Here is a 56,027-nt window from a genome sequence, read left to right as displayed (position 1 = left end):
CGCCAGCGCCGGTGTTGTCTTGCATCCCTCAAAAAGCCTTGCTGAGGCGGGCCTGGCCGCGAACGGTGAAGGCATTATCGCTTCCGTAGCCGGCCTCGAAGCCGGCATTGAGCGTCATGCCTGCGCCCACCTGCGCCGCGACGTCCGCGCCGGCAAAGCCGCGCAACACAAATTTCTTGCCGCCGGCGGGAAAAGAGATGCCCTGGCCGAGCAATGTCGCCGAAACGTCGCCGCTGTTTTGCGCGATCGCATCGATCCCCGCTCGGAGCGTGGTTTGCCAAGCCTGGACAGGCGTGCTGACAGGCGCCAAAGCCAGCGCGAGCTGACCGCGCGCCGAAAACAGGTTGACGTTGCGTCGCGCGACCGCGAGATCGCCGTCCGAACCGGTCTCTGCGTAGCCGTCGACGAAGAGGCCTGCGTAACGCAGCCGCACGCTGGGGATCAGCGTGCCGGCCGCGACCGGCAGCCGCGTGCCGAACGTAACCGACGGGCTGAGGAAGACGCTGCTGAAATCGGCCCGCGCCGTCTCGATGCCGTCGAGCACCCGGTTGTTCGCGACACGGCGGCGGCTGTGCTCCTCGATCGCGCCGGCAATCAACGTCGCCCCGGCAAAATGCGTCCCTCCGTCATAGCCGAGATAACCGCCCGCAAATACGCTGCGATGGGCGATCTCCTGCGCATCGTCGTCGATCTCGGTCGATCCCGCAGCACCTCCCAGCAGCACGCCACCCAGGAAGCCGTCGCCCGAGCGCCTTTCAGCGCCGGCGACGCCGGCGCCCAGCGCCTCGCTGAACCCGGCCGATGCGCCGGAACCGCCTTGGGCGCGTACCCCGCCAAATGTCGAGATCCAGGCGTCTGGATGCGGCGCAGGCAAGCCATCGCCAGGGGTAGACATGCGCGCCTCGGCGACGCCGGCTATGCCGTCGACAAGGTCTTCGATAAGCGGCCCGCTGCTGGCAAACCCGGTGATGTCCGCCACCGCCACGCTGTCGCCGCTCGTCACGAACGGCCTGCCGCCGGTCAGGACGGTCTGCGGCACACCGCTTCCCGAGAAACTCATGACGGCGTTCACCGCGGGACCGAAGGTGACGGTGTTGCCGCCGCCGGAAAAGACGATCGGCCCCTGGATGGCCGTTCCGCCCAACAGGTTCAGCGTCGCACCCGGCGCGCCAAGATAGATTGCCACGCTCTCGTCGCTGAAGACACGGCCGGAATTGGTCACGACGGAGTTGCTGCCCTGGGCGGCGATGCCCACGGCACCCACCCCCTCGACAATGACCGAACCGGAATTGCTTATCGTGGCATTGCCGAACAAGGTGCCTATGCCTGTCGAGGCTGTCCCGTAGGCATTGACCGTGCCGCTGTTGGCGATTGCGATGTCACTGCCGCTGGCGCCGATGCCGACGGAAGCCAACCCCGACACAATGATCGACCCTGAATTTTGCAGCCGAAGACCGTTGCTCTGCCAGATGATCCCGGCGGCGGCGATCCCATAGGCCTCGATCGAGCCGCTATTGCCTATCTCCAGGTCCGGCCCATCGCCGATGATGCCTGCGGCGGCCGTACCTGAAACGCCGATAAAGCCACGGTTGTCCACGCGCCCGCCCGGGGCGTCGCTGATGATGCCGTATGAGGCGACGCCAAGCGCCTCTATCGCGCCATCGTTCACGATATGCGCATTACCGCCCTCCGACAAAATGCCGATCGAGCCATCGCCTGTCGCCAGAATGGCTCCGTTGTTGAGGATGGTCGCGTCGAGCCCTTGCGAATGTACATTGGCGGCGCCGTCGCCGAATGTTGCAATCAACCCGTAATTGGTGAGCCGCTGGCCCGAATTGAGCATCCGCACGGCATCGGCGCCGGCGCCGAATGTTTCGATCGCTCCGTTTGAAGCCACGATGCCGGTGTCGCCGGCACCGGTCATCGTCTGCTGGCCGGCGGTGACGCCATTGCCGACGGCAAAGCTTTGCGAAAACGCGGTGCCGCTTGCAAGCGAGACCCCGGCGAAAATCGACAGCGCAACCGCGCCTGGAACCCCTGTGCGCGACGTCGGCATCACCCCCTCGGCGCATGGGCACGCAACGGGCGGACTCTGCGCTCGAAGGAGGCGAAAAACAAGCTGCGGTCAGGCGCCCGACCGCAGGCCGGGCGGCGCCCGCGAAGGCCCTACCGCCTCAGCACCGCGCTCAACACGTCCCTGATGCCGATCGAGCCGACGAAGCGCGAGCCTTCGTCGAACAGCGCCACCGGCGCAGTCTGCGAACGGTGCATGGCGAGCATCACCGTTTTCAGCGGCGTGCCGGGATTGGCCCAGAACACCTGAGCGCCCTCCTCCGGCTGGCGTTCGACATCGGCGCAGGACACCCACACGGCCGGCTTGCCGTCGCGCTCGGCCGCCGCCACAAGGCCGTGGTCGTCGATCTTGAAGCGTGTCGTCTTGCGCCGGTCGAGCCACACCCAGCCGTTATCGCCGTGCTCCAGGTCGCGACGGTCCCGCATCACGTTCCACGCCGTCAGCACCGACAGCGGATTCACATTGGCGATGAAGTCGCGGACATAGTCGTTGGCGGGGCGCAAGACGATGTCTTCCGGCGCGCCGGTCTGGACGATGCGGCCGCCCTCCATGATCGTGATGTGGCTGCCGATCTTCAGCGCCTCCTCGAGGTCGTGGCTGACGAAGATGATGGTCTTCTTCAGCTCGGCCTGGAGCTGCAGCAATTCGTCCTGCAGCTTGGTGCGGATAAGCGGGTCGAGCGCCGAGAACGGCTCGTCCATCAACAGAATCGGCGCCTCGGTGGCGAAAGCCCGGGCGAGACCGACGCGCTGCTGCATGCCGCCCGAAAGCTCATGGGCATATTTCTTCGACCATTGGTCGAGATGGACCAGTTGCAATTGCTTCTGCACGCGCGCCTTGCGTTCCGCCTCCGGCACGCCGGCAAGCTCGAGGCCGAAGCCGACATTTTCCTCGACCGTGCGCCACGGCAGCAGGCCGAATTGCTGGAACACCATGGCCACCTGCTTCTGGCGCAACCGCCGCAAGGTCGCCTCGTCGCAGGTGACGACATCGACCGTGCGATCGCCGTCCTTGACCAGCACCTGGCCGCGCGACACCACATTGAGCCGGTTGACGGCCCGCAGCAGCGTCGACTTGCCGGAGCCGGACAGGCCCATCAGCACCGAGATCTCGCCCTCATGGACAGTCAGGCTGGCGCCGGCGCAACCCAGCACGTTACCGGTCTTTTCGAGGATCTCGGCGCGCGTGGCGCCCTTGTCGATCATGGCCAGCGAACCTGCCTGGTCAGCGCCGAAGACAATGTCTACGTTCTTGAAATCAACCGCGACGGTCATTTCTTGCCTCCAACGCCGATGCGGGTCATGCGATCGAGCACGATGGCGAGCACGACGATGGCGAGGCCGGCCTCGAGCCCGAGATCGATGCGGCGCGAGCCGAGCGCGCGGTTGATTTCGGTGCCGAGGCCACCGGCGCCGATCAGGGCGGCGAACACCACCATCGACAGCGACAGCATGATCGATTGCGTCAGGCCCGCCATGATGGTCGGCAGCGCCGACGGCAGCTCCACCTTCCACAGAAGCTGGCGCTTGGTGGCGCCGAACGCCTCGCCCGCTTCGACGATCGCTTTCGGCACCGAAACCACGCCGAGATGCGTGAGGCGCACGGCCGTCGGGATGACGAAGATAATGGTGACGATCAGGCCTGGCGCGTTGCCGAGGCCGAACAGCGTGAGCACCGGGATCAGGTAGACGAAGGTCGGCAGCGTCTGCATCAGGTCGAGCACCGGCAGCATGATCCGGTAGACCTTCGGCTTGTGCGCCGCCCAGATGCCGAGCGGCACGCCGATCGCCATGGCCATTGCGGCGGCCGCGACCACCAGCACCAGCGTCTGCACCGTCTGCTTCCACAGATTCTGGTTGATGATGAAGATCAGGCCGAGGAAGACGCCGATGGCGAGCGGCCGCGAACGTTGCAGCAGCCAGGCGATGATCGCGATGACCAGCGCCAGAAGCACGGGCGGCACCATCAGCAGCAGGTCCACCGCCCCGTCGAGGATGAAATTAAGCCCGTTTGAAAACGCCCGGAAGATGGTGTCGAAATTGTCGGTCAGGAAGCCGAAGAAGGCCTTGCCCCACGGCCCGATGGGGATTTTGTAGTCGGTCAGGAATTTCGAAATCGGATCCATCTTCCCCTCTCGGCTTCGCCGCACTTGCCGTGCGGTCATCTTCTCGCAGCTTAACGCATGTCCCCCAAAAGTGTGCAGCGGTTTTGGGAAAATGACATGCGTCAAAACAGAGGCTTAAGGTGCGCCGCGCTTTAAGAAAAAGGGCAGCCTTTTCAACCGGCTGCCCTCTTTCGGATCATTCCGAACTCAAAGCCGGCTCAGCTCCCGAGCGCGGTCTTGACCGCCGCCGCCGCATCGCCGCCATCAAAGGTGGTCACGCCGGCAAGCCACGGCGTCACCGCATCCGGATGCTTCTTCAGCCAGTCGGTGGCGACCGTCTGCGGATCGCCGCCCTTGAGGATGGCGTCCATCATCTCGCCTTCCATGTCGAGATTGAACTTCAGGTTGGCGATGAACTTGCCGGCATTCGGGCACTCGGTCATGTAGCCCTTGCGGACATTGGTCGAGACGGTGGCGGCGCCGAAGCCGCTGTCGCCCATGCCGTCGAGATAGGTGATCTTCATGGCGCCCATCACCGGATGCGGCGTCCAGCCGAGGAAGGCGATCCATTCATTGTTCTTCATCGACTGCTCGGCCTGCGTCAGCATGCCGGCTTCCGAGGATTCGACCAGCTCGAAGCCTTCGAGGTTGTCCTTCGGGTTCTTGATCATGTCGAGGATGATGCGGTTGCCGTCATTGCCGGCCTCGATGCCGTAGATCTTGCCGTTGAACTTGTCCTTGAACTTGCCGAGATCGGTCAGCGTCTTGACGCCGGCATCCGCGACATAGGTCGGCACGACGATGCCGTAGCCGGCGCCGGCGAGGTTCTGACTGACGGTCTCGACCGAGCCGTCGGCGGTATAGTCCTTGATGTCGTTGGTCATCGACGGCATCCAGTTGCCGAGGAAGACGTCGAGGTCCTTGTTCTTCAACGACGCATAGGTCACCGGCACGGAGAGCTGGATCACCTGCGGCTCGTATCCGAGCGCAGTCAGCAGCACCGAAGCCAGGCCCGTGGTGGCCTGAATGTCGGTCCAGCCGACATCCGACAGCCGCACGGCCTTGCAGCTCGCCGGATCGCCGGCATAGGCGGCGGTCGTCGACAGAAGCGCCGCGAGGCCGAGGCCTGCGACGAAAGATTTAATACGCGACATGAACTTATCTCCCATTGGATTTTCGAGGCAAAGCGAAGTCACGGTTCTTGCGCCCGCCTTGTTTCGTCAGCCAAACACCATTTTGATGTTGTTTCAAGCGGTTCAACGTCGCGACGAACGGCGCGCGCTGGCCATTAAGCGACATGACAGCTTTTTGAACGACATCGAGTTTTTGGTGGACGGAGCCGGTGCCCTCTCCCCGAGCCGCGGCAAGTCGGCTTAGGGTGTGTCGAGATTCAGGTCGGGCCGGCCTCGCCTGAATCCCGACACACCTAAAAGAGCGACATGGCCAAGCTTTACTTCCACTACGCGACGATGAATGCCGGCAAGACGACGATGCTTTTGCAAGCGTCTTACAATTATCGCGAACGCGGCATGTCGACGATGCTGTTCGTCGCCGGCCACTATCGTAAGGGCGACACCGGGCTGATCTCGTCGCGCATCGGTCTCGAATCCGAGGCAGAGATTTTCCGCGACGGCGACGACCTCTATGCCAGGGTCGCGGAGCACCACCGGCATGGCCCGGTGCATTGCATCTTTGTCGACGAGGCGCAGTTCCTCGAGGAAGAGCAGGTCTGGCAGCTCGCCCGCATCGCCGACCGTCTGGGCATTCCGGTCATGTGCTACGGCCTGCGCACCGATTTTCAGGGCAATCTGTTCCCCGGCTCGCGCGCTCTGCTCGCCATCGCCGACGACCTGCGCGAGGTGCGCACCATCTGCCGTTGCGGCCGCAAGGCGACGATGGTGGTGCGCCTGGGGCCCGACGGCAAGGTGGCGAAGCAGGGCGAGCAGGTGGCGATCGGCAAGGACGTCTATGTCTCGCTCTGCCGCCGGCATTGGGAAGAGGAGATGGGCCGGGCCGCGCCCGACGACTTCATCGGTTTTGTCAGCAGCTGAGCCGGAGCTTGCCTAGAGCAATTCCAGGAAAAGTGCGTAGCGGTTTTCCGTCCGGAATTGTGTAAAAACAAAGACTTAGAGCGGTTCGGCGATTCCGTGAAAACGCTGAACCGCTCTAGAGCCGGATGTCGTCCGAAAACCGCTTCAAGCCTTGACGGGTGCCGGCGAAACCGGCATCGCCGCCGCAAGATATTTGCGGGCGCTGTTTCATGGCCGTTCGCAAAAACAAGACCTTAAGGCATGTCAGCTAAAGCTGTTCGATGTTGGTACGCGTTACTACGCGCCATGCGCATGCTTGCCTTGCCTTTCAAGGACCTAACCAATCCTTTTGTTTTGACGCTTCGCTTTGTCTTCCTTCTTTCAATCCCTTGAAGCCCCACATATATTCGCCGCCACGACACGGAAACGGATGCCGAAGCGGGAGGCCCCAATGGCGACATTGCAGAATTTCGATGCCGAAATTGCCAAGACCAAGCAGGTCGTGCAGGACATGCGCAGCAAGATCGAGCAGTCCGGTACGGTGCTCGACACGCTTGCTCAGGCCGACAAGAAGATCGGCGATGCCAATTTCGACATCGAGAACGCCCGCATCGAGGACGTGCTCAAGCAGCAGAAGGTCATGGAAGGCAATATTGCCGACCTGATCATCGGGCTTGAGGACGCAACCAATGTCTTCGGCGCCGAATTCGAAAGCATGAAAAACTACACCGGTTGGGAAAACTTCGTCGGCGTCTTTTCGGCGCAGCGCAAGCAGCGCATGCGTACCGATCGCGTCCGCAACATGTCGCTTGCCGGCAATCTGCAGGAGCTGCTGGCAAAGTCGGACACCATCGTCGGCATCCTGAAGGCGCAGAAGCAGGTCCTCGACCAGCGCTACAAGACCTCCGAGGCCAGCCTTTCGCAGGTTATCGAGCGCCGCAAGGTGACGATGACCAACCTTGAAGCGGTGCAGAAGCGCATCGAGGAATTGAACCCGATGCTGCTCGACATCGAAAACAAGATCGCCGCCTCCACGACCCAGAAGGAGCGCACCGAGCTTGAGGGCGAACGCTCCAAAATGGCGACCGAATACAATGAAAAGCAGGCCAAGGAGCAGGAGCTGCTGGCCGAAAGCCAGACGCTGGAGCGCTACACCTCGATGTTCCAGACCTTCGTCGATTCGCTCAACAACCAGATCGCCGCGCAGTCGACGCTGATCAACAAGCTGACCATCGACACCGAGCAGCGCATCGTCCTCTACAAGGCGCTGGAAGATTCGCTCAAGACCGCCGCCCAGCAGGACGTCGCCCACAAGATCAACACGTTGGGCAGCCAGGTCGACAACACGGCCGAGGAGACGATGGCCGGCATCGGCGCCGCCTCGCAGAAGCACATCGGCGACCTGCTCGAGATGCATGAGAAGAACATGGTGGCTTCGGCCGACATCCAGCGCCGCAAGAAGCTTGCCGACGATGCCTTCGCCCGCCGCTTCGATGATGTGATGAAGAAGCACAACGCCGCCAACTATGTGCAGCAATAGGCGGCGCCGCTGATTTCATTTCCACGGCAGCCACATGACACCTGAGAAAGACGCCGCGGCACGCTATTTCTCCGCCATCACGGCGGCGCTGAGCGGGCTGGAAGTGTTCATGCGCGACGACCGCTCGCCGCTTTACCGGCACGGCATCGTCGCCAGGATCGTCGCGGAGTATATCGCGCGGTTGGACAAGTCCTTTGCCTGCTGGCGCAACCGGCTCGGCTTCATGGACACCTTCCGCATCTCGCGCGCCGAAAGCGGCTACCCCGTCTTCCAGAACCTGCTCGAATTGGAAAACGACCGCCAGCAGGCCGATGCGCGGCTGGCCAACATCCCGCAGGCCGGCGAACTGCGCGAGGAGATGGCCGACTTCATCCTTCGCCACAAGGAATTCCCAGAGGCGCTGCAGAAGTCGATGGCAGAGCGGCTCTATCTTGAGGACGTCAAGAGCGAGGCGACCTTCGGCCCGTTCACTCTGGCGCAGACGGCAAAGGTTTCTGTCAACCCGAAAACCATGCGACCCTATTATCTCGTCCACTGGGCCGCGTTCGACGGCAGCGCCAACCTGCCGCTGGTCTACATGGTGACGGTGGAGGACTCCTCCGAAAGCATGGTGCGCCAGCTGGTCGACGTGAACGGCAAGCTCAACGAGCGGGTCGATATCCCGCTCCCCGTCGACGGCTTGCTCAACCCGGAGCTTGCGCACCGCTTCGACGATTTCACCGAGAAGAACTCGGCCTATACGCTCTCTCCGGCGACGATCGCCGTCAATCTCGACAAGGATTTCGAGCCGCTGCATCCCAAGCAGCTGAGGCGTGTGGTGCTGGGACCCTTCTACTCGGCCGGCATCACCGAGAACAATTCGACGGTGGCCGAGGTGCTGGCCAAGGTGCGCAAGCCGCAGAACGCCTGGCTGCTCACCTGGACGATCCAGGAGGTCTTCTCCAAGAGCGAGAAGCCCGGCCGCAAGGGCCTGTTCTCCAGCGAGAAGACGACGCAGGAGTTCTTCATCAACACCGACGATCTCGAAGCGGCGCGCCAGGGTGTGTCGAGCTACGAGAACCACGCGCTGATCCCGCACGAGGCCTATCAGGCGCTCTACGCCGCAGGCGAGGCGCAGAAGATCTTTTCCGGTTACAAGGTCCACATCCTGTCGAATGGGCAGGTGATCAGCGATGTATGACCGTCAAACCGCGGAGCATCCTTCATGGACACCGGCCTGACCACGATCTCGGAAGCCGCAATCGAGAAGCACCGCGCGACCGCGCAGAGCTTCATCACCCGCATCGTCGTGCTGGAGGATCCTTCGCGCGAATCCGGCACGGCGCTTGCCGGCACCAACCGCCGCTTTGTCTCGACCGTGTCGGTCGGTTCGGTGCGCCGCACGCGCGAGGTCGAGCTCACAAAAACAGTAGCGGCCATTCATCCCGACGACCAGTTGATGAGCATCCCGCAGCACACGCTGCTCTACCGCGCCCGCCGTGGCCTGGCGATCGCGCTAGCCATATCCGACGTCTTCGCCGAAGGCTCCGATCTCGAAAGCCTGCAGGCGAGGAATGCGCGTGCGCCGCTGGAAGGCGATGAGGCAGCCACCTTCAAGAAGCTTCTGTCGGCGTCGGCTTACGTTTCCGCCTTCAGTTTCGCTTCGTATCTCTTCCAACTGATCGACAGCGATGGCGAGGCGCCGAACGACATCCCCGAGCCCGACTTCCTGTTCGACACACCGCAGGACGCGGTCAAGTCGATCGTCGCCGGTCTCGACAAGGCAATCGCCGGCTCGAAGGACGACGCCGACCTGACGACGCGCGCTCGCGCCTTCGCCCGCATCGCCATCGACGGGTTGCTTGCGCGCAAAGGTCGCTTCGACGGCATTGGGCCGTTCGAAAATGCGCATATCCGTATCGACGTCGACGATTTCACCCTCGATGGTTTCGACGTCGCGCCCGGCAAGCGCACCAAGCCGCTGGTGATGACCTTCAAGAAACCGGAAGAGGTCGTCGGCAACCACATCGCCAAATTCCAGTCGGTCAGGCTGGCCAAGATGCTGATGGCCTACGACTTCGAGCGCGAGCTGAACCCCTTCGTCGAGCTCGGCGGCTTTCTTTTCACCTTCATCGGCGACGGCGCGCCGGGCACCGGCAAGACGACGCTGATCCAGATGATCGCCGGCCTCGTCAATGGCTACTGCCAGGTCGCCGGCTATCCCTTCGCCTATGAGAATTTTGGCGTCGACCAGATCTCGTCCTACCAGGGCAAGTCGGGCCAGAACTGCCGCCAGTTCATCAACAACGTGCTCAATCAGCGCGTCATCGGCTTCGGCACCATCGACGACATCGACCAGGTGGCGGCGCGCCGTTCCGACGACCGTGCTTCCGCCGGTCAGCAGGAGATCACCGGCGTCCTGATGGACGCCTTCGCCGGCGCCTCGACGGTGGTGCGCGGCAATTGCTCCTTCGGGATGTTCTCTAACTATCCGGAAAATGTCGACGACGCGCTGCGCCAGCGCGCCGGCGCGCGATGGCTGGTCGACGGCCCGCAGACCCGCGACGACTATATCGACATCTTCGTGCTGCTTGCCGGCAAGAACCACGAGATCCCGCTTGGCAAGCACGAGCTCTATGCCGCGCAGGAAATCCAGCGCGCCGTGACCGAGGCCTATGAAGAGCACGAGAAGCCGCGGGAAGGTGGGCTGATGAAGGTCTATGAGCGCTACATGAAGGAAAATGGCGCGCCGAAGACTATGGCCGATGTCGGCACCTACCTGCATATGATCAAGGACGCCGAGCCGCGCTTCACCGGCCGCGCCATCAAGAACGTCACCGACGCCATCAAGATGCGCGCCATGGACATCGAGCTGCCGGACGACTGGTTCGAGAAGCCGGAAGCCTTCATGCACAAGAGCTACGACGACAAAAAGGCAATGATCGAGGAACTGCGCGGACCGTTCTCGATGGACATGGTCATGCAGGAGATCAATCGCTACGCCGATTCCGAATTCCGCTATTCCGACAAATCCGACGACGCCGCCGTGGAGAAGCTCCTGCGCGACGCAAGGCTGCGCGAGCGCGCGGCACGCGAGATGGAGGAGTTGAAGAAGAAGGGGCTGTGGAATGCGTAAAGCGCGCCTTCCCCTTCTCCCCTTGTGGGAGAAGGTGGATCGGCGCGCAAGCGCCGAGACGGATGAGGGGTGTTCCAGCGGAGTGAGACGCTGGCATTCCCTGGAGCACCCCTCATCCGGCCGCTTCGCGGCCACCTTCTCCCACAAGGGGAGAAGGAGAGTTCGCGCCCCTCATCCGCCCTTCGGGCACCTTCTCCCCGTGAACGGGGAGAAGGGAAGATGAGCGCAATAAAAAAGCCCGACCTTCTGCGCGACAACGAGCTGATCTACGGCCGCTTGCTCGCCATCGACGAGCCGCACCTCATCCAGCGCTACAACAAGGCACTTGCCGCTTTCGGCCTCAAGCCCACCAAGCTTGAGAGCTTCCAGATCGACCGCACCGGCTTCTCGCCCGAGATCGCCGAGGAATGCGGCGACTACGACTATCTCGACCCCAATGAGGTCAACCGCCGCTTCATCATCCTGACGCCGTCGCAGATCGACCTGCCGGTGGTCCACACCGCCTTCTCCAACACCTCGCAGCTGATGTTCGAGTTCATGTCAAAGAACCAGCGCGCGATCGACGCGCTGACCATCAAGGACGTCATCTACGGCGAGATCGAGGACTCGGTCCCGAAGGTCAACGACATCGAGGACCTGCTGTCGATCAACCAGGTCGAGTTCAAGGTGTTGTCGGCCGAAGATGTGCTCGGCAAGGCGGCTGAGCTCGGCAAGCTCGTCGACCGGCTGAGGCAGGAGCCTGACGCCTGGCGCGACGACGCCATGCTTGAGCGCATGGTCGACCTTGCCAAGGTCTGCGGCGACATCCGCGAGAACGCGCTGGTGCCGGACCAGGTTATCTTCCGCCACAACGCCTACTGGACAAGCCATTTCGGCGGCCTCTATGTCTTCGTCGACCCCGATATGATGACGGTGATCAGCGATCCGGCCGCTCCCGGCTTCCGCCGCTCGCGGCCCTGGCAGGTGAGCTATCTGTCGATCAACGACGCCGACAAGGTGTTCGGCTTCCTGGCCGCCACCGGCCGCCTCGACCTGCCGCGCGCCTCCTGGATCGAGGCTTCCGGTTATCTCGAGCACCGCGCCGAAATGGTCGTGCGGGCGCTGATCCGCGATGCCGAGCCCAACCGCAATCTGACCGATGTCGACAAGGTCTGGCTGCAGACCTGGATCCTTGGCCATGCCGACCTGATCGCCAGCGACGGCAATTTCCCGTTCCTCAACGCCGCCAAGCGCGAGATCGCCCAGCTCGGCCATCTCAAGATCGAGGATGTGCCGCCGCGCCAGCGCTTCCTGGTCGTGCGCGCCAAGCCCGATCATCCCGATGCCTGGCTGACCAACCAGCTGATCTCGGATTTCGTGCCGCAGGACTTCGTTTCGCGCTACGTCTTCAACAAGCCCGGCTTCTACAAGGATTATGACGGCTTCAGCGACGCCTGGCGAAGCCATGTTGTGGACGTTCTGAAAACCACATATTTGAAGGACAAGGCGGCGTTCCGCGCGCGCCTTTACGGCCTGATTGACTAGAACGAAATGAACCGTCATTTCGTTCTAATTTATTGTGTTGGCGCATGATGTTATCCAAAAAGTCTGCAACTTTTTGGCATCATGCTAAGGGGTGCCAAAGCCATGCTTGATCCGATCGTGAACTTCGTCACCCAGATTTTTCAATGGATCGGCCGCGGCATCGGCTTCGTCATCGGCCTCATCCTGTGGCCGTTCATGTGGGTTGGCCGCTGGTACGGCCAGCGCGGCTGGATCCTGAAGGCGGTGGTCGGCCTTGCCATTCTGGTGTTGATCGGCCTCTACGCCAATTTCTTCTACGCCACGCAATGGTGGAACAATTTCGACCCGAACTATCCCGACACCTACACGTTCGAGAAGCGGAACGTGTCGGCGGGCGAGCAGGTTTCGGCCGGCAGCGGCACCGATACGGCCAAGACATGCGGCAACTCGGCGATCGCCCAGGTTGCCGCCGATTTGACGGACTTCAACGTCAACCAGAATGCCTGGATCTCCTCGATGATCCTCTACAAGCTCGGCCTGTTCGGCATCGATTGGGACAACACGCCCTGGATGGACAACAAGGCCTCCTTCCAGCGCGGCATCAACCAGGCGGTGCGGCGCACCGCGACCGAGCTTGCCGACAATCTCGGCCGCGTGCGCACCACATCGCAGATCGATGCCGACCTGCAGGATGCGCGCGGCAATCTGCAGTTCGACGAGTACACCTGGTATTTCGGCCTCAACCCGTTCGGCCCCAAGACGCCGACGCCGAGCTATTATCGCGACGCGGTGCGCAAGCTGCGAAACTTCAACGCCCGGCTGGCCACCTGCCAGGCGACGTTCGACGCCCGTGCCGACAATCTGAAGCAATATATCGACCGCATCTCGTCGGACATCGGATCGACCTCGGCCATCCTCAAGGAGCGCGCGGAGAACCACAATAATGGCTGGTTCGATACCCGCGCCGACGACCGCTTCTGGTTCGCCTATGGCCAGCTCTACGCCTATTACGGCTTGATGAAGGGCGCCCAGGCCGACTTCGAGAACGTGATCAAGGAAAAGCACCTGCAGAGCCTTTGGGACACGATGGATTCGCAATTCGTCTCGGCGCTGCGCATCCAGCCCTTCATCATCGCCAACGGCCGCGAGGATGGCTGGCTCCTGCCGACGCATCTGACGACGATGGGCTTCTACATCCTGCGCGTGCGCTCCAACATGGTCGAGATCAGCAACGTGCTCACGCAATAGCGCCTTTCGAGACGACACGGCGATGGTGGATTTGCGCCGTCGCCTCTGTCGCTTTTCGCGTATTCAGCGGCTGTTTTGAGACGGCGGAACGGTCTTGGCTCTGGCTTCTATACGCCGCAAGCGACCGGGGCCGAAGACCCGAACAGGGTCGGACCGGGAACAGCAGTTTTTCTTTGCAGGAAACTTAGTTGCATGGAAGTTGACGCCGCGGCCGCGACAGGGTTAGAACTTGCCCTTGCGCCCGCGCGGCATTTCGAACATGCACAAATGATCAATACCGTCCCTTCCACCGCCCAATCCAGAGGAAAGCCGTCATGGCCGAAGTGAAGTCCGACATCGAGATCGCGCGCGCCGCCAAGAAGAAACCGATCCAGGAGATCGGCGCCAAGATCGGCATCCCGAACGAGCATCTGTTACCCTATGGCCACGACAAGGCGAAAGTCTCGGCCGAGTTCATCAAGTCGGTGAAAGACAGGAAGGACGGCAAGCTGATCCTGGTCACCGCCATCAACCCGACGCCGGCCGGCGAAGGCAAGACCACCACCACGGTCGGCCTTGGCGATGGCCTCAATCGCATCGGCAAGAAGGCGATCGTCTGCATCCGCGAGGCCTCGCTCGGCCCGAATTTCGGCGTCAAGGGCGGTGCCGCCGGCGGCGGCCTCGCCCAGGTGGTGCCGATGGAGGACATGAACCTCCATTTCACCGGCGACTTCCATGCCATCACGACGGCGCATAACCTGCTTTCGGCACTGATCGACAACCACATCTACTGGGGCAACGAGCTCGGCATCGATACCCGCCGCGTCGCCTGGCGCCGCGTCATGGACATGAACGACCGGGCGCTGCGCGAGATCATCTGCTCGCTCGGCGGCGTCGCCAACGGTTATCCGCGCGAAGCCGGCTTCGACATCACCGTGGCTTCCGAAGTCATGGCGATCCTGTGCCTCTCCACCGACCTCAAGGACCTCGAGAAGCGCCTCGGCGACATCATCGTCGCCTACCGCCGCGACAAGTCGCCGGTCTATGCCCGCGACCTCAAGGCCGACGGCGCCATGGCGGTGCTGCTCAAGGACGCCATGCAGCCCAATTTGGTGCAGACGCTGGAGAACAACCCGGCCTTCGTTCATGGCGGCCCGTTCGCCAACATCGCGCATGGCTGCAACTCGGTCGTGGCCACCACGACGGCGCTGAAGCTCGCCGACTATGTCGTCACCGAAGCTGGCTTCGGCGCTGACCTCGGCGCGGAAAAATTCTTCGACATCAAGTGCCGCAAGGCGGGGCTGAAGCCCTCGGCGGCGGTCATCGTCGCCACCGTGCGCGCCATGAAGATGAATGGCGGCGTCAAGAAGGAAGACCTCGGCAAGGAAAACATCGAGGCGGTCAAGAAAGGCTGCCTGAACCTCGGCCGCCACATCGAGAATGTGAAGCAGTTCGGCGTGCCTGCCGTGGTGGCGATCAACCACTTCACCACCGACACCGAAACCGAGATCCAGGCGATGAAGGACTTCGTCAAGGCGCAGGGCGCCGAGGCCATCCTGTGCAAGCACTGGGCGCAGGGCTCGGCAGGCATCGAGGACCTCGCAAGGAAAGTGGTCGAGATCGCCGAATCCGGGGCCTCGCAGTTCTCGCCGCTCTATCCGGACGAGATGCCGCTGTTCGAGAAGGTCAACACCATCGTCAAGCGCATCTACCGCGGCGACGAGGCGATCGCCGACAAGTCGATCCGCGACCAGCTGCATGCCTGGGAGCAGGCCGGCTACGGCAACCTGCCGGTCTGCATGGCCAAGACCCAGTACTCGTTCTCGACCGACCCGAACCTGCGCGGCGCGCCGACCGGCCACACCGTTCCGGTGCGCGAGGTCAGGCTCTCGGCTGGCGCCGGCTTCGTCGTCATCATCTGCGGCGAGGTCATGACCATGCCCGGCCTGCCGAAGGCGCCGTCCTCGGAGAAGATCTTCTTGAACGAGATTGGCCAAATCGAGGGCCTGTTCTAGAGGCCGCTCAAGCTGAAAGACCAAGGGCGCCGCCTCACCGCGGCGCCCTTTTTCTTCGCCGGCTTTCACGCCACCGTAGGCGAGCCGAACTTCTTGATGCCGGCGACCGACATCGAGACGAACTGGTCGAGGATGGCGAAGAAGATATCGAGGCTGAAGCCGAACAGGAAAGCGAAGGTGAACAGGCTGAAGCCTATGCCGGTCACCTCGCCGCCGAGCTTAGTTCCGGGCGCCATGAACCAGGCGAGGATCATCCCGGCAAGCCCGCCCAGCGCGATGCGATGAATGAGCCGCGACAGCGGCGGATTGGGTAAGAGCGGGTTCAGGATCATGCGCATGTGGAACATGATGCCGCCAAGCGCGCCGTAAAGCGCGGGCAGGATCCACAGCGCATAGGGGCTGAGGACCTCGCTGAGTGTCTTGGCCTGCAGTGTCAGCGTCGAAATCGAATTCGGCGTGATGGTGATGACGCCTTCGCATTGCAGATCGCGTGTCGCCTCGTCGAAATCCGCGTTCACGTCTTCGACCATGCCGGTAGAACTGACGACTTGCATGCCGCCTTGAGTGTTGCCGTTGTTCCTGCAATCGAAATCCGACTGCTTGAGCGGCTGGCTACTCCCGGCCCCGCTCTGCTGTTGCGCCAGCACGATCTGCTGGCCGCAGAACTGGTCAATCGCCATCTGCCTGGGGTTCGAAAAATCAAGCGGCGTGCCCGCTTTGGCCGAGGAAGCCGAAAACTTGCAATAGGCCCATTGCATGCCCCAGAGGGGAAATGGCGCCTCTTGCGTCATGAACCCCTGCGCCCGCACCAGCAACGAGGAAAAACGCTGGTCGAGCGAATGCAGGCTGTCGACGGAATTGTAATAGGCGTCCTTCAGAAGCGTCAGATCGGTCGCCGACGCCTGCTGGGCGGCGGCCGAGCTCAATTGCTTCTTGGTCGCCCAGACCTGCCTGATCGACTGCCCGAACCGAGCGCTGAAATCGTTGTTGTCGATCTCCTGCAGCTCCGCGTTGATCGAGACGCCCCTGTTGTAGACATAGGTCAGCTTGCCGATGACGATCATCATCGTCACCGACAGGGCGATGAGGAAATAGGTCGCGAGCGCGGTCCGGCGCGACATGTCGCCCGGCGACCAGCCGGTGCGCAGCGCAGCCAGGGTTGAAAACGGCACGGTGCTGGAGCAGTCGTTGAGCACCGTTTGAAGTTTGACGACCTCGGGCTGGCTTGCGCTCGCGTCACTGAGCTTTTCCGCGTCGCCGATCGCGGCGAAGAGCGCACTGTCCTTGAACACGCCGTAGCGGCCGTACCCGGCAACCAGCTTGGCGTCGGCAAGCAACCCGGAGACAAGAGGATCGTGGAATGTCGTCATCGCGCCCCCCGACGACTAGCCCAGATAACCCTGCACGAAGCCATATTGCGACGGGCATCCGCAGGGATAGCCGGCCGGCCCGGGCGGTTGCGCCCAACACCAGAAGAATTGGGTGAAGCAGATCGTGCCTGGCGCATGCGGCGGAACTTGCGCTAAGGCGGGCCACGGCAGCAGCGCCGCGCCGACAGCGAGGGTCAGGACGACCAAGGTTTGTGCAACGCGCGCCTTCAATCCAGCCCCCAAGCCATCCGCGCTTATTCACATGCGCGGCGACTTTCTGAAAATACCGGAACGGGGTCCGTGAAATGGCTCACGCTCTTGCTGGATATTTGGCGCCAAGAAAAAGGCGCCGCATCCTGGCGGCGCCCTTGCTTTTGAACGGCTTCGGTTACGCGGCGTTCCGCTGCAGGGCCCGCTGGTTGGACGCATAGATCGTGTCGCGCTCAGGCAGGGCGCCGGTCTTCAGGCAATCGATCCACTCGGCGGTCTTGAGCACCGCAGCGAAGCGCGACTGCAAGATGACGCTCACCACCCGGTGTATATCCTCGGCCGACGCGTAGCCGGCGCTGTTGGCATAGGGCACCGAGCCGCTGGCATCCGAGAGGAACTCGACGGCAAAGCCCATATGCACCGCGTGAATGATGGTCGACAGATCGCAATTGTGGGTCATGTAACCGACGACCGCGATCGTATCGATGGCGTTGGCGCGCAGCCAGGCTTCGAGATCCGTGCCGGTGAAGGCCGAAGGCAGCGTCTTTTCGACATAGTGGTCGCGTGCGCGCCTGGCGATCTCGGGATGCAGCTCGCCGCCATGGCTGCCCTTGGCGAAGATCGGCGAGGTCTCGGGCGCCATCTGCTTGACGACGACCACCTTGACGCCGGCCGCTGCGGCGGCATCCATGGCGCGCGCCACATTGGCGACGGTCTCAGTGAATGGCGGATGCTGGATGGCGAGATTGCCGCCATTGTAGTCGTTCTGGACATCGACGACGACAAGCGCGCGGCGTGGCTGGGTGGCTGGTGCTGACATGGCGGTTTCCTTTCGACCGGGTTGATGGGCGCTAAGCTAGGCCGATGTTTCGAGCCAAAAAAGTGGCCCGATTGACATCATCCGAAAAAATTGGGACATTCAGCTTCAACGGAGCGATGCTTGCCATGAAGAATCCGATCATCGCCGCCGTCGCCTTCGACGGCATCAGCCCGTTCCACCTCTCCGTGCCGTGCCTGGTGTTCGGCACCGATCGAACCAAACTTGGGCTGCCGCGCTTCGACTTCCGCGTCTGTGCGATGGACGAGGGACCCATTCATACCGATGCGGGGCTGAGCATCGTCGTGCCGCATGGGCTTTCGGCGCTCGACGAGGCCGACATCGTCATCATCCCGAGTTGGAAGGATCTCGAGGATCCCTTGGCCGCGCCGTTCAAGGACGCGCTGCAGCGCGCGCATCGGCGCGGCGCGCTCATCGTCGGCTTGTGCCTCGGCACCTTCGCCATTGCCGGCGCCGGATTGCTGGCCGGGCGCAAGGCAACAACCCACTGGGCCTATACGGATCGGCTGCACGTGCTTCATCCCGACATCGCGATCGATGCGGACGTGCTCTATGTCGACGATGGCGATATCGTCACCTCCGCCGGCGTCGCCGCCGGCCTCGACTGCTGCCTGCACATCGTTCGCGCCCGCTATGGCGCGGAGGCCGCCCTTCGGCTTGCCCGCCACGTTGTGCTCTCGCCGCATCGGCAGGGCGGCCAGGCGCAGTTCATCGAGCGCCCGCTTGCGCCGACACCGAATGCCGACCGGTTCACGCGCGCTCTCGACCAGGTGCGGGCGGCGCTCGGCGAACCGCACAGCCTCGACAGCGTCGCCGATGCGGCCGGCCTCACCCGCCGCACCTTCACGCGCCGCTTCCAGAAGTCGATAGGCACAAGTTTCGGCGACTGGCTTGCCGACCAGCGCGTGGCACTTGCGCAGAGGCTGCTGGAGCAGACGGACAAATCGATGGACATCGTGGCCTTCGAAGCCGGCTTCGGCAGCGCCACCTCGCTGCGCCAGCATTTCGCCGCGCGGCTCAGGACCTCGCCGGTGCGGTACCGGCGTGAATTCTCAAAGACCGCTCAAAACGCCGGTGCGCTCATCGGCGCGTGACGACCCGCGCCGGGTTGCCGACGACAGTGGTGTTCGCCGGCACGTCGCGCCTCACCACCGCGCCCGCGCCGACGATGGCGCCCTCGCCTATGCTGACGCCGGCGAGGATCACCGCGCTGCCGCCGATCCAGGCGTTGTCGCCGATCGTTACCGGCCTGGCGATCTCCAGTCCGGCCAGCCGGCCGGCAGCTTCGCGATGATGCTCGGCGCAGTAGATCTGCACATTGGGGCCGAGCAGGGCGCCCTTGCCGATGCGCACCGGCGCGGTATCGAGGATGGTGCAGCCGGCATTGAGAAAGATCCCCTCGCCGAGATGGATGTTGAACCCGTACGCGCAATGGAACGGCGCCTCGATGCGAGCCCCCTCGCCGACGCCGCCGAGCAGCGCCCGCAGGGCCGGAGCGATGTCGCCGCGCTGCCTGGGCGGCAGGCCGTTGTGCTCGAATACCGCATCGCGCGCGGCGACGCGCAATGCCTCCAGCTCATCGTCGATGCAGGTGTACCATTCGCCCGCCGCCATCTTCATGCGCTCGCTTGCCGTCATGGCGATACCTCCAGATTTCGTCTGCTGCCAAAGCATAATCGATTGTGAGACAAAGCCCCGTGGCGAAATGCTTGGCTTGTGCTAGCCTTCCGTCGCGGGACCACGCGACGGTCTCGGTTTGAGGGGGTCGATCGTGCTTTACATTCTCGCCCTGCTGATAGGCGTCATTGCCGGCCTGCGCGCCATGACCGCGCCCGCCGCCGTCGCCTGGGGCTCCTATCTCGGCTGGCTTCCGGTCGCGGGCACCTGGGCGAGCTTCATGGGCCACTGGATCGCCGTCGGCATCTTCACCGTCCTGGCCATCGTCGAGCTGGTCGCCGACCAGCTGCCGTCGACGCCGAGCCGCAAGGTGCCGCCGCAATTCGGCACCCGCATCGTCGTCGGCGCCTTCTGCGGCACAGTCATCGGCGCGACCGCCGGCGCCACCATCGGCGGCCTGGTCGCCGGCGCAATCGGCGCGGTGATCGGCACGCTGGGCGGCGCCAAGGCCCGCGGCCGGCTGGCCGCCGCATTCGGCAAGGATCAGCCCGCCGCCTTCATCGAGGATGCGGTGGCCATCATCGGCGGGCTGCTCATCGTGGCGGCGGTCGCATGAGCGCAAAGAGCTTCGATGCCATCGTCATCGGCGCCGGCCAGGCCGGGCCGCCGCTTGTTGGCCGGCTCGAGGCCGCCGGCATGAAGGTTGCGCTGATCGAGCGCAAGTTCATCGGCGGCACCTGCGTCAACACCGGCTGCATGCCGACCAAGGCGATGGTGGCGAGCGCCTATGCCGCGCATCTCGCCCGCCGCGCCGCAGACTACGGTGTCGCGCTCTCAGGCCCCGTCGGCGTGGACTACAAGCGCATCAAGGCGCGCAAGGACAAGGTCACCAACGACGCCCGCGGCAATCTCGAAAAATGGATCGCCGGAATGAAGGGCTGCACGCTCTATCGCGGCCATGCGCGTTTCGTCACCGCCGACACGGTGCACGTCGGCGACGCGCTACTCACCGCGCCAAAGATTTTCCTCAACACCGGCGGCCGCGCCTCGGTGCCCAACCTGCCCGGCATCAACGACGTGCCCTATCTCACCAATTCCTCGATGATGGATCTCGATGTGCTGCCCAGCCATCTGATCGTCGTCGGCGGCAGCTACATCTCGCTCGAATTCGCGCAGATGTTCCGCCGCTTCGGCTCCGAGGTCACGGTGATCGAAAAGGCGCCGCGGCTGACCGGCCGCGAGGATGAGGACACCTCCGCCGCCATCCAATCGATACTCGAAAACGAAGGCATCGCCGTCCATGTCGGCGCGGACGACATCAGCTTTGCCAGGCAAGGCAATGGGATCGCCGTCACCTTCTCCGCCGGCAAATCCCCGGCCATCGGCTCGCATGTGCTGCTGGCGCTGGGGCGCACGCCCAACACCGACGATCTGGGCCTCGACAAGGCCGGCGTCGCGGTCGACCAGCGCGGCTATATCGTCGTCGACGATCAGTTGCGCACCAATGTGCCGGGCATCTGGGCGATGGGCGACTGCAACGGCAAGGGCGCCTTCACCCACACCTCCTACAACGACTTCGAGATCGTAGCCGCCAACCTACTCGACAACGATCCGCGCAAGGTGAGCGACCGCATCGAGGCCTATGCGCTCTACATCGATCCGCCGCTTGGGCGCTGCGGCATGACTGAGGCCGCGGTGAAGAAATCCGGCCGCCGCGCGCTGGTCGGACAGCGGCCGATGACCCGTGTCGGCCGCGCCGTCGAGAAGGGCGAGACGCAAGGCTTCATGAAGATCCTGGCCGATGCCGACACCGGCGAGATCCTCGGCTGCTCGGTGCTCGGCCCGGGCGGCGACGAGGCGATCCACTGCGTGCTCGACCTCATGTACGCCAAGGCGCCGATCTCGACGCTGGCGCGCGCCATGCACATCCACCCCAATGTCTCGGAGCTGCTGCCGACCATCGCCCAGGAGCTGAAGCCGCTGGTCTAAAATCCAGAGGCGGCGTTCGGCCGTTGCGGCGAAGCCTCGTGCCGCGCAGCAAGCGGGCGAGCGCGATTGCGATGATGCCCGACAGCCCGGCGCGGCTGGACCACTCGACAGCCCGATCGCAACAATGCATGGCTGAAACCTCCTCACACGGAGATATCCCATGCAGAAGACGATCGAACGCATCGCCGGCGACAGCGAAGGCGTTGCCTACGAATTCCCGGTCTTGCGCTTCGAGGGCAAGGACAAGGCGGCCACTTCCGCCTATCTGCAGGCGGCGCTGCATGCCGGCGAGCTGCCGGGCGTCGTCGCCATCGACGCCCTGGTGCCGATGCTCGCCAGGGCTGAGGCCGAAGGTCGCATCAAGGGTCCGATCACCATCGTGCCCTGGGCCAACCCGATCGGCCGCGCCCAATATCATTTCGGCGAGCATCAGGGCCGCTTCAATCTCGGCACCCGCACCAATTTCAACCGCTCCTTTCCCTTGCTTGCCGCGCCCGACGAAAGGCTCTTGCCGGATGTCAGCCTCGGCGGCGCCGATCGCCGGCTGAAGAACCGGCTCGTCCAGCTCTCGCTCGGCAACGACATCGTGCTTGACCTCCACTGCGACGACGAAGGTCTGGCCTATCTCTACATCCACACCAGCCTGTGGCCGCATATGGCCGATTGCGCGGCCGCCATGGGCGCCGAAGCCGTTCTGCTGTGGAGCGAGGACGATACCGGCACCTTCGAAGGCGCCTCGATCATGTCCTACCAGAACGTGCCGGCGAGCGTCGCGCGCTTCGATCGCCGCGCCGTCACCACGGTCGAATATCGCGGCATACTCGATGTCGACGCCGCCCTCGCCGCGGCCGATGCCGCCGGGCTTTACCGCCTGCTGGTGGCGCGCGGCGTCGTCCAGGACTCATCCGTGCCGAAATTCGAGAAATTTCCCGGACCGGTCGTACCGCTGGAAAACATCGACATGATGCCTTCGCCAAGGGCCGGCGCGATCCTTTACGAGGTCAAACCCGGCGACCGCGTCAAGAAAGGCGACAGGCTGGCGACGATCGTCCACGCACCCGGCGAGGCCGGCGGCCGCACGGAAGTGTTCGCCCCTCAGTCGGGCTTCATCCTGACCCGCCGCGCGCGCCGCATCATCCGCGCCGGCGAGGATCTTCTGAAGCTCGCCGGCGACGCCAGGAGCACCGATGCACGCTCCGGCACGCTGGAAGACTGAGGCGTAGCGGCTTTCACCATCGCCGTGAAATCCAGTTGCATGGACCTCCATTCGCCGCTATGGGAGTCGCCATGAACATGCGTTCGAACAAGACCATTTGGTGGTGGGCTCGCTGACAGCGGCCTGTTCGTGCGTGTGCGCGTGAAAAAGAGGTTGGCCGCAGCGGAATATCCGGGCGGCCATTTGTTTTTTAACGCCATTCCCGGGTCCGTTGCCCAAGACGCTGATGGAGACGGCAATGACGACTAAAGTTCTGGACAACGGGGCGGAGCGTTTCGTCACCGCGGGCGGCGTGACGATTACCCGCGAGCGGCACGACCGGCCCTATGAAGGCGCGATCGATGCCTATGTCGACGGCCTGAATTCGCGCCGCGGCGCAGTGTTCTCCTCCAACTACGAATATCCAGGCCGCTACACGCGCTGGGATGCGGCCATCATCGATCCGCCGCTGGTGATTTCCGCGCGGGGACGCACGATGCGCATCGAAGCGCTGAACAAGCGCGGCGAAGCGCTGTTGCCCGTGATCGGCAAGGCGCTTGGCGAGCTCGGCGAAGTGACGATCGTCGAGACCTCGACGACACTCATCCGCCTCGATGTCGCCAAGCCGGGCCGCGTCTTCACCGAGGAGGAGCGCAGCCGCGTTCCGTCCGTCTTCACGGTGCTGCGCGCCATCACCGCGCTGTTCAAGACCGCCGAGGACGCCAATCTCGGCCTTTACGGCGCCTTCGGCTACGACCTCGCTTTCCAGTTCGATCCTGTCGACCACAAGCTCGAGCGCAAGGAGAGCCAGCGCGACCTCGTGCTGTTCCTGCCCGACGAGATCCTCGTCGTCGACCACTATTCGACCAAGGCCTGGACCGACCGCTACGACTATTCCGGCGACGGTTTTTCGACCGAGGGCCTGCCGCGCGACGCCACCGCCGAGCCGTTCAAGACCGCCGACCGCATCCCGCCGCGCAGCGACCATGAGCCGGGCGAATACGCCAACCTGGTGCGCCGCGCCATGGAGAGCTTCAAGCGCGGCGACCTGTTCGAGGTCGTGCCTGGACAGATGTTCTACGAGCGCTGCGAGACCCAGCCTTCCGACATTTCGCGCAAGCTGAAGTCGATCAACCCCTCGCCCTACTCCTTCTTCATCAATCTCGGCGAGAACGAATATCTGATCGGCGCCTCGCCGGAGATGTTCGTGCGCGTCAACGGCCGCAGAGTCGAAACCTGCCCGATCTCGGGCACCATCAAGCGCGGCGACGACGCCATTTCCGACAGCGAGCAGATCCTGAAGCTGCTCAACTCGAAGAAGGACGAGTCCGAGCTCACCATGTGCTCGGACGTCGACCGCAACGACAAGTCGCGCGTCTGCGAACCGGGCTCCGTGCGCGTCATCGGCCGCCGTCAGATCGAGATGTATTCGCGCCTGATCCACACCGTCGACCATATCGAGGGGCGGCTGCGCGAAGGCATGGACGCCTTCGACGCGTTTCTCTCGCATGCCTGGGCGGTCACCGTCACCGGCGCGCCGAAACTGTGGGCCATGCGCTTCATCGAGCAGAATGAGAAGAGCCCGCGCGCCTGGTATGGCGGGGCGGTCGGCATGGTCAACTTCAACGGCGACATGAACACCGGGCTGACCTTGCGCACCATCCGCATCAAAGACGGTATCGCCGAGGTGCGCGCCGGCGCCACGCTGCTTTTCGACAGCGTTCCCGAGGAAGAAGAAGCCGAAACCGAACTGAAGGCATCCGCCATGCTCTCCGCCATCCGCGACGCCAAGGCCGGCAACGCCACCGGAACCGAGCGCGCCACCGCGCGCGTCGGCGACGGCGTCAACATCCTGCTGGTCGACCATGAGGACAGTTTCGTCCACACCTTGGCCAACTACTTCCGCCAGACCGGCGCCAACGTCTCCACGGTTCGCTCGCCGGTGCCGGAGGAGGTCTTCGAGCGGTTGAAGCCGGACCTCGTCGTGCTTTCGCCCGGTCCCGGCACGCCGAAGGATTTCGACTGCGCCGCCACCATCAGACGAGCGCGCAGCCGCGACCTGCCGATCTTCGGCGTCTGTCTCGGCCTGCAGGCATTGGCCGAGGCCTATGGCGGCGAGCTCAGGCAGTTGCACATCCCCATGCATGGCAAGCCGTCGCGCATCCGCGTTTCGAAGCCCGGCATCATCTTCTCGGGCCTGCCCAAGGAAGTGACCGTCGGCCGCTACCACTCGATCTTCGCCGACCCGGTGCGCCTGCCCGACGGCTTCGTGGTCACCGCCGAGACCGAGGACGGCATCATCATGGCTTTCGAGCACCGCAAGGAGCCGATCGCGGCGGTGCAGTTCCATCCGGAATCGATCATGACGCTCGGTCACAATGCCGGCATGCGCATCATCGAAAACATCGTCGCGCATCTGCCGCGCAAGGCCAAGGAAAAGGCCGCGTAGGAACCATGGCTGTGACGCAGGAAACGGTGGCGGCCGCGGCGAAAGCCGCGACCCGCGAGAAGATTGCCAGGCTTGCCTTCTGGTCGATCCTCGTCGCCTTCGTCGTGCTCGTCTTGAAGCTTGCGGCCTGGTACATCACCGGTTCCGTGGCGCTCTATTCCGACGCGCTGGAATCGATCGTCAACGTGATCGCATCGGCCGCCGCCTTCTGGGCGATCCAGGTCAGCTACAAGCCCGCCGACCAGGATCATCCCTTCGGCCATCATAAGGCCGAATATTTCTCGGCCGTCCTCGAGGGCGTGCTGATCGTCGTCGCGGCGCTGCTGATCCTCAACGAGGTCTGGCAGTCCTGGCAACATCCGGCCCCGCTGGAACAGCCCTGGGAAGGACTTGCCGTCAACGGCGTCGCGACGGTCATCAATGCGATCTGGGCCTGGACGCTGATCCGCGCCGGCCGGAATGCGAAGTCGCCTGCGCTTGTCGCCGACGGCCAGCACATCATGACCGACGTGGTAACATCCGTCGGCGTGTTCGGCGGTCTTGTCGGTGCCGTGCTCACCGGCTGGCAGATCCTCGACCCGGCACTTGCCGTGATCGTCGCGCTCAACATCCTGTGGCAGGGCTGGCATGTCATCGGCTCGTCGATGAGCGGGCTGATGGACCGCGCCGTCGACAACCATGAGCACATGCAGATCCGCAACATCATATCGGCCAATTCGAAGGGCGCGCTCGAGGTGCATGATCTCAAGACGCGCATTGCCGGCCGCGCCACCTTCATCGAGTTCCATCTGGTGGTCGACGCCGACATGACCGTCGGCGCCAGCCATGTCATCTGCGACCGCATCGAGGACGCGCTGAAGGCCGAGATCCCCTCGGTGCGCGTCACCATCCATGTCGAGCCAGACGACGAAGCCAAGTTGCCGAAAGGCACCGCGGCGGTGCCGTTCGCCTGACGGTGCCAGCATGGCAGCCGTTAGAGATTGGCCGGAGCCTCTCAACTTCGTCATTCCAGGGCGGAGCAGGAGCGAAGCTCCGTCGCGAAGACCCTGGAATCCATGCCGTTACCTTCGCCAAGGCATGCAACGGAGCAAAATTCTGCACCGAGGCGGCGCTTCCAAGTCACAGGATTCAATGGTCTGCGCCGCGTCGCTTCGCTCCTTGCTGCCATAGAATGACGAAGCGCTGGTTACGGCGCACAGGCCGACTGCGGCATGGGGTTCAGCCGGTAGACCTTGTCGTCGGACCTGGTCTTGCCGTTCGCCGCCTTCGAGCAGAGATCGAGGACCGCCACCGCATTGTTGGGGTTCGCGACCATCATCGTGCCGTTGACGCCGCGCTTGAGGAAGATCTCCTTCTGCGAGACGTTGCAGGAAAAATCGCTCATCTTGGAATTGGCCGAGCAGCGCCACTGATCGGCCTCGCCCTGGCAGGAATAGGTCTGCGTGACCTTTTTCCCTTTCTGCCTCGTCGTCACCGAAACGGCGACATCCGCCCCATCCGGCCAGTTCGCGGCATCGCCGCCGGCGGCGAAGGAGGCGAGCTCGACCGGTCCGCGGAAAATACGGATCGATTGCGTCAGCTGGTTGGGATGCGACCTCAGATGCGCATCGTCGTAGTCACGCCCGAAGCAGAAGGGCTGATCGGGCTTGAGCCGCACGCGCAGCGGCTCGCCCAGCGCCGGGTCGATCGGATCGATGCGCGCGAACTCCGCCTTGCAGGTCTCGGCCGGCATCCGGTCCAGCTTGAAATTGTCGTCCTCGCTGCCCAGCGCCTGCTTGTTGTACTCGGCCTTGCCGAGCTGCTCTTCCGAATCCGGGTCGAGATAGACGTCCGGCGACAGGCCGGACAGAAGAAGCTTCCCCTTGTCGTCGACTTTCAGCGAAGCCAGCGTCCGGTCGCAGTCCATGCCGCAACGGATGCCGCTCGCCTTGTCGCTGGGATCCTCCTTGTTGCACCAGCTGCTCGCCCATTCCGGCTTCTTGGCGCCGCGCACCGTTGTCGTGAGAAAGCCGTTATAGGACGTATCTTGGTTGGCGGCGGGTTCTTCGTTCGTCCGGCTGACCGGGTCATGGCCGTAGAAGAAGAAGATGCGCGCCACCTTCTGGCGCGGATGCGCCTTGAGATGGGCGGTGTCGTAGACGCGGCCGAAGCAGGCGTCGGCGCCGGTCGGGCTGAGCTCGGGAAGCTTGGGCGGCTGTTCGGCGCGCGCCGCGCCGAACGAGGCGGCAAAGGCGGCGCAAAGCACCACCGCCATGGTCCTCGCCACCATGGTCCTCGATATCATGTGATCCTCCTCCCACCGACAGGACTTGGATATGCTAGTCTAGGAGTGCCGCCTGGACCATGCAAAAATCGCGAGCGGACGGGCGAACGGAGGATACGATGCTGCGCCGTGACATCTTTCGTGCCGGTCTCACTGGCGCCGCGGGCCTTTTCGGCCTGAGCCGGGCAAATGCGGCAACGCATGAGGGGCGGCTGAAAGTCGCCTATCACCTCAGCGACGTCGACAAGGTCAACTTCGTCCTCGGCAACATCAAGAACCACTACGAGGGCACCGGCGGCAATGTCGACATCGTGCTTGTGGTGCACGGTCCGGCTCTGGCCGCCTTCAAGGCCAAGGGCGCTTCCGGCGCTGTTTCCAGCCGCTTCGCCGGCCTCGTCCAGCAGGGACTTGTGCCGCAAGCCTGCGGCAACACCTTGCACGGCATGGATATCACGCTGACCGACCTGCTGGCGGGCTTCGAGCTTGCCGACAAGGGCGGCGTCGTGAAGCTCGCCGAACTGCAGCATCAGGGCTATGTCTATCTCAGGCCCTGAATGCGCCCCCACTGAACGCCAACACTTGAAGGCCGGGCCGGCAATGGCCTACGAAGGATGGCAACCCGGAGGCCAGCCGACATGACGACACTTGCCATCCCCGATCTTGCCGGCAAGGCGGTGCTGGTCACCGGCGCTTCGACCGGGATCGGTGCAGCACTTGCCCGTGCTTACGCGGCGCAGAAATGCCGCGTCGCGCTGCATTTCAATGCAAGCCGCGCTCCCGCCGAAACCGTGGCCGGATCCATCCGCGACGATGGCGGCGAGGTGTTTCTGGTCCAGGGCGACTTCTCGAAACCGGCCGACGTCGAGCGTGTCGTCGAAGAGAGCGCAAATCACTTCGGCCGGCTCGATGGCCTGGTCAACAATGCCGGCGGCATGCTTGGCCGCGTCGCCTATGCCGACCAGGACGAGACGCATTACGACGCCGTGATGGACCTCAATGCGCGCTCGGTGCTGACCGCCTCACGCAAGGCGATACCATGGCTGAAGCGCCAGGGCGGCTTCATCATCAACACCACCTCGATCGCCGCCCGCAACGGCGCCGGCGGCGGCGCCGGCCTCTACGGGTCGTCCAAAGCCTTCGTCTCCAACGTGACGCGCGGCATGGCCAAGGAGCTGGTCGGCTTCGGCATCCGCGTCAACGCCGTGGCGCCCGGCACGATCTTGACGCCCTTCCACGAACGCTATTCGAACGCCGAGCAGATCAAGGCCATGGTCGCCACCATTCCTCAAGGGCGCGCCGGAACGCCGGAGGATTGCGTCGGCGCTTACCTGTTCCTGTCGTCCGATCTGTTGAGCGGCTACATCATCGGCCAGGTGATCGAGGTCAATGGTGGCCAGTTGATGCCGTGAGCGGTCGACTGCATACTCGATGCAGCGCGCAACCTGGAGGAGATCAAGGGCATGTACGGACTGATCGGCAAGATGCGGGCGGCGCGCGGCCAGCGCGATGCGGTCATGGACGTGCTGCGCGAAAGCACCGGCGCTCTCCCCGGCTGCCTGAGCTACATCATCGCCACCGATCCGGCCGACGCCGACGCCATCTGGGTCACCGAAGTGTGGACCGACCAGGCGAGCCATAAGGCATCGCTGCAGCTGCCGGAAGTCCAGGCGGCGATCGCCAGGGCGCGTCCCTTCATCGCCGGCTTCGAGTTCCAGATCGAGACCCATCCCGTGGGCGGCTTCGGCCTTCCTGCGCCCGAAAAGGCCGGGTGACGAGGAACAGCTCTATCGTTTGTTTGGAGCACCTAATGCGGACCGTGAGCATCCACCATGCGAAGACCAATCTGTCACGCCTTGTAGACCAAGCAGCCGGAGGTGAGCCGTTTATCATCACCAGGGCAGGCAAGCCGTTGGTCAAGGTCGTGCCTACCGGTCAGCCTACCGCTGCACGGATGCGGCGTGTGGGCTTTATGGCTGGCCAGTTTTCCGTCCCCGAAAGTTTCGACAGCATGGGCGGCGAAGAGATCGAAGGGTTGTTCGGCACGGACAAGTGAGGGCGTTGCGGCCCCTGCCAACAAGGTGCCACGGGAAGTGCTCATGGGACGCCGTTTGAACGCCGTCGATCTTTCCGGCCGCGTCGCCGTGGTGGCCGGCGGCGCGCAAGGCATCGGCCTTGCGGTCGCCCGGCGCCTATTGTCGTCGGGCGCTAGCGTCGCCATCTGGGACGTCGACCAGGCCGCAATGACCAGGGCTATCGCCGAGCTCGCTTCGCTCGGCCGCGTTGAACCCATCCTCTGCGACCAGTCCCAGATCGAGGCCGTCGATCGCGCAGCCGCTGCGACTGAGCGCAAGCTTGGCCCCGTCGATCTCCTGGTCAACAATGCCGGCATTGCCGGGCCGGCGGCGGCCGTGGTGGACTACGACCCCGCCGTCTAGTGTCAGATCGTCGATATCGACCTCAACGGCGTCTTCTACTGCTGCCGGCGCCTGGTGCCCGACATGGTCGCGCGCAATTACGGCCGCATCGTCAACATTTCCTCGGTGGCCGGCAAGGAAGGCAATCCGAATGCCGCCGCCTATTCGGCCGCCAAGGCCGGCGTGCTGGCGCTGACCAAGTCGCTCGGCAAGGAGCTCGCCGGACACGACATCGCCGTCAACGCGCTGACCCCCTCGCCCGCCCGTACCAGAATTCTCGAGCAGCTCACCGAAGCGCAGGTCGCCTATATGCTCGGCAAAGTGCCGCGCGGCCGTTTCGTCGAGGTGGAAGAGGCCGCCGCCATGATCGTCTTCATGCTGTCGGACGAGAACTCTTTCACCACCGGCGCAACTTTCGATCTCTCCGGCGGCCGCGCGACCTACTGACCCCAAACTCCGGTCTTCAGCTGATGATCAGGCTTGCGATCCGGTCGCCGTTGAGCGTGAAGGCCATGTCGCCCTCGCCGCTGAAGCCGTTGCCGGTCACGGCGACGCGGGCATGGTAGACGCCGTCGCGCTCCGCGATGCGAATGATGCGAAGATTGGACTGCACGCTGATATTGTCCGACTGGCTCCAGTCGGCGATCTTCTCCCGGCAGTGGAAGGATCGACCCCAGTCGCTCAGGAAGGCCCCACCTATCAACGCAGCTCAGTCCAACCTGTGCATCAGATCGTCATCCAGCCAGCGGCCGAAGAAATAGACGAGCTGCTTGTGCCACCACGGCCAGTCATGGCTGACGTCGCCACCCCAGTAGTCGACCCAGGCCGGAATCGATTTGTCGCGCAGCACCTGCTCCAGCTCGCGCGTCTCGACCAGCATGCGCTCTTCCCAGGCGCCCTGGCCGCAGCAGAAGATCAGCCTGAGCGCCCTGAGCCGCCCGAGCAGCTTCTGGTCGACGATGCCGGGCAGATAATCGAGCGGCGAGTTGAAATAGATGTTGCCTTCAAGTACCCGGCCGAAGAAATCGCGGGCCGAATAGACGCCGGACAGCGAGATCACGCCGCTCGCCAGCTCCGGGAAGCGGAACACGAAATTGGATGAGTGGTAGCCGCCCATCGAGCAGCCGCAAAACAGCGGCTTCAAAACGCGGCCACCGTTGGACTTGGCGGCAACCGCCTGCAATTCCGGCAGCGATTCTTCGCGCACATAGCGGAAATAGGCTTCGTGGCGGGCGATGCGCTGCGCCGGGTCGGCATGCTTGTCGAAGAAGGATTCCGAGTCGATGCCGTCGAGCGTAAAGAGCTGGATGCGGCCGGTGTCGATGAAGTCGGCAAGCGCGCCGACGCCGCCCGAATCCTCGAACTGGTAGAACCGCCCTTGCGAGGTCGGGAACACCAGTACCGGACGCCCGGCATGGCCATAGCGCTTGTATTCCATGTCTCGGCCGAGATTGCGGGCATGGTCCTTGTGATAGGAGACGTCCATCGGCTCAGGCCTTTTCCGCGTGGATGTAGTCGACCGCCTGGCGCACCGCCTTCGGATCCTTCGAACGCATCTGGTAGGCGTAATTGCCCATGGCGCGGCTGAAGACCTCTTCGATAGCCTGATGATGGACGATCTTGTCGCCGTGGGCGGCTAGCACGTCCGCATGGCTGTGCAAATAGTCGATGTGGCGTTTGCGGCTGGCATAGGCGGTGAAATACTTGCCCTTGTAAGGACCGCCGGCCGCGTCCTTGACCACCATGTCGGCCCAGGCGGCATAGACGTCGATATCGAAGGTGTAGTTGATGGCGTCGGTCATCCAGGCGCCGGGAGGGCGCATATTGACCTCGAGCGCGATAACGCGCTTGTCGCTGGTTTCGAACAGCTCGATATGGAAGAAGCGCTCGCGCACGTCGAACGCCTTGAGGATCTTGCGGCCCGCCTCCTCGACTTCCGGGCTGATCTCGGGAAAGCAGGTGTAGCTCATATGGTGGTCGCGGTTGACCGCCTCCATGATGCTCTGATCGTAACGGTGGCTCGCCGTCAGCACCACTTCGCCGTCGCGGTTGACCAGGCCGTCGAAGGTCACCACCAGCCCTTCTATGAACTGCTCCATGACGAAGGTCACACCCTCCGGCTTGTCCTTGAAGAACTGGTCGAGCTCCTTGGCGTTGGAGATCTTGAAGGTGTTCGAGGCGCCGGAGCCGGAATCCGGCTTGACCACCACCGGAAAGCCAACGCGGCGGATGAAGGTCATGGCGCCGGCGCGGTCGGAGCATTTGCGCTGCGGGATGGTCTCCACGCCGCTCTTGCGGAAGAAAGCGCGCATACGGCTTTTCCGCTTCAAATTCTTCACGAAGTCGAGCTTGGTGCCGAAGATGTTGAAATCAGTGCGGATATTGGCTTCAAGTTCGAGCCAATGCTCGTTGAGCGACTCGAAGCGATCGATGCGGCCCCATTTGTGGATGAAGTGCCCCATCGCCCGGAAGACGACGTCGTAATCTTCCATGTCGGCGATGCGGTAATATTCCGAAAGCGCCGCCTTCAGCTTCGCGTTCAAAGTCTCGTAAGGCGCATCGCCGATGCCGAGCACAGTGGCGCCGGCCTTTTTAAGCCGGTCGCAAAAATCGGTGCCGTTGGCCGGGAAATGCGGCGAGAAGAACACGAAATTCATGGACGAACCCCTCCCCGGAGCTTCGCTCGGTAGCCAAGCCTTCGAAACCAAGTCTTCGAAACCAAGTCTGGCGCATTTGCGAGGCGCGGGGAAGGCTGTCCGCGCCGGCGGCGATATTAGGCAAGGCCATTCATCCATGCGTCCCGCTTGCCTCTGCCGGGCCGCTCCTGTAAGAGAGCCGACATGATCACGCGCGTTCGCTCCGTCGCCTCCTCTCGCACCGGCTTTGCCGGCGAGACCGCGCGCGCGCTCGCCTCGACCCTGCTTCTTCTCGGCCTTATCGGCGATCGCCGGGTTCGCTGAAGGAGCGCCCGGCGGTCGAAACCGCCGCTCAAGGCGCATGCTCCTTGGCCAGACTTTGGCAAAGTCACATCAAGCGAACGAATTTTTGGTAGAGGCGACGCTCGCCACCCATCCGCCTGAAGCGGGCATGCGGGCCGCCGGGAGAAACGACGATGAACGCACGAGAAGAAATCCGCGCCGGCGAGGCTGAAAACCGGAAGCGCGCGGCCGGCCACATGCCGGATGCAGCACGTAAATACCAATCCTACTCGACGGTCGGCCTGACCGACCGCACCTGGCCGAATAAGACTATCGACAAGGCGCCGATCTGGTGCTCGGTCGACCTGCGCGACGGCAACCAGGCGCTGATCGACCCGATGGGTCATGAGCGCAAGGCGCGCATGTTCGCCATGCTGCTCGATATGGGCTTCAAGGAAATCGAGATCGGCTTCCCCTCGGCCTCGCAGACCGATTTCGACTTTGCCCGCTGGTGCATCGATGAAGGCGGCGTGCCGCAGGATGTATCGCTCCAGGTGCTGGTGCAGTGCCGGCCCGAGCTGATCACGCGGACGTTCGAGGCGCTGAAGGGCGCGCACCGCCCGATCGTGCATTTCTACAATTCGACCAGCGAGCTGCAGCGCCGGGTCGTGTTCGAGAAGGATGTCGCCGGCATCAAGCGCATCGCCACCGACGCCGCCAAGATGATCACCGACATGGCCGCCAAGGCCGGCGGCGGCTACCGCTTCGAGTATTCACCGGAGAGCTTCACCGGCACCGAGCTCGAAGTCGCGCTGGAGATCTGCAACGCCGTCACCGAGATCGTGAAGCCGACGGCTGACAACAAGCTGATCATCAACCTGCCATCGACGGTCGAGATGTCGACGCCCAACGTCTATGCAGATCGCATCGAATGGATGTGCCGCAACCTCGACGCCAGAGAGAACCTGATCGTCTCGCTGCATCCCCACAACGACCGCGGCACCGGCATCGCCACCACCGAGCTCGGCCTGATGGCTGGCGCCGACCGCGTCGAAGGCACGCTGTTCGGCAATGGCGAACGCACCGGCAATGTCGATATCGTCACGCTGGCGCTCAACATGTTCACCCAGGGCGTCGATCCGGAGCTCGACTGCTCCGACATCAACCGGATGAAGGACGTCTACGAATATTCGAACCAACTGAAGATCCCGGAACGTCACCCTTATGTCGGCGAGCTCGTCTACACGGCTTTCTCCGGCTCGCACCAGGACGCCATCAACAAGGGCATGAAAGCTCTGAAGAAGGCCAACACCCCAATCTGGGAAGTGCCCTATCTGCCGATCGATCCGGCCGATGTCGGCCGCACCTACGAGGCGATCATCCGCATCAACTCGCAGTCCGGCAAAGGCGGCATCGCCTACGTGCTGCAGGCAGATTACGGCCTCAACTTGCCGCGCAATCTGCAGATTGAATTCAGCCAGGCGATCCAGGCGATCACCGATGCGGAAGGCAAGGAAGTGCCGGCCAGGCGCATCCATGAACGCTTCCTCGAAACCTATGTCGACCAGCCCGGCGCGCGGCTGAAGTTCCTCGACCATCGCACCTATCCCGACACTGCGGTGAAGGGCCGGCGCATGGTCGAAGCGGATATTCTCGACAACGGCAAGGAAGTGACCATCACCGGCTCGGGCACCGGCCCGATCGACGGCTTTGTCGATGCGCTCTCGCGCCATGTCGGCGTCGACATGTCGGTGCTCGACTATTCCGAGCATTCATTGCAGCGCGGCTCCAACGCCTCGGCGATCTCCTATGTCGAGATGGAGTATCCGGGCGGCAAACTGTTCGGCGCCGGTATCAACACCAACATCGTCGCCGCCTCGCTGGAGGCCGTCGTTTCGGCCGCCAACCGGATCATCGGCGGCTAGAGCAAATTCCGGGAAAAGTGTGAAGCGGTTAGGCTCGGCGGTTTCGCCGTAGCCTTCCGTCCGGAATTGCGGTCAAAAACAAAAAATTGAGCGGTTCACCGATCCGCGAAACGGTGAACCGCTCTAGCCGGATGATCTGATTCAGCGATGGAGCTGGCGCATTCCACCTTGCGCCACGCTTCAGAAGCGGATGCGAACATGCCATTCGTTAACCGCCTGAGGAATTTCCGGTGGCTTACGCGATCACATAATAGAAGCATCCTTGTGCGCCGGCGCGAGCACTATATTATCGCTCCCTAACCTGTGCCGACTTCGAAAGGATCGACACTTGGAGCATGCCCCGCCTGCCGCCCCCGCAGTGCGCGAGACATTGGAGCGACTGCTTGCCAGCGAAACGTTCGGACGATCCGAGCGTGCCCGCAGGCTATTACGCTATCTGGTTGAACGCGAGCAGGCCGGCGAGGCGGACAGGCTGAAAGGCGTTTCCATCGCCATGGACGTCTTCGGCAAGGACGGCGATTTCGACGCCTCCACCGATGCCGTGGTCAGGGTTCAGGCCGGTCGTCTGCGCGAGCTCCTGGAGCAGTATTTCGCCAATGAAGGTGTCGCCGAGCCGGTGCGCATCGCGATCCCGCGCGGCGGTTATGTCCCGTCCTACGAGCCGAACGCGATCCGCCTGCCTGGCGACGCCAGGTCCGCCTCCAAGACCATCGCGCAGCGGCCCGACGCTTCGGCCGCAGCCACTCCGGCCGCAACCGAACATCTCGACACCTCTGCCCCGGGCGAACCTGTAGCGTTGATGGCACCGGCAGCACCCGCCCAGTCGCTCACGCGGCAATTGCGGTTCTTCTGGGCTGCCATGGCTCTGGTCATTGTCATGCTCGGCGTGCTCATCGTGCGTCAAGGCAATGCCTTCCTCAACGGCGGCGACACTGCAGCGACAGTCGAGACGGCGCGCCTGGCCGGCACCGCCCAGTCCGGATTCGACTCCCTGCCGCTGATCTACATCGCAGTTAAAGCCGACGGAGCGGAGGCGGCTCGCGTCGCGTCGTCGCTGCGCGCCGGGCTTGCGGGTTTCGACACCATCGATTTCATCGGGCGCGATGCGGATTCGACGCGTGATCGGTCCGCCGATCCGATCAGTTTCGTTTTCGAAATTGTTCCCGGGCCCGCTGCCGGCGACGTCACGGTGGAGTTGCAGAGCGTCGGGACCGGGCGGGTGCTCCTGTCGCGCAACCTTACATCAGCCGAGAGCGCCCCTGGCGCGGTGGAAGGCAACGTCGCCAGCCTTCTCACCTCGACCGTTCCCGCTTCGGGCGCGATCTACAGCTACATCGACCAGAGCGACATCCGGACCAGCCAGATCGGGTGCCTGGTGCTCGACGACCGCTATTATCTCGACATGAGCGCCCAGACGCACGAAATTGCGTATCGCTGCCTGGAGAAGCTGGTCGGCGAAGGCACCAAATCGTCGCTTGTCTACGCGGAGCTGGCCGCGCTTCATGTGGAAGCCGTCACCGCGCACTATGCCTATCCACCGGAAGCGACGCTCGAAAAGGCCATGTCGCTTGCCCACCGCGCCGTCCAGATGGGACCGATGAGCCCGCACGCGCATCGCGCCTTTGGCTACCTCAACTCGCGTCTCGGCAACACGGACGAAGCGACCCGATTGATGCGAAAGGCCTACGAGCTCAACCCGTACGACCTCGGCATGGCCGCCGCCTATGGCTACGGGCTGATCTTCGCCGGCAAATATGATGAGGGAACGCCGATCCTGCGCCACGCGGTCGAAGCCTTCAGCGGCCATCCGACCTGGTGGGATTATGGCCTTTTCGTCGGAGCCTTCATGCAGGGCGATATGAAAAGGGCGGCCATCGCCAGCGAATCGCTGCGCACGACGGCATCAAAGTCGCATTACCTGGCCGCGCGCCTGATCGGCGCCAGGATTTCGGGACGCGACAAGCTGGCGGGCGAGCTTGCCAACGAGCTCACCGCACAATTCCCGAAGTTCGCCGCCGACCCGCGCGCGACATTCGTCGATCGCAAATACCCAGCGGATCTCACCGATCGGCTGGTTCAATCCTTGCGGGCCGCCGGGATCGGCAACCCGAGCTAATCCAACTCTCCACACTCATTTGGGCCACACGAATGCCGGAGCACCAAAGTATGACGCTGTGATCCGCCATATATTAGGACATTCTTGCGTATCGAGCGCCTGACGGGGCGCTCGGTCGCGAAAATTTTACTGGCCATCAATCCGGTTCGGGAGCAATTCAGCCACAATTTGAAGCCCCTGCCTTGTTCACCGCCCCATTTTTTCATGCGTCCATTCCCTTATGCCGTCGAAAGCGGCGCCGGTCCGAGGACAATCGTCCTTCTGCACGGGTTCGGAGCCAGTGGTGATATCTGGCGTGACGTCGCGGCCTCGCTGGCGGCGGAGGCGAGAGTGTTGGCCTACGATCTGCCGGGCCATGGACAGTCCCTGGAAAGCGAAGGCCTGGGCGGCGCCAAGCCGGCCGCGCGAGCCATCCTCGCCGATCTGGCCGCTCGCCGGTTGGGCAAGGTCCATCTCGTCGGTCACTCCATGGGCGGCGCGATCGCCACATCGATGGCGCTTGCCGACCCCGACAGGGTGGCCTCGCTTACGCTGTTGGCGCCCGGCGGTTTTGGCCCGGAAATCAACGCAGACTTGCTGCGCCGCTACGCCGCCGCTGCCGGGAGGAAACAGGTCCGCGCCAGCCTTGCCGCCATGTCGGGTCCGCGAAGCGTGCCGCCTGATCACGTGGTGGATGCACTCTGCCGGATGCGCACCCGACCGGGCCAGTTGCAGACCCTGATCGATATGGCGGCCGCGATGACGAGAGATGACCGGCAAGGGATCATCCCCCGCGCGCAGTTGGATACGCTTGACATGCCGGTCATGGTCGTTTGGGGAGCGGAGGATCCGCTGCTGCCGGTCGAGCAGGCCGAGGCGCTGCCGTCGCATTTCCATCTGCATCATGTCCTTGACGCAGGTCACATGCTGGTCGAGGAAGCTCCTGACCTGATCGCCGAAATCGTGCGTCGCAACGTGCGGCGGCGCGGCAGACGGTTGCGTCCACCGCTGGACGCTTCGGCGGGTTGATCTCTCCCGGACCGATCTCGAAATACCGTAACCGCTTCCGTCGGACCGCGACAGTCGCGCGGGTCGTCGTCGGCAGTGCATTTTGCCGGCGACTGTGGTAACTCGCTGTTAACCAACAGTGAGGCAGCCGCCATGAAGGATGCAGGCGACAAAATCACCCCGATCGAACCGTCGCGAAAGCTCGCCGATGCCGTACGCGACGTCAAGAACGCCTTTGCCGACCGCGATGACGTGGTCGTCGACATGCGCGAGGCGCACCGCATGCGGCTCGATCTGCTGGCGAGCGAGCTTGCCCCGGTCTTTGCCGATGTCCCGGCCGATATGGACAGCTTCGACTTCGCCGTCTCGTCCGGCCTGCAGCCGCGGCTATGGATCGATGCGGTGAGCCACGTCGCCATGGGACGCGACCGCCGCACTTATCGTTTCCTTAGGGATACGCGCGTCGGCCGCGTGGTGCTGGCCGAATCGACCGAGATGAAAGCCGTTGCCGATGCAGTGACGCGCTACGTGGCCGAGCGTGTCGTCGAGCGGCAGCGCATGATGGAAGGGAGCGTGGAGAGCGCCGTTCGCGGCTTGCATCGCCCCATGGTCCAGGAAGCGGAGCCGCCCATCCGATCCGAAAGCGGCCGCAATGGCTGGACGACCTTCTTCGCCGGCCTCGGCCTGATCGCCGCAGGCGCCCTTGTCGGCCTGGCGGTTTCGCTGGCGTTGTTTTGGGACCGCATCATGCAGATGAAGATCAGCTTCTGACGAGCTGGCGCGCCGTGCCGGCAGGCACATCGAGGTCCATGGCCTGCAGGTCGGCAGGCGGCAGGGCTGGCCCCGTCAGCCCGCGCCGGATCAACCGAAGACGCCAGTCGCCCTTTTCACCGTCGATCTCGAAGATGTTGTATTGCGCCGGCGGGTGTTTGCCGCCGGGCGCTTGGCCCGCGGCGGCAACCCCGACCACGGGCACCTTGGCGCCCCGTGCGCCGATGGTGAACAGTGACGGCAGATGCGAATGCCCGTGCAGGACGAGTTCCGCGCCATGCCGGCGAATGACCTTGTGAAAGCGCGTGATGCCGAACAGCCGCTTATGCTGCGGGACGGCGCCGCGCACCGGAGGGTGGTGGATCATGATGGCGCGGAACAGCCCTTGCTCCGCGGCATCATCGAGAATCTTGGCGAGCCGCTCGGCCTGCCCTTCCATGAAGAAGCCGTTGGCCATGAAGGGCGCGGTGGCGCGCGCCGTGGTGACGCCGATCAGCGCGACATTGCCGCGCACACGCAGATACGGAAACGAATTGCGGTCGACCGGACTGTTGACGCCGTCGCCCGTCATCCAGGGAGCCCACGACCGGCAGACCTTGTCGAAGGCGCCCGGCACATAGGCGTCATGATTGCCGGGGACCACGGAAACGTCATGCGGCGATCCAAGCGTCTCCAGCCAGTGCTTGGCCATCTCGATCTCGCCGTCGAGCGCCAGGTTGACGAGATCGCCGGTGACGGCGAGGTGGTCGGGTGCGCCGGCCTTGATGTCGGCGACGATGGTGTCGATCACCGCGTCGTGCATATGGCGGCGGCGATTGCGCTGCCAGTTGACGTAGCCCAGCACGCGCTTGGAGGCGAGGTCGCGATAGGTTACATCGGGCAGCGGTCCCAAATGAGCATCGGAAATATGCGCGAGCCTGAACATGGCCCCTTCTTAAGCGACGCCGACGAGGCTTTCCACTCACCGTTTGCTGTTCGCCCAAGCAGGTTCTGCAAAAATGTCCCACGGTTTTGCGGCCAGCGCCTGCGAAGAACAGGGAAAGCCAAGCAGACGTTCGTGGGGCAACCCACGAACATCTGCTTGGGGATCGTTGAATGAATCGCCCGGCCGATCCTGACGCGGCATTCCGCCAGACCGGCTGGCCGGGGTTGCGGGCAAGGCTGTTCCATTTTTACTTCCTGCTGCGCCGCCCGATGACGCTTGGCGTGCGCGGCCTGGTCTATGACCGTGCCTCCAACTCAGTCTTCCTGATCCGCCACACCTATGTTCCCGGTTGGCAATTGCCGGGCGGCGGCGTCGAGGTCGGCGAGACCCTTGAGGAAGCGCTGGCGCGCGAGCTGGCCGAGGAAGGCAACATCGCTCTGACCGCTCCGCCGGTGCTGAGATCGATGCACTTCAACCGCCGCCCCAGCAAGCGCGACCATGTCGGCCTTTATCTGATCGAATCCTTCAGCCAGACGGCGCCGAAACTGCCGGACCACGAGATCGCCGAAGCGGGTTTCTTCCCGATCGACCGCCTGCCGGAGGGCACGACGCCGGCAACGCTGCAGCGGATAGCGGAGATTTTTGGCGGCGAGCGTAACTCGGCTTACTGGTAATCACGCCGCCTTCCTGAACCTGTTGCGGTCATGCGGCGCGGCATAATCAAGCTCCGGCCCTGCCGGGACGATTCCCGTCGGGTTGATCGATCTGTGGCTGCCGTAATAATGCGCCTTGATGTGATGCAGGCTGATCGTGCCCGCGACGCCGGGCACCTGATAGAGATCGCGCAGATAATTCGACAGGTTCGGATAGTCGGCGATGCGGCGCAAATTGCATTTGAAGTGGCCGACATAGACCGGATCGAAACGAACCAGTGTCGTGAACAGCCGCCAGTCGGCCTCGGTGATGCGTTCGCCGGTCAGATAGCGCTGCTGCGAAAGCCGCTCTTCGATCGTATCAAGCGCCGTGAACAATTCGCCGAACGCTTCCTCATAGGCTTCCTGCGTGGTAGCGAAGCCGGCGCGATAGACGCCGTTGTTGATCGCCGGATAGACCAGCGCATTGATCCTGTCGATTTCCACGCGTAGCGCCGCCGGATAGAAGTCGAGACCGGCGTCGCCCCATTCGTCGAAGGCGGAATTGAGCATGCGGATGATCTCGGATGACTCATTGTTGACGATGGTCTCTTGCCTTTTGTCCCACAGCACCGGCACCGTCACGCGGCCTGAATATGCCGGATCGGCCTTGGCATAGACCTGGTGCAGAAAATCGAGGCCGTAGAGCGTGTCGCCCGTAGCGCCGTCCTCGGCTTTGAAGGTCCAGCCGTTCTCCCCCATGAAATGGTGCACCACGGAGACGGAGATGATGCCCTCCAGCTTCTTCAGGACGCGAAAGATCAGTGTGCGATGTGCCCATGGGCAGGCGAGCGACACGTAGAGGTGATAGCGGCCAGGTTCCGCCTTGAAGCCGCGCGTGCGGCCTTGCACCGGCGCGCCGTCGCGCGTGATCCAGTCGCGCCATTGCGACTCCGTTCGCACGAACCGGCCGCCGCTGTCGGTATTGGGCGCGCGATCCTGCCATCTGCCTTCAACCAGCAATCCCATGCGAAAAATCTCCCTTGGTTCGATATTATCTAGGTTGATGACCGGGTTGGCGAAGCCCTCAGCGGATGAACAGTTCGTCAAACGACGAACCAGTTCGTCAAATGACCAACCGCTCCGGAGACGGATAAGTTCGTCATGGACGCAAAGAAAGCCTGAAAGCACCGATTGCAGCGGCCCAAAATTGATGCTAGCGGAGGCGCCCATGTTCGACTTTGCCTCGATCCGGTTCGACCGACGACGAAAGGGCGCCCGCGCTTAAGAAGCGTCGACTGGCGAACGCTGCCGCTTTGCAGCAAACCTTCCTCGATACCGGAACGCAAAGACCATGAGCCTTGCCGACGTGAAATACCTGCCGGAGACTCCGGCGCATGACCCTGAAATCGAAGCCATCAACGACGAGGCCTTCGGTCCGGGTCGTTTCGTGCTTGCCGCCTACAAGATCCGCGAGTCGGGAGGACATGACCGCTCGATGTCCTTCGTCGCCGTCAAGGACGGTACGGTCATCGCTTCGGTGCGCATGACGCGCGTGGCAGCGGGCGCCGGACGCGCCATGATGCTCGGCCCTCTTGCGGTGCGCCCCGGCTACAAGAATCTCGGCATCGGCCGCAAGCTGGTCGCGATCGCGCTGGAGGCGGCCAGGACGGCCGGCGCGCCCGCCGTTATCCTGGTTGGCGATGAGTCATACTATGGACCGCTTGGCTTCAAGCGCTTTCCGCGCGGGCAGATCACCATGCCGCGCCCGGTCGATCTCGATCGGTTGCTGCATCACGAGATCAAGCCGGGCGCCGTCGCCCGCTTTGCCGGCGATGTCTGCCACGCCAACATGACGAGGGTTGCGGAACTTGTCCCGGCCGTGGCGCGGTCGGCCGCTACCGCGCAGGCATCTGCCGACCCGCCTGTTGCTGTTGCGCCTCCTTTGCGCGCTTCGTAGCATAATCCGATTCCTGGGAGGCTTGCATGAACCCGAACGGCCAGATCGCGATCGTCACCGGCGGCGGGTCGGGCCTTGGCGAGGCGACGGCGCGAGCGTTGGCGGCCAAGGGCGCCCGTGTCGCCATCCTCGACGTGGACATCGAGCGCGCGGCGAAAGTCGCGGCCGACATCGGCGGCATTGCCGTCCGATGCGATGTCGGCAGCGGCGACAGCGCTACGGCCGCGATCGCCGAAGTGGCCGAAAAGCTCGGGCCGCCGCGTATCCTGGTCAATTGCGCCGGCATTGCCATCGGCATGAAGACGATCGGCAAGGATGGACCGCATCCGCTCGACCAGTACCGCAAGGTGATCGAGATCAACCTGGTCGGCACCTTCAACATGATCCGCCTCGTCGCCGACCGGACGGCAAAACTCGATCCGCTCGCCGGCGGCGAGCGCGGCGTCATCGTCAACACCGCCTCCGTCGCCGCCTATGACGGTCAGATCGGGCAGGCCGCCTATGCGGCTTCCAAGGGCGGCGTCGTCGGCATGACGCTGCCTGTGGCTCGCGATCTGGCGCGATCCGGCATTCGCGTCTGCACCATCGCGCCCGGCATCTTCAGGACGCCGATGATGGCCGGCATGCCGCAGGAGGTGCAGGATTCGCTCGGCGCTTCCGTGCCCTTCCCGCCGCGGCTCGGCGAGCCGTCCGAATATGCGTCGCTTGCGCTCCACATCATCGAGAACCAGATGTTGAATGGCGAGACCATCCGCCTCGACGGCGCTATCCGCATGGCGCCGAAATAAGCGGGGATGTCTGGCTCGCCGACAGGCGCCGGTGCTTCCACCGGAAAGACCGGGCCGCTCGCCGGCCTGAAAGTGATCGAGATGGCCGGGCTTGGTCCGGTGCCGCTTGCCGCCCTGATGCTGTCCGAAATGGGCGCCGACGTGCTGCGCATCGAACGCGCCGATGCCAGCCAGCCGCTTCTGAGCCTGCCCGAACAATACGATCTCGACCGCCACGGCCGTTCCATCCTGAAGCTCGACCTGAAGAACCAGGCGGGCGCGGAACTGCTGCTGCGCCTCGCGGCAGGGGCCGACGTGCTTGTCGAAGGCTTCCGCCCCGGCGTGATGGAGCGGCGCGGCCTCGGGCCGGATGCCGTTCTGCAGCGCAATCCGGCGCTGATCTATGGCCGCTTGACCGGATTCGGACAGGACGGGCCGCTGTCCGGGCGTGCCGGGCACGACATCACCTATCTCGCTTATGCGGGCCTTTTGCATGCGATCGGCAGACAGGACGCGCCGCCGGTGCCACCGCTCAACCTCGTCGCGGATCAAGGCGGCGGCGCCATGATGCTGATTGCCGGCGTGCTCGCCGCTCTTTTCCAGCGTTCGCGCAGCGGAAAGGGCCAGGTGGTCGATGCCTCGATGATCGAGGGAGCCTCGATGCTCGCCGCACCCATCCACGCCTATATGGCGGCGGGTCTCTGGAGCGACAGGCGCGGCGAGAACCTGCTCGACTCCGGTGCGCCGTTCTACGATACATATGAGACGGCGGACGCAAGGCACATTGCCGTCGGCTGCCTCGAACCGCGCTTCTTCGCCGAGTTCGCCAGGCTGCTGCCGCTCGACGAGCATTTTGTCCGCAGCCAGTATGAAAAGTCATCGTGGCCCGCGATGCGCGCCGCCATCGCCGGCCGGATCAAGGAGAAGACGCGCGACGAATGGGCCACGCTTTTCACCGTGACCGACGCTTGCGTGGCGCCCGTGCTGTCCCTGGTCGAAGCCAGGAACCATCCGCACAACCGCGCCAGGAGAAGCTTTGTGAGGTCCGGCGAGCTCGACCGCCCGGCGCCGGCGCCGCGTTTCTCGCAAAACCCGCAGACGCTTTCCGCGGCGCCGGACGTCGCAGATCGCGAGCCTGCGGACATATTGACCCGTTTCGGCGTGAGCGAAGACGAAATCGCAGCCCTTGCAAAGGCAGGTGTACTCGGCCGATAACCGGAGAACCAAAATCAACTTATCTCGGGTGAACCTGTGACCGAACCGAAGAAGGATGTCATCCGCGAGACCGACGCCGAGGCGATCAGGCTGGCGAAAACCCTGATCCGCTCGGCGCGGTTCGGCGCGCTCGCGGCGATCGAGCCTGGCACCGGCGCGCCGCTGGCAAGCAGGGTTGGCGTCGCCACCGACATCGACGGCGCGCCGTTGATCCTGATCTCGATGCTGTCCGCCCACACCGGGGCGTTGCTCGCCGATCCGCGCTGTTCGCTGCTGCTTGGCGAACCCGGCAAGGGCGATCCGCTGGCGCATCCGCGCATCAGCCTGGCATGCCGGGCCTTGCGGCTGGAGCGGGGATCGGCCGATCAGATCCGAGCTGAACGTCGCTATCTCAACCGCAATCCGAAGGCGAAGCTCTATGCCGGGCTCGGCGACTTCTCGTTCTTCCGGCTCGAGCCCGAGCGCGCCAGCCTGAATGGCGGCTTCGGCAAGGCCTTTCTTCTCGACCGTGATGATTTCATCACCGATCCCGCCGCTATCGACGAGTTCGCCGGCAGCGAGCAGGCCGCACTCGATCACATGAATACCGACCATCGCGACGCGCTTGCTCTTTACGCCCGTCATTTCGGCCGCGCCGAAGGCGACGGCTGGATCGTCACCGGTTTCGACCCCGATGGCATGGATCTCGCCGTCCCCGATGCGACCTGCAGGATTTTCTTTCCCCGGCCTTTGCAAAGCGCGCGCGAATTGCGTTCGGTGCTTGTCGAGATGGCCAAAACGGGACGTGCGGCCGAGCAAGAGCGATAGTTGATCGCGCGCCGGCAAAAGCAACGCTTGAGATTTAGATGAAATGATCTACCTTTGTAGTGGCGCTGATTCAGCAGCGCCTATCGACATCTGAACATCGTGGAATCAGGCGCCATTGCCCCCTGGCGTCTGGATGAGCCAGGACCCTTGGGGGATCTATGATCTCAAATAAGCTAATCGCCAATGCGGAATCGGCGGCCGCCTTTCTCACGCTCATGGGCAACGAAAAGCGCTTGTTGATCATGGCTCACCTGATCGACGATGAAATGTCGGTCGGCGCCATCGCCGAGAAGGTGCAACTCAGCCAGTCCGCGCTGTCGCAGCATCTCGCCAAGCTGAGGGCGCTCGATCTCGTCGAGACCCGGCGCGACCGCCAGATGATTTACTATTCCTGCAAATCCGAGGCGGTGCGGGAATTGCTGCGCATGCTGGAAGGCATTTTCGGCGACGGCGACCTTTCACAGATGGCTTATCGGTTGCGCCGCGCCGGGGCTTGACCCGCGCCATCCAAAGCCCCTTATCTCGCTGGCAATTTTTGCCGGCGAGATTTGGATGAACCTCATCCCCATCGACGATCCTCGGGACCCGCGCGTCGCCGCCTATCTCGACATCCGCGAGCGCGACCTCGTCGGCCGGCATGGTCGCTTCGTCGCCGAAGGCAAGGTCGTGCTGGACCTTCTTCTGTCGAGCGGACGCTTCGCCGCCGAGTCTGCCCTCATCCTCGAAAACAGGCTGGCTGGCGTGCAGGACATCTTGCGCAAGGCGCCCCCGGGTTTTCCGGTCCATGTCGCCGCCGGCGAGGTCATGGACCAGATCGCCGGCTTCCACATGCACCGCGGCATCCTGGCGATCGGCTTGCGTGGCGATCCGGCACCCGCCGAGATTCTGATGGAAACCTTGCCCCGGCGTGCCTTGGCCGTCGTCCTGGTCGGCATATCCAATCACGATAATATGGGCGCGATCTTCCGCAATGCGGCGGCCTTCGGCGCCGACGCGGTGCTGCTCGACCAGACGTGCTGCGATCCGCTCTACCGCAAGGCAATCCGTGTTTCGGTCGGTGCGGCGCTGAAGGTTCCCTTCGCGTCCTTCGGCGACACCGGAACGTTCACCGCGACACTCGATCGGCTTGGCTTCGCCCAGTTCGCACTATCGCCGAGCGGCACCACCGACATCCGGGCCGCGCCACATTCGGCCAGGCTGGCGCTCTATCTCGGCACCGAAGGCGAAGGCCTGCCGCAAGACCTGCTTGCCCGGTTGCACACGGTGCGGATCGGCATGGCGGAAGATTTCGACAGCCTGAACGTCGCCGCCGCGTCGGCCATCGCGCTGCATCACTTTTCAAGGGCCGCTGATCCGCCGGCCGGATAGCGGGAACACCTCTTGTTCAGTTGGACGAACCGGCCTTCTGCAAAGCCCTGACACGATCGGCAAGGCTGACGCCGCGCCCATTTTGCTGCCCCTCGCCCGCCAAGGCCTTCGCGATAGGCGAGTCCGGCCCGTCGAGCTTCATCGTCAGATTGACCACCTCGGCTGCCAGTTCGTTCATTTGTTGGCGGAGACCGGCGCCGGAGCGTGCGTCGCCCGCCGATTCGGGCATTGCCGCGCCCGACGCGGCGGCAAGATCGGCCTTCAGCCGCTTGTTCTCGCGCGCCAGCGCCGTCAGCCTCGCCTCCAGCCGTTCCCGATCGCCATCGAGCCTGGCGATTGCCTTGTCGACATCGTCGCCTTTCGCATCCGTTCCGGCAGCCGGCCGCGCAACGCCGGTTGCAGCGCTCTCCTTCGAACGTTCGCGCATTCGGGCGAGATCCTTCTCGCGGCGGTCGAGCTTTTCCTCGCGGTCGGCAAGCGTCGCGAGCAGCCGCTCGACCTTCTTGTCCAGCTCGGCCGTTTTCTTCTTCTCCGCCTTCAGCGCTTCGCGTGCGGCCTTGCTTTCCGACGCGACCTCCTGATTGCGTCGGTCCGCCTCCCTGCGCTGGCCTTTGAGCAACGCGATGTCACTGGCCAGCTTTTCCAGCTCCGATTCGCGGGCAACCAGCTCGATCTGCCGGTTCGAGGACGAGAAGCTGGCGTCGTCATACATCTGCTCGAGCTTCTGCAACTCCAGCGCGCGCTTCCCCAACGCCCGCTCCGTCTGCGCGTGCTTCTCCGCCAGGCGGTGCAACTCCTCCTCGCGCTGCCTGAGCTCCGCAGTCTTGGCCTGCAGATCGGAAAGCGCCTGGTTCTTGTCCTTTTTCTCGACCGCGAGCTCCTTCAAAGCCTCGTTCGCGCGGCCGATCTCCACCAGCTGCTCAGCGACCTTTTCCTGAAGGTTCTTGACGGTTATCTCCAGCCGGCGCGTCGTCATGGCATATTCCGCCCGCACCCGGTCCTTGTCTGCCTGGATTTCGGCCGGCGTCAGCGGCAGCGAAGCCTCGAGGCGCCTGCGCGTCAGGACAACGGCTCGCCGCCAGACCGCCGGCGCGACCAGCGACGCCAGAAAAACGGCGCAAAGGAAACCGAGTACGAAGAACAGAACCGACTGGACCAAGGCGTGCTATCCACTTTACGGCGCGGCAATCGCTGGATTGTGCCAGCTTGGCATGGCGGAAATTCAACGCCGCGGCAAGAGCTTGCCGCGGCGCGATTAGCACTGTCCGAGCGATCGTAGCGAGCGCAATCCGATCAGAACGGGTTCCAGGTCGGCCTTTCGGTGAGCTTCAGATAGCCGAGATTGACTCCCAGACGAGCGCCGACGCCGGTGCGGATCGGCACGAGCAGCACCCGGTTGCTCTGCAGCACGTTGAAGCCAACGCCGGCGATGACATAGGCTGAGCCGGCAACGCCGCCGAAGCGGTTATAAAGGCTGCTGATGTCGTCGAGGTTATAGACCAGCATCATCACCCGGGACCCCTCGCCGCCGAAATCCCAGCCGAGCGAAGGGCCTTGCCAGAACACCTTATGGTCGCCGGCGTTCTTGGTGTAGAGCGTCCCTTCGCCATAGGTCAGGCCGCCGATCAGGGCGCCGGATCCTTCCTCGCCGAGCAGGTAGCCATTGGGCAGGCCGTAGGAGGCGAAGATCTTCTCGACGACGGTGGCCAGGCCGCCGGATGTCTCGCCGAAGAATTTATGACCGGAGTCGACGATTTCCTGAGCGGTGTACTGCTGAGCCCGCGATGCCGAGGTCGAAAGGACCAAAGCTGCCAGGAGTGTGATGGTCATGGTGAGGACGCGGACGAACGTCCGGTCGTAGTATCGGGAAAACATGCTTCCAATCTCCGTCAGGGAGCACTTTCGCCGACGCCTCGCACCCCTGCGGCTCTTGCCGGCCGTTCGGGGTGGCTATCACTGGCAAATTATGCCGTAATCCTTTTTCAACCATTAAGCTCCCACACGAAGATGGCGGTTCGAAGGCTGGGCTTTTGCCGCTGCGGCGGGTTTCCTCCCGCGAACACACCATTTTCGCCGTCGATGATTTTGGATTTGTTGATGCGCGCTCGGGCCCTGTGTATTCAGAAAGCCTTGGAAAAGAGCGTGATTCGTGGGGGCAGGCGCGAAGACGGTCGCTCGGCCATGAACAAATGACTTAAGCAGGGATTTCGCCGATGGCCGAGCTTTTCACCCTTTCCGCGCCAGATCTCGCGGCGCTGCTTTGCAGCCGTGTCTGCCACGACATCATTTCGCCGGTCGGCGCAATCAACAACGGCCTCGAGCTGCTCGACGAAGGCGGCGCCGACGAAGACGCCATGAAGCTCATTCGCCAGAGCGCCAAGAACGCCTCGGCGCGATTGCAGTTTGCCCGCATCGCCTTCGGCGCCGCGGGTTCCGCCGGCATGATGATCGACACGGGCGATGCCGAGGCCGTGGCCATCGCCTTCTTGAAGAACGAAAAGCCGGAACTGCTGTGGAACGGCCCCCGTGCGCTGCTTCCTAAGAACAAGGTCAAGCTGCTGCTCAACCTCATTCTCGTCGCCAACGCGGCCATACCGCGCGGCGGCAAGCTGGTGGTCACGCTGGAAAGTCTCGAAACCGAGCCCCGTTTTTCGCTGTCGGCCAGTGGCCCGATGCTGCGCGTGCCGCCGAAATTCCTCGAACTGCATTCCGGCCACAAGCCGGAGGAGCCGATCGACGCCCATTCGGTCCAGCCCTATTATACGCTGCTTCTGGCGCGCGAGGCCAATATGACGATCTCGATCCACGCGACCGCCGAGGAGATCGTGCTGACGGCTGCCTAAGAAAAACTGAAGTATCTTTATTGCTAATATTTTTGCTGGCGGCGCAGATTGAGCAATGCCAGCCGCGATCCATGTAATCGCGCTGCGGGGCCAAGGCCGCGCGATACCGTGTTTGGAAAAACTTTACCTAACGGCTTTTCGGCTTCTTTACCAGATTGGCCTATGGTGCTTTGCGGTCACCCCGAGATTGCGGTTCGGCAGATGGTAAAGAGGACCCGGACATGAAGCGCTGCCTGTTCGTCGATGATTCGAGCGTCATCAGGAAGGTCGCAAAACGCATTCTTGGCGGCTCGGACATGATTGTCGTCGAGGCCTCGACCGGAATCGAGGCTACCGACATTTGCGCCGGCGACATGCCCGATGTCATCGTCATCGACGGTGGTCTTGCCGACGTCCCGGCCGTGGACCTTATTCGCCGCATCCGTGCTATCGAAGCGCTCATCAAGCCGCAGATCCTGGTCTCGCTGGTCGAGGTCGACGTCGCGGCGATCATGCGCGCCAAGCGCGCCGGCGCCCAAGGCTATCTGCTGAAGCCCTTCAACCGCGCGCAACTGCTCGAAAGCTTTCGCGTCCTGAAGATAGCCGCCTGATTCGCCGGAACCGTTTTCAAGCAAAAACCCGGCCTGAGCCGGGTTTTTTTCGTTCGAATCACCTGGATCGCTTATGCGCTCAAGCAAAAACCCGGCCTGAGCCGGGTTTTTCGTTCGAATCGCTGGGATCGCTTATGCGCTGACGCGAATATCTTCCGGCTCGCGCAGCACATAGCCGCGGCCCCACACCGTTTCGATGTAGTTCTGACCGCCGGACGCCGCGTCTAGTTTCTTACGCAGCTTGCAGATGAAGACGTCGATGATCTTCAGCTCCGGCTCGTCCATGCCGCCATAGAGATGATTGAGGAACATTTCCTTGGTGAGCGTCGTGCCCTTGCGCAGCGAGAGCAGCTCCAGCATCTGATATTCCTTGCCGGTCAGGTGCACGCGCTGACCGCCGACCTCGACCGTCTTGGCGTCGAGATTGACCACAAGGTCGCCGGTGGTGATGACCGACTGGGCATGGCCCTTCGAGCGGCGCACGATCGCGTGGATGCGCGCCACCAGCTCGTCCTTATGAAAGGGCTTGGTCATATAGTCGTCGGCGCCGAAGCCCAGGCCGCGCACCTTGTCCTCGATGCCGGCCATGCCGGAGAGGATCAGGATCGGCGTCTTGACCTTGGAAAGGCGCAGCGTGCGCAGGACTTCATAGCCCGACATATCGGGGAGATTGAGGTCCAGAAGGATGATGTCGTAGTCGTAGAGCTTGCCGAGATCGACACCTTCTTCGCCGAGATCGGTCGTATAGACGTTGAAGCTCTCCGATTTCAGCATCAGTTCGATGCTCTGTGCGGTTGCACTGTCATCTTCAATCAGCAGAACACGCATTTCATTCCCCTTTTCTGCTGCCGGACCGTGTCACGACCCGTCCGGGACCCGGAGCAGTGATTGCCTGAACAGAAGGTGCCACCGACTGGTTAACAAATCCTAATTTCGTGCCATCCACGATACCAGATTTTTTAACCCCTTTCTACACCCACTTGAATCTAATAATGAATCACAGACTAAAACCGCTAATGCACCACATTAAAAAGTCAGCCTAAGTGACTCCAGGGACTCGCTGGCCCGGGCTTCCCGCCGCAGCCGGAATTTTTACCCGGCCTTAAGTCCTCGCCCGTATGATTAACAATGCCCGTAAACGAATGGTTACCGCCGGCGAAAATCTTTAGGGCTTTGTTTCCCATAGCCCAGGGAAAGCCGGGGGAAACGGGCGGCGCTTAGGTCTTTCCGGGCGGACTGGACGGTATTGCAGGTGTGCGTTTGCGGAGTATCGAGTCATGAAGTCACGTGAAAACCTCGTTCGACTGAAGCAGTTTCAGGTGAATGAGAAGCGGCGGCAGCTCTTGCAGCTGGACATGATGATCGCCGAGTTCGAGCGCATGGCCGTCGAGCTGGAAGCGCAGATCATCGCCGAAGAGAAAAAAGCCGGCATCACCGACATCAACCATTTCGCCTATCCGACCTTCGCCAAGGCGGCTCGCTTGCGCCGCGACAACCTCAGGAATTCACAAAGCGACCTCGCCCAGCAGCGAAGCACTGCCGAATCATTACTCGGCGAAGCTGAAGCGGAGCTGTCCAAGGCCGAGATGCTGGAATCGCGCGATACCAAGGTCCGCGAGGCCGAAACGGGCGGCCGCAGCGCCATGATCGGCTGATCGCCGGGCATAGTCGCAGTCATGCCGGAGACCTGCCGGCATCTTCAGAACCGGCAATCGGCAGAAATCGGCCTCGCTGTCTTCACGGCATAGCGGCCTTCTCGCCGCGATCGGCCGATGCCCTGGTTCGGGCATCCTTGATTTCGGATGCATGCTCTTCCGCCCAGGAGCGGATCTGGCTGAGCAATCCCGCAAGATTCCGCCCAAGCTCCGTCAGTTCGTACTCAACGCGCGGCGGGATCACCGCGAACACCTCGCGCCGCACGAGACCGTCGCGCTCCAGCACGCGCAGCGTCTGAGCCAGCATTTTGGGCGTGATGCCCTCCAGCTTGCGCGCCAGCTCGCCATTGCGCAGCCGGCCGCGCCACAGCGCGCAGACGGTGAGATAGACCCATTTGCTGGCCAGCATCTCGAGCACCGTATGCGACGGGCAGGTGCGCCGGAACGCGTCGTAGCCGCAGGAGGATCTGTCTTCGCTATCCATAAGGTGCCTATATATACAGAAGGTACATACTCGACAATCGAATATTACTATCCAAATGATAGCAGGCACATCCACTCGAACAGGAGGCGTTCATGCGTGCCGTTATCCAGACTTCCGTCGGCGGACCCGAGGTCCTTTTCGTGGCCGAGCAGCCCGACCCCGAGCCCGGGCCCGGTGAAGTGCTCGTCCGCGTCAAGGCGGCAGGCCTCAACCCGGTCGACGGCGCCGTGCGCGGCGGGTTCTACCCGCTGCTCGGCGAACCGCCTTTCATCCTTGGCTGGGACATTTCCGGGACCGTCGCGGCGCTCGGAGACGGCGTGGCCGCCTTTGAACTCGGCGACGAGGTGTTCGGCATGCCGCGCTTCCCCAAGCAGGCCGGCGCCTATGCCGAGCTCGCCGCGGCGCCGGTGGACGAGATCGTCGCGAAACCTGCCGCCATTGACCATGCCCATGCGGCTGCATTGCCGCTGGCCGGGCTGACGGCCTGGCAGGGCCTCGTCCGCCATGGTGGCCTGCAGGCAGGGCAACGCGTGCTGATTCACGCCGGCGCCGGCGGCGTCGGCCATCTGGCGGTGCAGATCGCCAAGGCGCGCGGCGCCTGGGTGGCATCGACCGTCAGTCCGGAGAAAACCGACTATGTCGGCTCGATCGGCGCCGACCAGGTGATCGACTACACCAGGGACGATTTCACCGGGAAGGTCGGCAATGTCGATCTCGTGCTGGACCCGATCGGCGGCGACCACGCCGATAAGTCGCTGGAAGTGCTGCCTGACGGCGGCGTTCTGGTGTCGCTGCTCGACGTTCACGACGCCACCAGGGCGAAGGCCAAGGAGCGGAACATCCGCGTTGAACGCATGTCTGTAGTGCCTGATCGCGAGGGCCTTGCCGAACTCGCCAGGCTGGTCGATGCCAAAAAGCTGATGCCGCATGTGGCCAAAGCTTTCCCGCTCGACCAGGCGTCGGCCGCCCATGCCTTCCTTGCGACCCGACCCATCGGAAAGGTCGTGCTGACTGTTTGAATGGAAGGCCGCTTCAAAAGCGAAGGGCGCGGAGTCCCGCGCCCTTGCTCGTTTTCGGCCGGCAGCTTAATGCCGGTATTGCTGGATTCGCGTGGTGCGCAGCCCGGCAAGACCGTATTCGTCGATCGATGCCTGCCAGGAGAGAAATTCTTCGGTGGTGAGCTTGTAGCGCTGGCAGGCTTCCTCAAGGCTGAGCAGGCCGCCGCGCACAGCAGCGACCACTTCCGCCTTGCGCCGGATAACCCAGCGCCGCGTGTTTGTCGGCGGCAGATCGGCGATCGTAAGAGGGCTGCCGTCGGGCCCAATAACATACTTGACTCTAGGTCTAACCAGATCGGTCATCGTACTCTCTACTAAAAACTCAAAGACCCAATCCCCGCCACAGTACCGTCACAGCTTTAAAAATTGCCTAAGCGAACCCTAATGACTAAGTAAGGATCGTGAACGCCCGGTTAGGATTTCGTTTAGAATTTGAAACACCGGCCTCCGGGCCTTGATTTTGCCGGTGAACTCGTCTTGGCCGCAAGCTGGCGCATGCGTGGCGCTTGACCTATATTCCGGCCGTTGGCATTGAGCGCCGCACAGTGAAAGCATCATGAACAGCCTCGATCTCCCTCGCCGCCCCGAAGAAACCCGCGTCGTCGTCGCGATGTCGGGTGGTGTCGATTCCTCGGTGGTTGCCGGCATCCTCAAGCGCGAAGGCTATGATGTCGTCGGTGTGACGCTGCAGCTTTACGACCACGGCGCGGCCACCCATCGTGCCGGCTCCTGCTGCGCCGGACAGGATATCGATGACGCGCGTCGCGTCTCGGAGACGCTCGGCATCCCGCATTACGTGCTCGACTACGAGGAACGTTTCCGCAAGGCGGTCATCGATCCCTTCGCCGAAAGCTATGTCGCCGGCGAGACCCCCATCCCTTGCGTGTCCTGCAACCAGACTGTGAAGTTTGCCGATCTTTTGGCGACCGCCCAGGATCTCGGCGCCGACGCCTTGGCCACCGGCCATTACATCCGTTCGCGCGCCAATGGCGCGCATCGTGCGCTTTACCGGCCGGTCGACGCCGACCGCGACCAGAGCTATTTCCTGTTTGCCACCACGCAGGCGCAGATCGATTATCTGCGCTTTCCGCTCGGCGGCCTGTCGAAGCCGCAGGTCCGCGCCATTGCTGAGGAAATGGGCCTGACCGTCGCCGCCAAGCAGGACAGCCAGGACATTTGCTTCGTACCGCAGGGCAAGTATTCCGACATCATCGCCAAGCTGAAGCCGGCCGCCGCCAATCCCGGCGACATCGTCCATATCGACGGCCGCGTGCTCGGCCGCCATGAAGGCATCCTGCGCTACACGATCGGCCAGCGCCGCGGCATCGGCATCGCCTCTGGCGAGCCGCTCTATGTCGTCCATCTCGACGCCGACCGGGCGCGCGTCATCGTCGGCCCGCGCGAGGCGCTGGAGACGCACAAGATCTATCTGCGCAACATGAACTGGCTGGGCGACGGACCGCTGTCGGATGTTCCGGCCGGCGGGGTCGAGCTCTTCGCCAAGGTCCGCTCGACCAGGCCGCCGCGTCCGGCCGTGCTGCATCACCGCGACGGCGTGACCTCCGTCGAGCTGGCCGACGGCGAGTCGGGCATCGCGCCGGGGCAGGCTTGCGTGCTCTATTCCGACGACGGCAACGAGGCGCGGGTGTTCGGCGGCGGCTTCATCGAGCGCTCCGAGCGCGGCGCCGAGGCCGAGGCCATGCTGTCCCGGCTTGCCGCAAGGCCGGCGCAAATCCCGGCCGAATGACCCAGCTCGCCTTTCCACCAATTTCGTTGAAGGTCAGATCCTCGCCGAAGGTGCGTTGAGATTCAGGTCAGGCCGAGCCGAAAACGACGGGTTTCGAGAACCGGAGCGGAGCGTACTAGAGGTACGTGAGCACCGGAAGCGGAGGAACCTGGCGTTTGCAGGCCGGCATCACCTGAATATCAACGTGCCTCAGGCGGACGAGCCGGTATGGATCACCGTGCCGGCAGTCAGGATGCGCAGCACTCTTATCGCTTCCTCGCCGTCGGTGCGCGGTTCGGCGCGCGTCTCGATGCATTGCATGAAATGGGCAAGCTCGCGCGTCAGCGGCATGCCCTCGCCGACGGCCACATAGGCAGGCTCGTTGGCGGTGAAGGCCCACTGGCCGCTGTCCTGCCACACCGCGTGGCGGTAGACGGCAAGCTTGCGCTCCCAGGGCTCGACGTCGTCGAACACCGCCATCGCCTTGGTGCCGACGACCGTCAGCCGCCGCTCGCGATAGGGATTGAGTCGCGAGGCGAAGAGATGGCTGCGCAATCCGTTCGGGAAGCGCATATGCAGATGCGCGAAGTCGCTGAGATTGTCGAGGAGTGCTGCCCCCTCGCCCCTCACTTCGATCGGCTCGGTGCCGGTGATGGCGAGGATCATCGACAAATCGTGCGGCGCCAAGTCCCAGAGAGCGTCGTTTTCGGTATGAAACTTGCCAAGGCCGAGCCGGTGCGAATGGATATATCGCACCTCGCCGAGCTCGCCATTGTCGATCAGCGCCTTGAGCGTCTCGAATGCGGGATGAAAGCGCAACACATGGCCGACCATGAAGACGCGGCCATTGTCCTTTGCCGCCTTCACCGCGCGCTCGGCGTCGGCGACCGTCAGCGCGATCGGCTTTTCCACCAGCACGTCCTTGCCGCTTTCGACGGCCCGCACCGCGGTGTCGGCATGAAATTGCGGCGGCAGCGCCATGACGATGGCGTCGATGTCGTTGCGCTCGAACAGCCTGTCCGGCTCGATCGCCAGGCAATCCTGCTCGCTGGCGAAACCTTCGGCGCGGGCGCGGTTGGCGTCGGAAACGGCATGGAGCGCGCCAAGCGCCTTGAGGGTGCGGATATGGTTGCTGCCCCAGTATCCGCAACCGAGGACGGCGATGCGCGGCTTCATTCGCTCAAACTCTAGAATTTCATGGCCGAGACATAACGACGTGCCCCGACGAACTCAACCCCGGGGCAGGCCCTGAGTGTCTGTCCGGCAAAGCTTTTCTGGGATGAGATCATGACTGCCGGATTATGCCTGCATGTCGGCCGCTTCGAAG

The 56,027-nt window shown here is 63.4% G+C and carries 53 protein-coding genes and 1 pseudogene; 35 read left to right on the top strand and 19 right to left on the bottom strand.

Annotated features, from left to right (window positions below; translation table 11 throughout):
• Positions 1 to 28: 28 nt before the first annotated feature.
• From FJ425_RS16175 to FJ425_RS16160, 4 genes are all read right to left on the bottom strand, one after another.
• Positions 29 to 2,056: an autotransporter outer membrane beta-barrel domain-containing protein gene (locus tag FJ425_RS16175; RefSeq protein WP_140724834.1), complete on the bottom strand. Its 2,028-nt coding sequence runs from the start codon at positions 2,054 to 2,056 to the stop codon at positions 29 to 31.
• Positions 2,057 to 2,166: 110 nt separating this feature from the next.
• On the bottom strand, positions 2,167 to 3,348 hold the full coding sequence (choV, locus tag FJ425_RS16170) for a choline ABC transporter ATP-binding protein (RefSeq protein WP_140689160.1): 1,182 nt from the start codon (positions 3,346 to 3,348) through the stop codon (positions 2,167 to 2,169).
• Positions 3,345 to 4,199: a choline ABC transporter permease subunit gene (gene choW / locus FJ425_RS16165; RefSeq protein ID WP_140724831.1), complete on the bottom strand. Its 855-nt coding sequence runs from the start codon at positions 4,197 to 4,199 to the stop codon at positions 3,345 to 3,347. The genes choV and choW overlap by 4 nt, the downstream gene beginning before the upstream one ends.
• Before the next feature lie 197 nt (positions 4,200 to 4,396).
• Positions 4,397 to 5,332, bottom strand: a complete 936-nt coding sequence (locus FJ425_RS16160; protein ID WP_140546563.1) for a choline ABC transporter substrate-binding protein — start codon at positions 5,330 to 5,332, stop codon at positions 4,397 to 4,399.
• Here FJ425_RS16160 and FJ425_RS16155 point away from each other — a divergent pair.
• From FJ425_RS16155 to FJ425_RS16120, 8 genes are all read left to right on the top strand, one after another.
• Positions 5,331 to 5,555, top strand: coding sequence for a hypothetical protein (locus FJ425_RS16155; RefSeq protein WP_140546564.1), 225 nt, complete (start codon positions 5,331 to 5,333; stop codon positions 5,553 to 5,555). The genes FJ425_RS16160 and FJ425_RS16155 overlap by 2 nt on opposite strands.
• Before the next feature lie 62 nt (positions 5,556 to 5,617).
• Positions 5,618 to 6,229 carry a thymidine kinase gene (locus tag FJ425_RS16150; protein ID WP_140635384.1) on the top strand — a complete coding sequence of 204 codons (612 nt, stop codon included), beginning with the start codon at positions 5,618 to 5,620 and terminating at the stop codon, positions 6,227 to 6,229.
• A 430-nt stretch (positions 6,230 to 6,659) separates the two neighbouring features.
• A complete protein-coding gene (locus FJ425_RS16145) occupies positions 6,660 to 7,748 on the top strand; it encodes a hypothetical protein (protein ID WP_095766474.1) in 1,089 nt (362 codons plus the stop codon).
• A 34-nt stretch (positions 7,749 to 7,782) separates the two neighbouring features.
• Complete coding sequence (locus FJ425_RS16140; RefSeq protein WP_140724828.1) at positions 7,783 to 8,928, top strand: hypothetical protein; 1,146 nt, start codon at positions 7,783 to 7,785, stop codon at positions 8,926 to 8,928.
• A gap of 24 nt (positions 8,929 to 8,952) precedes the next feature.
• Positions 8,953 to 10,863, top strand: coding sequence for an AAA family ATPase (locus FJ425_RS16135; protein ID WP_140635380.1), 1,911 nt, complete (start codon positions 8,953 to 8,955; stop codon positions 10,861 to 10,863).
• A 219-nt stretch (positions 10,864 to 11,082) separates the two neighbouring features.
• Complete coding sequence (locus FJ425_RS16130) at positions 11,083 to 12,387, top strand: DUF6638 family protein (RefSeq protein ID WP_140635378.1); 1,305 nt, start codon at positions 11,083 to 11,085, stop codon at positions 12,385 to 12,387.
• A 102-nt stretch (positions 12,388 to 12,489) separates the two neighbouring features.
• Positions 12,490 to 13,614, top strand: a complete 1,125-nt coding sequence (locus FJ425_RS16125; protein WP_140543554.1) for a DUF2333 family protein — start codon at positions 12,490 to 12,492, stop codon at positions 13,612 to 13,614.
• Positions 13,615 to 13,928: 314 nt separating this feature from the next.
• The gene (locus FJ425_RS16120; protein ID WP_140635376.1) at positions 13,929 to 15,608 is read left to right on the top strand and encodes a formate--tetrahydrofolate ligase; all 1,680 of its coding nucleotides are present in this window, start codon (positions 13,929 to 13,931) and stop codon (positions 15,606 to 15,608) included.
• Between the two features lie 65 nt (positions 15,609 to 15,673).
• On the opposite strand, the gene FJ425_RS16115 is transcribed toward FJ425_RS16120, so the two are convergent.
• A complete protein-coding gene (locus tag FJ425_RS16115) occupies positions 15,674 to 16,978 on the bottom strand; it encodes a hypothetical protein (RefSeq protein WP_140724824.1) in 1,305 nt (434 codons plus the stop codon).
• A 388-nt stretch (positions 16,979 to 17,366) separates the two neighbouring features.
• Entirely contained in the window at positions 17,367 to 18,008 is a 642-nt protein-coding gene (locus FJ425_RS16110; RefSeq protein ID WP_140724821.1) for a cysteine hydrolase family protein, read from the bottom strand.
• 125 nt (positions 18,009 to 18,133) lie between these two features.
• Between FJ425_RS16110 and FJ425_RS16105 the strand changes: the two genes are divergently transcribed.
• Entirely contained in the window at positions 18,134 to 19,120 is a 987-nt protein-coding gene (locus FJ425_RS16105) for a helix-turn-helix domain-containing protein (protein ID WP_140724818.1), read from the top strand.
• Here the strand turns inward: FJ425_RS16105 and FJ425_RS16100 are convergent.
• Entirely contained in the window at positions 19,107 to 19,664 is a 558-nt protein-coding gene (locus FJ425_RS16100; RefSeq protein WP_140724815.1) for a sugar O-acetyltransferase, read from the bottom strand. The genes FJ425_RS16105 and FJ425_RS16100 overlap by 14 nt on opposite strands.
• A gap of 133 nt (positions 19,665 to 19,797) precedes the next feature.
• Between FJ425_RS16100 and FJ425_RS16095 the strand changes: the two genes are divergently transcribed.
• The 5 genes from FJ425_RS16095 (at position 19,798) to FJ425_RS16075 (ending at position 26,229) form a co-directional block, all read left to right on the top strand.
• On the top strand, positions 19,798 to 20,259 hold the full coding sequence (locus tag FJ425_RS16095) for a DUF4126 domain-containing protein (RefSeq protein WP_140724812.1): 462 nt from the start codon (positions 19,798 to 19,800) through the stop codon (positions 20,257 to 20,259).
• Positions 20,256 to 21,632: an FAD-containing oxidoreductase gene (locus FJ425_RS16090; protein ID WP_140724809.1), complete on the top strand. Its 1,377-nt coding sequence runs from the start codon at positions 20,256 to 20,258 to the stop codon at positions 21,630 to 21,632. The genes FJ425_RS16095 and FJ425_RS16090 overlap by 4 nt, the downstream gene beginning before the upstream one ends.
• A gap of 160 nt (positions 21,633 to 21,792) precedes the next feature.
• Entirely contained in the window at positions 21,793 to 22,848 is a 1,056-nt protein-coding gene (locus tag FJ425_RS16085; RefSeq protein ID WP_140635362.1) for a succinylglutamate desuccinylase/aspartoacylase family protein, read from the top strand.
• Positions 22,849 to 23,086: 238 nt separating this feature from the next.
• Positions 23,087 to 25,276 carry an anthranilate synthase gene (locus FJ425_RS16080; protein WP_140724806.1) on the top strand — a complete coding sequence of 730 codons (2,190 nt, stop codon included), beginning with the start codon at positions 23,087 to 23,089 and terminating at the stop codon, positions 25,274 to 25,276.
• A gap of 5 nt (positions 25,277 to 25,281) precedes the next feature.
• Complete coding sequence (locus FJ425_RS16075; protein WP_140635359.1) at positions 25,282 to 26,229, top strand: cation diffusion facilitator family transporter; 948 nt, start codon at positions 25,282 to 25,284, stop codon at positions 26,227 to 26,229.
• A 233-nt stretch (positions 26,230 to 26,462) separates the two neighbouring features.
• On the opposite strand, the gene FJ425_RS16070 is transcribed toward FJ425_RS16075, so the two are convergent.
• Positions 26,463 to 27,560, bottom strand: coding sequence for a hypothetical protein (locus FJ425_RS16070; RefSeq protein ID WP_140724804.1), 1,098 nt, complete (start codon positions 27,558 to 27,560; stop codon positions 26,463 to 26,465).
• A gap of 98 nt (positions 27,561 to 27,658) precedes the next feature.
• On the opposite strand from FJ425_RS16070, the gene FJ425_RS16065 reads away from it, so the two are divergent.
• The 5 genes and pseudogenes from FJ425_RS16065 (at position 27,659) to FJ425_RS16045 (ending at position 30,400) form a co-directional block, all read left to right on the top strand.
• Positions 27,659 to 28,093, top strand: coding sequence for a DsrE family protein (locus FJ425_RS16065; protein WP_140724802.1), 435 nt, complete (start codon positions 27,659 to 27,661; stop codon positions 28,091 to 28,093).
• 81 nt (positions 28,094 to 28,174) lie between these two features.
• A complete protein-coding gene (locus tag FJ425_RS16060) occupies positions 28,175 to 28,948 on the top strand; it encodes an SDR family oxidoreductase (protein ID WP_181175934.1) in 774 nt (257 codons plus the stop codon).
• Positions 28,949 to 28,999: 51 nt separating this feature from the next.
• Positions 29,000 to 29,311, top strand: a complete 312-nt coding sequence (locus FJ425_RS16055) for a putative quinol monooxygenase (protein WP_095766458.1) — start codon at positions 29,000 to 29,002, stop codon at positions 29,309 to 29,311.
• 35 nt (positions 29,312 to 29,346) lie between these two features.
• A complete protein-coding gene (locus FJ425_RS16050) occupies positions 29,347 to 29,592 on the top strand; it encodes a type II toxin-antitoxin system Phd/YefM family antitoxin (RefSeq protein ID WP_140724796.1) in 246 nt (81 codons plus the stop codon).
• A 55-nt stretch (positions 29,593 to 29,647) separates the two neighbouring features.
• Positions 29,648 to 30,400, top strand: a pseudogene (locus tag FJ425_RS16045) (SDR family NAD(P)-dependent oxidoreductase).
• A 16-nt stretch (positions 30,401 to 30,416) separates the two neighbouring features.
• On the opposite strand, the gene FJ425_RS16040 reads toward FJ425_RS16045, so the two are convergent.
• From FJ425_RS16040 to FJ425_RS16030, 3 genes are read right to left on the bottom strand one after another with little or no spacing between them, the layout of a single operon-like run.
• Positions 30,417 to 30,656: a nuclear transport factor 2 family protein gene (locus FJ425_RS16040; protein ID WP_140724793.1), complete on the bottom strand. Its 240-nt coding sequence runs from the start codon at positions 30,654 to 30,656 to the stop codon at positions 30,417 to 30,419.
• A 6-nt stretch (positions 30,657 to 30,662) separates the two neighbouring features.
• Positions 30,663 to 31,439, bottom strand: a complete 777-nt coding sequence (locus FJ425_RS16035; protein WP_140724790.1) for an alpha/beta hydrolase-fold protein — start codon at positions 31,437 to 31,439, stop codon at positions 30,663 to 30,665.
• A 4-nt stretch (positions 31,440 to 31,443) separates the two neighbouring features.
• A complete protein-coding gene (locus tag FJ425_RS16030; protein WP_140724787.1) occupies positions 31,444 to 32,610 on the bottom strand; it encodes an ATP-grasp domain-containing protein in 1,167 nt (388 codons plus the stop codon).
• A 455-nt stretch (positions 32,611 to 33,065) separates the two neighbouring features.
• Here FJ425_RS16030 and leuA point away from each other — a divergent pair, with 455 nt between their 5' ends.
• From leuA to FJ425_RS16005, 4 genes are all read left to right on the top strand, one after another.
• The gene (gene leuA, locus FJ425_RS16020; RefSeq protein ID WP_140635343.1) at positions 33,066 to 34,796 is read left to right on the top strand and encodes a 2-isopropylmalate synthase; all 1,731 of its coding nucleotides are present in this window, start codon (positions 33,066 to 33,068) and stop codon (positions 34,794 to 34,796) included.
• A 328-nt stretch (positions 34,797 to 35,124) separates the two neighbouring features.
• Positions 35,125 to 36,912: a hypothetical protein gene (locus FJ425_RS16015; RefSeq protein ID WP_140635341.1), complete on the top strand. Its 1,788-nt coding sequence runs from the start codon at positions 35,125 to 35,127 to the stop codon at positions 36,910 to 36,912.
• A 204-nt stretch (positions 36,913 to 37,116) separates the two neighbouring features.
• Positions 37,117 to 37,920, top strand: a complete 804-nt coding sequence (locus tag FJ425_RS16010; RefSeq protein ID WP_140635481.1) for an alpha/beta fold hydrolase — start codon at positions 37,117 to 37,119, stop codon at positions 37,918 to 37,920.
• A 132-nt stretch (positions 37,921 to 38,052) separates the two neighbouring features.
• Positions 38,053 to 38,670 (top strand): hypothetical protein, encoded by a 618-nt coding sequence (locus tag FJ425_RS16005; RefSeq protein ID WP_140635339.1) that lies wholly within the window; start codon positions 38,053 to 38,055, stop codon positions 38,668 to 38,670.
• Here FJ425_RS16005 and FJ425_RS16000 read toward each other — a convergent pair.
• Complete coding sequence (locus tag FJ425_RS16000) at positions 38,660 to 39,595, bottom strand: metallophosphoesterase (protein ID WP_140635337.1); 936 nt, start codon at positions 39,593 to 39,595, stop codon at positions 38,660 to 38,662. The two genes, FJ425_RS16005 and FJ425_RS16000, sit on opposite strands and share 11 nt — an antisense overlap.
• Positions 39,596 to 39,765: 170 nt before the next feature.
• Between FJ425_RS16000 and FJ425_RS15995 the strand changes: the two genes are divergently transcribed.
• On the top strand, positions 39,766 to 40,269 hold the full coding sequence (locus FJ425_RS15995) for an NUDIX domain-containing protein (RefSeq protein WP_140635335.1): 504 nt from the start codon (positions 39,766 to 39,768) through the stop codon (positions 40,267 to 40,269).
• Here FJ425_RS15995 and FJ425_RS15990 read toward each other — a convergent pair whose 3' ends face one another.
• The gene (locus tag FJ425_RS15990) at positions 40,270 to 41,256 is read right to left on the bottom strand and encodes a glutathione S-transferase family protein (RefSeq protein ID WP_140724784.1); all 987 of its coding nucleotides are present in this window, start codon (positions 41,254 to 41,256) and stop codon (positions 40,270 to 40,272) included.
• 325 nt (positions 41,257 to 41,581) lie between these two features.
• On the opposite strand from FJ425_RS15990, the gene FJ425_RS15985 reads away from it, so the two are divergent.
• From FJ425_RS15985 to FJ425_RS15960, 6 genes are all read left to right on the top strand, one after another.
• Positions 41,582 to 42,187, top strand: a complete 606-nt coding sequence (locus tag FJ425_RS15985) for an N-acetyltransferase (RefSeq protein ID WP_140689015.1) — start codon at positions 41,582 to 41,584, stop codon at positions 42,185 to 42,187.
• Between the two features lie 26 nt (positions 42,188 to 42,213).
• Complete coding sequence (locus FJ425_RS15980) at positions 42,214 to 42,975, top strand: 3-hydroxyacyl-CoA dehydrogenase (RefSeq protein WP_140724782.1); 762 nt, start codon at positions 42,214 to 42,216, stop codon at positions 42,973 to 42,975.
• A 6-nt stretch (positions 42,976 to 42,981) separates the two neighbouring features.
• Positions 42,982 to 44,169, top strand: a complete 1,188-nt coding sequence (locus FJ425_RS15975; protein WP_140724779.1) for a CaiB/BaiF CoA-transferase family protein — start codon at positions 42,982 to 42,984, stop codon at positions 44,167 to 44,169.
• Between the two features lie 36 nt (positions 44,170 to 44,205).
• Positions 44,206 to 44,976 carry a HugZ family protein gene (locus tag FJ425_RS15970; protein WP_140635325.1) on the top strand — a complete coding sequence of 257 codons (771 nt, stop codon included), beginning with the start codon at positions 44,206 to 44,208 and terminating at the stop codon, positions 44,974 to 44,976.
• A 158-nt stretch (positions 44,977 to 45,134) separates the two neighbouring features.
• The gene (locus tag FJ425_RS15965) at positions 45,135 to 45,473 is read left to right on the top strand and encodes a metalloregulator ArsR/SmtB family transcription factor (protein WP_095766438.1); all 339 of its coding nucleotides are present in this window, start codon (positions 45,135 to 45,137) and stop codon (positions 45,471 to 45,473) included.
• Positions 45,474 to 45,528: 55 nt separating this feature from the next.
• Positions 45,529 to 46,344 carry an RNA methyltransferase gene (locus FJ425_RS15960; RefSeq protein WP_140543496.1) on the top strand — a complete coding sequence of 272 codons (816 nt, stop codon included), beginning with the start codon at positions 45,529 to 45,531 and terminating at the stop codon, positions 46,342 to 46,344.
• A gap of 16 nt (positions 46,345 to 46,360) precedes the next feature.
• Here FJ425_RS15960 and FJ425_RS15955 read toward each other — a convergent pair whose 3' ends face one another.
• Positions 46,361 to 47,503: a hypothetical protein gene (locus FJ425_RS15955; protein ID WP_140543494.1), complete on the bottom strand. Its 1,143-nt coding sequence runs from the start codon at positions 47,501 to 47,503 to the stop codon at positions 46,361 to 46,363.
• A gap of 134 nt (positions 47,504 to 47,637) precedes the next feature.
• Positions 47,638 to 48,174: an EipA family protein gene (locus FJ425_RS15950; RefSeq protein ID WP_224514585.1), complete on the bottom strand. Its 537-nt coding sequence runs from the start codon at positions 48,172 to 48,174 to the stop codon at positions 47,638 to 47,640.
• A gap of 383 nt (positions 48,175 to 48,557) precedes the next feature.
• On the opposite strand from FJ425_RS15950, the gene FJ425_RS15945 reads away from it, so the two are divergent.
• On the top strand, positions 48,558 to 49,187 hold the full coding sequence (locus FJ425_RS15945; protein WP_095766435.1) for a histidine phosphotransferase family protein: 630 nt from the start codon (positions 48,558 to 48,560) through the stop codon (positions 49,185 to 49,187).
• Positions 49,188 to 49,408: 221 nt separating this feature from the next.
• Positions 49,409 to 49,777: a response regulator gene (locus FJ425_RS15940; RefSeq protein ID WP_140635323.1), complete on the top strand. Its 369-nt coding sequence runs from the start codon at positions 49,409 to 49,411 to the stop codon at positions 49,775 to 49,777.
• A 132-nt stretch (positions 49,778 to 49,909) separates the two neighbouring features.
• On the opposite strand, the gene ctrA is transcribed toward FJ425_RS15940, so the two are convergent.
• Positions 49,910 to 50,605 (bottom strand): cell cycle two-component system response regulator CtrA, encoded by a 696-nt coding sequence (ctrA, locus tag FJ425_RS15935; protein ID WP_006203583.1) that lies wholly within the window; start codon positions 50,603 to 50,605, stop codon positions 49,910 to 49,912.
• 449 nt (positions 50,606 to 51,054) lie between these two features.
• Between ctrA and FJ425_RS15930 the strand changes: the two genes are divergently transcribed.
• Positions 51,055 to 51,432, top strand: a complete 378-nt coding sequence (locus FJ425_RS15930; protein WP_140724776.1) for a flagellar export protein FliJ — start codon at positions 51,055 to 51,057, stop codon at positions 51,430 to 51,432.
• 82 nt (positions 51,433 to 51,514) lie between these two features.
• On the opposite strand, the gene FJ425_RS15925 is transcribed toward FJ425_RS15930, so the two are convergent.
• Positions 51,515 to 51,916, bottom strand: coding sequence for a helix-turn-helix domain-containing protein (locus tag FJ425_RS15925; protein ID WP_140724773.1), 402 nt, complete (start codon positions 51,914 to 51,916; stop codon positions 51,515 to 51,517).
• A 92-nt stretch (positions 51,917 to 52,008) separates the two neighbouring features.
• Here FJ425_RS15925 and FJ425_RS15920 point away from each other — a divergent pair, with 92 nt between their 5' ends.
• The gene (locus FJ425_RS15920) at positions 52,009 to 52,935 is read left to right on the top strand and encodes an NADP-dependent oxidoreductase (RefSeq protein WP_140724770.1); all 927 of its coding nucleotides are present in this window, start codon (positions 52,009 to 52,011) and stop codon (positions 52,933 to 52,935) included.
• Positions 52,936 to 53,001: 66 nt separating this feature from the next.
• Here the strand turns inward: FJ425_RS15920 and FJ425_RS15915 are convergent, their stop codons facing one another.
• Complete coding sequence (locus FJ425_RS15915) at positions 53,002 to 53,277, bottom strand: DUF1153 domain-containing protein (protein ID WP_006203587.1); 276 nt, start codon at positions 53,275 to 53,277, stop codon at positions 53,002 to 53,004.
• A gap of 253 nt (positions 53,278 to 53,530) precedes the next feature.
• Between FJ425_RS15915 and mnmA the strand changes: the two genes are divergently transcribed.
• Positions 53,531 to 54,721, top strand: coding sequence for a tRNA 2-thiouridine(34) synthase MnmA (gene mnmA / locus FJ425_RS15910; protein WP_140724767.1), 1,191 nt, complete (start codon positions 53,531 to 53,533; stop codon positions 54,719 to 54,721).
• 189 nt (positions 54,722 to 54,910) lie between these two features.
• Here the strand turns inward: mnmA and FJ425_RS15905 are convergent, their stop codons facing one another.
• Entirely contained in the window at positions 54,911 to 55,876 is a 966-nt protein-coding gene (locus FJ425_RS15905; protein ID WP_140632081.1) for a Gfo/Idh/MocA family oxidoreductase, read from the bottom strand.
• Positions 55,877 to 56,027: the final 151 nt, after the last annotated feature.

The organism is Mesorhizobium sp. B2-7-2 (assembly GCF_006440775.1).
GTDB lineage: Bacteria > Pseudomonadota > Alphaproteobacteria > Rhizobiales > Rhizobiaceae > Mesorhizobium.
Note: the sequence above shows the minus strand (reverse complement) of the source record. Positions and strands in the feature narration are given on the sequence as shown.

Excerpts from the sequence above, each read along its gene's own strand:
- FJ425_RS16175 (WP_140724834.1), bottom strand. The coding sequence starts at position 2,056 with ATGCCGACGTCGCGCACAGGGGTTCCAGGCGCGGTTGCGCTGTCGATT.
- choV (WP_140689160.1), bottom strand. The coding sequence starts at position 3,348 with ATGACCGTCGCGGTTGATTTCAAGAACGTAGACATTGTCTTCGGCGCT.
- choW (WP_140724831.1), bottom strand. The coding sequence starts at position 4,199 with ATGGATCCGATTTCGAAATTCCTGACCGACTACAAAATCCCCATCGGG.
- FJ425_RS16155 (WP_140546564.1), top strand. The coding sequence starts at position 5,331 with ATGAACTTATCTCCCATTGGATTTTCGAGGCAAAGCGAAGTCACGGTT.
- FJ425_RS16160 (WP_140546563.1), bottom strand. The coding sequence starts at position 5,332 with ATGTCGCGTATTAAATCTTTCGTCGCAGGCCTCGGCCTCGCGGCGCTT.
- FJ425_RS16150 (WP_140635384.1), top strand. The coding sequence starts at position 5,618 with ATGGCCAAGCTTTACTTCCACTACGCGACGATGAATGCCGGCAAGACG.
- FJ425_RS16145 (WP_095766474.1), top strand. The coding sequence starts at position 6,660 with ATGGCGACATTGCAGAATTTCGATGCCGAAATTGCCAAGACCAAGCAG.
- FJ425_RS16140 (WP_140724828.1), top strand. The coding sequence starts at position 7,783 with ATGACACCTGAGAAAGACGCCGCGGCACGCTATTTCTCCGCCATCACG.
- FJ425_RS16135 (WP_140635380.1), top strand. The coding sequence starts at position 8,953 with ATGGACACCGGCCTGACCACGATCTCGGAAGCCGCAATCGAGAAGCAC.
- FJ425_RS16130 (WP_140635378.1), top strand. The coding sequence starts at position 11,083 with ATGAGCGCAATAAAAAAGCCCGACCTTCTGCGCGACAACGAGCTGATC.
- FJ425_RS16125 (WP_140543554.1), top strand. The coding sequence starts at position 12,490 with ATGCTTGATCCGATCGTGAACTTCGTCACCCAGATTTTTCAATGGATC.
- FJ425_RS16120 (WP_140635376.1), top strand. The coding sequence starts at position 13,929 with ATGGCCGAAGTGAAGTCCGACATCGAGATCGCGCGCGCCGCCAAGAAG.
- FJ425_RS16115 (WP_140724824.1), bottom strand. The coding sequence starts at position 16,978 with ATGACGACATTCCACGATCCTCTTGTCTCCGGGTTGCTTGCCGACGCC.
- FJ425_RS16110 (WP_140724821.1), bottom strand. The coding sequence starts at position 18,008 with ATGTCAGCACCAGCCACCCAGCCACGCCGCGCGCTTGTCGTCGTCGAT.
- FJ425_RS16105 (WP_140724818.1), top strand. The coding sequence starts at position 18,134 with ATGAAGAATCCGATCATCGCCGCCGTCGCCTTCGACGGCATCAGCCCG.
- FJ425_RS16100 (WP_140724815.1), bottom strand. The coding sequence starts at position 19,664 with ATGACGGCAAGCGAGCGCATGAAGATGGCGGCGGGCGAATGGTACACC.
- FJ425_RS16090 (WP_140724809.1), top strand. The coding sequence starts at position 20,256 with ATGAGCGCAAAGAGCTTCGATGCCATCGTCATCGGCGCCGGCCAGGCC.
- FJ425_RS16085 (WP_140635362.1), top strand. The coding sequence starts at position 21,793 with ATGCAGAAGACGATCGAACGCATCGCCGGCGACAGCGAAGGCGTTGCC.
- FJ425_RS16080 (WP_140724806.1), top strand. The coding sequence starts at position 23,087 with ATGACGACTAAAGTTCTGGACAACGGGGCGGAGCGTTTCGTCACCGCG.
- FJ425_RS16075 (WP_140635359.1), top strand. The coding sequence starts at position 25,282 with ATGGCTGTGACGCAGGAAACGGTGGCGGCCGCGGCGAAAGCCGCGACC.
- FJ425_RS16070 (WP_140724804.1), bottom strand. The coding sequence starts at position 27,560 with ATGATATCGAGGACCATGGTGGCGAGGACCATGGCGGTGGTGCTTTGC.
- FJ425_RS16065 (WP_140724802.1), top strand. The coding sequence starts at position 27,659 with ATGCTGCGCCGTGACATCTTTCGTGCCGGTCTCACTGGCGCCGCGGGC.
- FJ425_RS16060 (WP_181175934.1), top strand. The coding sequence starts at position 28,175 with ATGACGACACTTGCCATCCCCGATCTTGCCGGCAAGGCGGTGCTGGTC.
- FJ425_RS16055 (WP_095766458.1), top strand. The coding sequence starts at position 29,000 with ATGTACGGACTGATCGGCAAGATGCGGGCGGCGCGCGGCCAGCGCGAT.
- FJ425_RS16050 (WP_140724796.1), top strand. The coding sequence starts at position 29,347 with ATGCGGACCGTGAGCATCCACCATGCGAAGACCAATCTGTCACGCCTT.
- FJ425_RS16035 (WP_140724790.1), bottom strand. The coding sequence starts at position 31,439 with ATGGACGTCTCCTATCACAAGGACCATGCCCGCAATCTCGGCCGAGAC.
- FJ425_RS16030 (WP_140724787.1), bottom strand. The coding sequence starts at position 32,610 with ATGAATTTCGTGTTCTTCTCGCCGCATTTCCCGGCCAACGGCACCGAT.
- leuA (WP_140635343.1), top strand. The coding sequence starts at position 33,066 with ATGAACGCACGAGAAGAAATCCGCGCCGGCGAGGCTGAAAACCGGAAG.
- FJ425_RS16010 (WP_140635481.1), top strand. The coding sequence starts at position 37,117 with ATGCGTCCATTCCCTTATGCCGTCGAAAGCGGCGCCGGTCCGAGGACA.
- FJ425_RS16005 (WP_140635339.1), top strand. The coding sequence starts at position 38,053 with ATGAAGGATGCAGGCGACAAAATCACCCCGATCGAACCGTCGCGAAAG.
- FJ425_RS16000 (WP_140635337.1), bottom strand. The coding sequence starts at position 39,595 with ATGTTCAGGCTCGCGCATATTTCCGATGCTCATTTGGGACCGCTGCCC.
- FJ425_RS15995 (WP_140635335.1), top strand. The coding sequence starts at position 39,766 with ATGAATCGCCCGGCCGATCCTGACGCGGCATTCCGCCAGACCGGCTGG.
- FJ425_RS15990 (WP_140724784.1), bottom strand. The coding sequence starts at position 41,256 with ATGGGATTGCTGGTTGAAGGCAGATGGCAGGATCGCGCGCCCAATACC.
- FJ425_RS15985 (WP_140689015.1), top strand. The coding sequence starts at position 41,582 with ATGAGCCTTGCCGACGTGAAATACCTGCCGGAGACTCCGGCGCATGAC.
- FJ425_RS15980 (WP_140724782.1), top strand. The coding sequence starts at position 42,214 with ATGAACCCGAACGGCCAGATCGCGATCGTCACCGGCGGCGGGTCGGGC.
- FJ425_RS15975 (WP_140724779.1), top strand. The coding sequence starts at position 42,982 with ATGTCTGGCTCGCCGACAGGCGCCGGTGCTTCCACCGGAAAGACCGGG.
- FJ425_RS15965 (WP_095766438.1), top strand. The coding sequence starts at position 45,135 with ATGATCTCAAATAAGCTAATCGCCAATGCGGAATCGGCGGCCGCCTTT.
- FJ425_RS15960 (WP_140543496.1), top strand. The coding sequence starts at position 45,529 with ATGAACCTCATCCCCATCGACGATCCTCGGGACCCGCGCGTCGCCGCC.
- FJ425_RS15950 (WP_224514585.1), bottom strand. The coding sequence starts at position 48,174 with ATGACCATCACACTCCTGGCAGCTTTGGTCCTTTCGACCTCGGCATCG.
- FJ425_RS15945 (WP_095766435.1), top strand. The coding sequence starts at position 48,558 with ATGGCCGAGCTTTTCACCCTTTCCGCGCCAGATCTCGCGGCGCTGCTT.
- FJ425_RS15940 (WP_140635323.1), top strand. The coding sequence starts at position 49,409 with ATGAAGCGCTGCCTGTTCGTCGATGATTCGAGCGTCATCAGGAAGGTC.
- ctrA (WP_006203583.1), bottom strand. The coding sequence starts at position 50,605 with ATGCGTGTTCTGCTGATTGAAGATGACAGTGCAACCGCACAGAGCATC.
- FJ425_RS15930 (WP_140724776.1), top strand. The coding sequence starts at position 51,055 with ATGAAGTCACGTGAAAACCTCGTTCGACTGAAGCAGTTTCAGGTGAAT.
- FJ425_RS15925 (WP_140724773.1), bottom strand. The coding sequence starts at position 51,916 with ATGGATAGCGAAGACAGATCCTCCTGCGGCTACGACGCGTTCCGGCGC.
- FJ425_RS15920 (WP_140724770.1), top strand. The coding sequence starts at position 52,009 with ATGCGTGCCGTTATCCAGACTTCCGTCGGCGGACCCGAGGTCCTTTTC.
- FJ425_RS15915 (WP_006203587.1), bottom strand. The coding sequence starts at position 53,277 with ATGACCGATCTGGTTAGACCTAGAGTCAAGTATGTTATTGGGCCCGAC.
- mnmA (WP_140724767.1), top strand. The coding sequence starts at position 53,531 with ATGAACAGCCTCGATCTCCCTCGCCGCCCCGAAGAAACCCGCGTCGTC.
- FJ425_RS15905 (WP_140632081.1), bottom strand. The coding sequence starts at position 55,876 with ATGAAGCCGCGCATCGCCGTCCTCGGTTGCGGATACTGGGGCAGCAAC.